This window comes from Gardnerella greenwoodii 00703Dmash, from assembly GCF_000263635.1.
Lineage (GTDB): Bacteria > Actinomycetota > Actinomycetes > Actinomycetales > Bifidobacteriaceae > Bifidobacterium > Bifidobacterium greenwoodii.
Genome location: NZ_ADEV01000009.1, coordinates 403,700 through 461,370, shown reverse-complemented (window position 1 = coordinate 461,370; position 57,671 = coordinate 403,700). Strand labels below are relative to the sequence as shown.

Genomic DNA, 57,671 nt, shown 5'->3' with positions numbered 1-57,671 from the left:
TGTTGATATTAACGAAAGTTTGTGAATTGTAGATTTAAGATTTAACGTGCGCGAGATGGGACTTGAACCCACACGTCGTAAGACACAGGAACCTAAATCCTGCGCGTCTACCATTTCGCCACTCGCGCATAACTCATACAAATAATCGAGCGTGGAAAACACAAGTCGTAACACAAATCGCAAGTATTAACACGCTCGAATGAGTCGAGAGCCGCTTGACAGAATCGAACTGTCGACCTTCTCATTACGAGGGAGACGCTCTACCGACTGAGCTAAAGCGGCATGTTGCCCGAGACGCATTCGCGACTCGCGCACAAGAAAAGTATTTTATCGTATTTTTTTAGATTTGTCTAATTTGGCGCGCCGTGCAACAGATAACCCTCCAAATGCGGGGTAGGTTGCGCGCGATTGGAGTGCAACACATAAATTTTATGCGCGCACTATCAGTGTGATTGTGTTCATTTTTGTGTTAAGCTTCGCGTGTTTCTGTCTGCTTTTGTGAGTATCTTGTGAAGTGGATGATAGTGACAATTGCTGTCGCATCAGTTAAAGAAATGAAAGGACCTAGAAATGGCCATCAATCCGCCAGTTGACGCCGTAAAAACCCCAGAGTGGGCTGCATTGCAGAAGCATTACGACGAGTTGCAATCAGAAGGCGTTTGCCTGAAGAAGTGGTTTGCAGAGGATGCAAATCGCGTGGATAAGTTGAGCTTCGAAGCTGGAGATCTCCACTTCGATCTTTCTAAGAATTTAATCAAGCCTGAAACTCTTAAGCTTTTCGCAGACCTCGCAAAGGCTGTAAAGCTTGACGAGCGCACTAAGGCAATGTACACCGGCGTGCACATTAACAATACTGAAGATCGTGCAGTTTTGCACACTGCTTTGCGTCGTCCTGCAGAAGATGCTGGCAAGTTCATTGTTGACGGTCAAGATACCGTTGCAGATGTTCGTGAAGTTTTGGGTCGCATTTACGATTTCGCTAACGAAGTTCGCTCCGGCGCTTGGAAGGGCGTTACCGGCAAGAACATCAAGACTGTTGTAAACATTGGTATCGGTGGTTCCGACTTGGGTCCGGTCATGGTTTACGAAGCCTTGAAGCCATACGCTGACGCTGGCATTAGCGCTCGCTACGTTTCTAACATTGATCCAAACGATATGGCCGAAAAGACCAAGGATTTGGATCCAGAAACCACTTTGTTCATCATTGTTTCCAAGACTTTCACCACTTTGGAGACTTTGACCAACGCTCGTACCGCTCGCACCTGGTTGCTTAACAAGCTTCAGGAATCCGGCGCTATTGACGGAAGCGACGCAAAGAAGGCTGAAGCTGTTGCTAAGCACTTCGTTGCTGTTTCCACCAACCTCGAAAAGGTTGAAGAGTTCGGCATCAACCCAACCAACGCATTTGGCTTCTGGAACTGGGTTGGCGGCCGTTACTCTGTGGATTCCGCTGTTGGTACTTCTTTGGCTGTTGTTTTGGGCCCAGAGCGCTTCGAAGAGTTCTTGAAGGGCTTCCACGCAATCGATACTTACTTTGCTGAAACCCCATTCGAGAAGAATGTTGTGGTTCTTCTTGGTATGCTCAACGTTTGGTACCGCAACTTCTACAAGGTTGCTTCCCACGCTGTGCTTCCATACGACCAGTACTTGCACCGCTTCCCAGCTTATTTGCAGCAGCTCACCATGGAATCCAACGGTAAGTCTGTGCGCTGGGATGGCACTCCTGTAACAAGCGAAACCGGCGAAATCTTCTGGGGCGAGCCAGGCACCAACGGCCAGCACGCTTTCTACCAGTTGATTCACCAGGGCACTCAGCTTATTCCAGCTGACTTCATTGCCTTTGTGAACACGCCAAATCCTACTAAGGATGGCGATCAGGATGTGCACGAGCTCTTCTTGGGCAACTATCTTGCACAGACTAAGGCTCTTGCTTTCGGCAAGACTGCTGACGAAGTTCGCGCTGAAGGCACTCCAGAAGAGATCGTGCCAGCTCGCGTATTCAAGGGCAACCGTCCAACCACTTCCATCTTCGGCGATGCTTTGACCCCATTTAGCTTGGGTGAGCTTATTGCTCTCTACGAGCACATTACCTTCGTTGAAGGCACTGTGTGGGGCTTGGATTCTTACGATCAGTGGGGCGTGGAGCTTGGCAAGCAGCTTGCAAAGCAGATTACTCCTGCAATTTCTAAGGATGATGAAGCTTTGGCAGCTCAGGATGCTTCTACCCAGAGCTTGATTCGCTTCTACCGCGCACATCGCAAGTAGTTCGCAAGAGTTCGCAACTGATTAAAAATTAGTTCGAACAAGGCTTGTCTATTTGCCTAAAAATTAAAACCTCTTGGTGAGTGTTAATCATTCACCAAGAGGTTTTTGTTTATATAAATAAATACAGATTCAACTACAGATTCAAGAAAAGCTGGTGAATTCGCGTATCGCTGTCCAGCTCCGGATGGAAAGACGTGCCAATTTGATTTCCTTGACGCGCTGCCACAACGTGACCATCTACAGTTGCAAGAGTTTCAGCGTTAGATCCAACTTCTGCAATATAAGGCGCGCGAATAAACGTCATTGGAACTGCACCAAGATCACCAAAATCAGCATCGCAGTGGAAGCTTCCAAGCTGACGTCCGTAAGCGTTGCGCTTAACAGTCACGTCCAGTGTGCCAAATCCGTTTACTTCGTTACCTTCAACGTTCTTTGCAAGCAAAATCAATCCTGCGCAAGTGCCAAGAACAGGCATTCCGCAAGCAATCCTTTCGCGCAAAGGCTCGAGCATATTTTGCTCTTTAAGAAGCTTAGCTTGTACAGTGCTTTCGCCGCCAGGAAGCACCAAACGGTCAAAAGACTGCTCCAAGTCACGAGCCTGCCGAAGCTCTATTACGCGTGCGCCCAGCTTTTCTAGCATCAACCTATGCTCAAGAAAAGCTCCCTGAACTGCTAAAACAGCTACAGTTTTAGGGGCGCTTGCGTTTGAAGTTATAGTAGGGGAGTTTGCCAAAATCATTCGCCTCAATCACTCGCCGCGCTCAGCCATCAAAAGCTTGATTTCCTGCTCGTTAATGCCAACCATAGCTTCACCCAAGTTTTCGGAAAGCTTAGCAATCATCTTGGCATCCTTGTAGTTAGTAACAGCCTTAACAATTGCTGCAGCGCGCTTTGCAGGGTCACCAGACTTAAAGATGCCGGAGCCAACGAACACGCCTTCAGCACCAAGCTGCATCATCAAAGCAGCATCTGCTGGGGTTGCAACGCCGCCTGCAGCAAAGTTAACAACAGGAAGCTTGCCGTTTTGTGCAACATACTTTACGAGTTCAAATGGCACGCGCAAATTCTTAGCTTCTTCAAAAAGCTCATCTTCACGCATGCTGGTTAGCTTGCGAATAGCGGAATTCATCATGCGCATGTGACGCACAGCCTGAATCACATCGCCAGTTCCTGGCTCGCCCTTAGTGCGAATCATGGAAGCGCCTTCGTTAATCCTGCGCAAAGCTTCACCCAAATCCTTAGCGCCGCAAACGAAAGGCACAGCAAAATCGCGCTTATTAATGTGGTAAACGTCGTCAGCTGGGCTAAGCACTTCGCTTTCATCGATGTAATCGATTTCAATAGCTTCAAGCACCTGAGCTTCAACAAAGTGACCAATGCGGCACTTTGCCATAACAGGAATAGACACAGCCTCTTGAATGCCGTGAATCATAGCTGGGTCGCTCATACGAGAAACGCCGCCTGCTGCACGAATATCGGCAGGAATACGCTCCAAGGCCATAACTGCGCATGCGCCAGAATCTTCAGCAATTCGCGCCTGCTCTGGGGTGGTGACGTCCATAATTACGCCACCCTTAAGCATTTGCGCCAATTGGCGGTTCAATGCTGTACGGTCTTCACCACTTTGGTTTTGCGGATCCGAGGATTCGTTCACAGTTACTGTAGTATTCAAGTTCTCAGTCATCATTCCTCGCTTTGTATTAGATGTGTTTGCGCACGTTTGCAAGTTTACGTTCTGTTGGAATTTAATCACATTCGTAGGATATATGCCTAATAAATAGTACAACCTTGTGCATTCTTAAAATCGTATTTATACAAATTTTTCGCGAGTTTTTTGGATGATTGCACGGTGAGCCTGCTTTTAGCTTGCGCTACGATTGATACTGCCGGCGACTTGGGGTTGATTTTATTTAATTTGCAATCAAGCGTCGAGCATAAAACAACTAAAAATAGATAACAATTAAATATAAATAGCAACTAAATAACTTAGTACCATTTAGAAAGGTTTATGGTATGAGTAACGCAAAACCCGAGGAAGGCGTGCACGAAGAAAACGGCGCGACCGAAACATTCTCTGGTGAATCTTACACAAGTAATTCTTACGATAACGCTTCTGCAGATAGCGCGTCTAAATCAAGTACAGACGACTCGCTTAATGCAGCAGCAAAAGAAAGCGCTTCTTCAAAAAATCGTAAGTTAAGCAAGCCTTGGCTATTTACAATAGTAATTGTTGCGATTGTTGTAATAAGCGCGATTTTTGCAACTGTAACAGACCCAAGCTTATTCAAATCGCAAAACGCTGTGTCTACAATGTCGCACAAAACCGTCACAATCGGCTTAAAACTGGCTCCTACTAATCTCGATATTAGAAACCAGTCCGGTTCTTCGCTAGATCAGCTTCTTATTGGTAACGTTTACGAGGGCTTGGTTGCGCGAAATGAAAAAAATCAGGTTTCGCCTTCTTTGGCAAAAAGCTGGGATGTAAGCAAAGACGGCTTACGCTACACTTTCCATTTGCGTAAGGATTCCGTATTTTCTAACGGACACAAGCTTACGGCAAAAGATGCTGCGTGGTCGTTTAATGAGCTTGTTTCTAAGCAGTATCGCGGCTCGAATATGGTTGGAAAAGTTGAGTCTGCAAAAGCAAAGGACGATTACACATTTGAAATTACGCTTAAAGAGCCAAATGCGAAGCTTTTGTGGGCTTTGTGCTCTCGCGCGGGCTTAGTGTTTGATAAAACAGCTAAATACGATGCTAAAACGCAGGCAGTTGGTTCCGGACCGTACTTAATCGAAAAGTTCGTGCAGTCTGATCGCGTTGTGTTAAAAGCAAATCCGCGTTATAAGGGAATTCATCCTGCTAAAACAGAAAAAGTTGTTATTCGCTACTTTGTGGACGACAACGCTGCTGTAGACGCGCTTTCTTCCGGCTCTGTTGAAGCTCTTGCTCCTATTTCCGGCCAGCTTGCTAAGCCTTTTAAAGATGACTCTAAGCGTTACGTTGTGCGAGCTGGAAATGGCACAGACAAGTTCGTGCTTGCTATGAATATGAACGGCGAGCGCACGAAGGATGCTCGCGTTAGAAAAGCTATTCGTTACGCGATTGATCACAAGCAGATTATCGCGTCTCGAGGCGGCACAGATTTGGCACTTGGTGGCCCAATCCCATCTCTTGACCCAGGTTATGAGGATCTAACTAAGCTTTACCCTCATAATATTGATCGCGCGAAAGCTCTTATGAAAGATGCTGGCTTCGATAAGTCGCATCCTCTTCAACTTTCACTTACTTACCCGAATATTTACGGCACTCAACTTGGCGACCAATTGCGTTCGCAGCTTGAAGCTGTTGGTATTGATTTGCGCGTGAATGTTGTTGAGTTTACTACTTGGCTTCAGGACGTGTATAAGAATAAGCAATACGATTTGTCGATGGTTGACCACAACGAAAGCCACGATTTTGGCCAGTGGGCGGATCCTACTTACTACTACGGTTACAACAATAGTAAAGTGCAAGACTTGTACGCGAAGGCTATGCTTTGTGCGAATGAGCATGATTCTGCTAAATTGCTTGCTAAAGCTGCACGAATTGTTAGCGAGGATGCGCCTGCTGATTGGCTGTTTAACTACCGCGTTGTAACTGCGAAGGTGAAGAATCTTGAAGGAATGCCTTTTGACATGAATCAGGAGATCTTGCCGCTTTACAACCTGCGTTTAGCTAAATAGCTAAAAGTCTACGCAAAAGTTAAACAAGTAATTAAAAATTGATGCAAAAGGGGAGTTATTAATGTTTCGCACGATATGCCAAAGACTTCTGCTTTTTATTGCGGCTCTGTTTTGCATTTCTGCGGCTGTTTTTCTTGCGCTTCGTGTTCTTCCAGGAGACGTTGCGCAAGTTATGGCAGGCATTAACTCCCCTCATGGAAAAGTTGAGCAGCTGCGCGCCGAACTCGGCTTAAATAAGCCGCTTTTTACTCAATATGCCGATTGGCTTCTGGGTGTTTTGCGTGGAGATTTCGGCGTTTCTGTTCTAACCGGCAGGCCCGTGGTTTCAATGATTTTAAGCCGCGCTACTATAACTTTTCCGCTGATTTTTTTGGGACTTGCTATTGCGCTCGCAATTGGTATTCCGCTTGGCTGCTTTAAGGTAACTCATGAAGGAAAGCTAGTTCAAGTGGTTTCTCGATTTACTGCTATTTCTGCAGGATCCGTGCCGGCTCTTTGGGGTGGAATGCTTCTTATTTTGCTGTTTGGCAAAGGTGTTGGCGTGCTGGGGCTTCTTCCTACTCAGGGTTTTCCAACTGACGGCTGGAGTGATTTTTCCGAAGCGTTTTTGTCGCTACTTTTGCCGGCGATTACGGTTGGAATTATTGTTGGCTCTAGTTTTATGCGCTACACTTCAGCAGTTCTTGAAAATATTGCTAATAGTGAAATTGCTGCTGAAGCAATGGCTTGCGGAATGACTCGTAAGCAGGTTGTTTGGCGAGTTGGTTTGCGTCTGGCTCTTCCACAGCTGGTTTCTGTTATTGGTTTGACTTTCGCTCACATGGTTATGGGTGTGATGGTTATTGAAAACCTGTTTTCTTTACCTGGAATGGGTATGGGTTTGGTTCGAGATGTTGGTTTGCGCGATTTAATTGCCGTGCAGGGCGAGCTTTTTATGCTGGCGGCTCTTTTTCTGCTAATTGGTTTTGCAGTTGATATTGCTCACAGGCTGCTAGACCCTAGGTTGGCAAGGTGATTTTGTGAAAAAGATGCGATTTACTATTCTAAAACGTATATGGCGTGCTTCTTTTGGTAAATTCGTATGCGTAACGCTTTTTCTTTGGATTGCTATTGCCGCAATCTCACTGTTTTGGACTCCTTATTCTCTTCTAAAAACAAACGGCTACGAAGTGTGGCAAAAGCCGTCTTTTGCACACTTACTTGGTACTGATGGAACTGGCGCAGACATGCTTAGCTGGCTTATGGCAGGCTCTCGAGTGGAGCTTGTTATAGTTATTTGCACAGTTATGATTTCTGCTTTAATTGGCACAGTTTTGCTGAGTATTATGATTTCGCAGTATAAAATTATTCGTGCAACAAGCGTCATGGCTGTTGACGCTCTTATTTCCGTTCCAACTGTTCTGATTGCTCTTATGCTTGCGGTTCCGTTTGGCACAAACGTTTTGGTGATTGTGATTGCTTGTGGATTTGGATACGGTTTTAATCTGGCTCGTATTGTGCGTCCAAGCGCAAATCTTGTTTTGCAATCAGATTACGTAAATTCAGCTATTTCTCAAGGCGCTTCAAGAAGATACGTGCTACTTCGTCACGTGCTCCCTAATATTACGCCTGTAGCGCTTGTGCAGCTTTCTCTTTCTGCAGGAACGGTGATTTTGGCGGAAAGTGGCCTAACATACTTGGGAGTAGGTGTGCAATCTGGAGTTCCTAGCTGGGGGCGTGTTTTGGCAACTTCCGTGACGCTTATTCACGTAAATCCTTTAGCTGTTCTATGGCCGGGATTGATCGTAACAATAGTTGTTGTGGCTCTTAATCTTCTAGGTGATGTGTTGCGTAAAGTATTGGATCCTTGCGCAAAAAGTATGAATAAAGTAGGCGCAAAATGAGCTTAAATATTCAAAATCTTACGTTAAATCTTGGCAAAAAAACTATTCTTAACAACGTTTCTCTGCATGTTGAAGATGGTGAGCGTGTTGGCTTAGTTGGGTCTTCTGGCTCTGGAAAATCTATGCTTCTTCGCGCCGCAACCGGCTTGCTTCCGTTTGAAACTAAAATTTCTGGATCTTGCATGCTTGGGGGAGTTCAAACTGTTGGAGCTAGTGATGAGAATCTTGCACGCCTTCGAGGAAAATACGTGGGTGTGGTATTTCAGCAGGCTAATCGCGCGCTTAATCCAATGCTAAGCGTGGAGGAACAGATTTCGCTTCCTTTGCGAATTCACTACCAACTTGATGCCGATGATGTTCATAATAGAGTTTGCGCAATGCTTGAAAAAGTTGGTTTGCCGCAGAATATTATTTCTAAACGCACTTTTGAACTTTCTGGCGGACAGCTTCAGCGCGTTGGTATTGCAACAGCTTTGATTACTTCTCCGCGGCTTATTTTGGCTGACGAGCCTACTACCGCTTTAGATAGCGTAACTCAAAAAGATGTTGTTAACATGTTGACTTCGCTTGTTGACAACATGGGTGCTTCGATGCTTTTTGTAACTCACGATTTTTCGGTGCTTTCGCGCGCTGCTAAACGTTGTTATGTTCTTGATTCTGGGCGATTGGTTGACAGTGCAGAAGTTCAAGATTTGCTTGAAAATCCGCGCGTTACTTCAACTAAGCAATTGGTTGATGCTGCTAAAAAGTTGACTTTAAGAGCGCAAAAATTAGATTCCCAAAGTGTAAGTAGCGAAAACGTAAGTCGAAAAGATTCTTCGCTTTTAACTGCAAAAAATATTCACGTTACTTTGGGTCGCGCATTAGCTCGCGCAGAAGTTTTGAAGGGCGTTGATCTGGATCTTTTCAAAGGAGAATCGCTTGCTATTATTGGCGGTTCTGGCTCTGGCAAAACAACTCTTATTCGCGCAATGTTAGGTCTTCAAAAAATTTCAGATGGAATCGTTACTTATGATTCACAAATAGTGAATTCTTCCACAAATCGCAAAAAAATTTCCGATTATAGTGCGCTTCGTAAAGAAACTTCTCTTGTTTTTCAGCACCCATTTGCTGCTTTAGATCCGCGATGGACTGTTCTAAAAAGTGTTGCCGAGCCGCTTAATATTTGGCGAAAATCTCTTCAATTAGACGAAGCAACTATTCGCAACCGAGTTGAAGAAATGTTGCAATTAGTTGGATTAAATCCTGAAGATTTTTTGGAACGTTACCCTCATGAGCTTTCTGGTGGTCAAGCGCAATGTGTTTGTATTGCTCGCGCATTAATCAATAATCCTCGAGTTTTGCTTGCTGATGAGCCAATGAGTGCAATTGACGTTGCTGAGCGCACTCGCATTCTCGACGCTTTTGCGGCAATTCGAAAAGAGCGCCCAACAATGTCGTGTGTTTTCGTAAGCCACGATTTAGGTATGATTCAGAATTTAGCAACACGCGTAATTGTTCTTAACGATGGGGAAATTGTGGAATCTGGAAGAGTAAGCGATGTTCTAAATAATCCGCAAAATGACTACACTCGTGCTCTTGTAAACGCAGCAATCATGTAAATAAATCTTTCAACTAATAAATCTTTCAACTAATTAGGCAACTACCGTCTACTATAGAAGTACTTAGTACGTAAAGAGTACGTTGTTTATTGTGTAGTTAAGCGAAGGGAATACTTATGAATAAGCAGGATGCGTCTAGGCCTAGACCAGAAAGTTTTGAACTAGATCATACAAAAGTAAAGGCACCTTACGTACGTTATATTGATACGCAACACGGCCCTCACGGAGATGTAATTTCCAACTACGATATTCGTTTAACGCAGCCTAATGAGGAAGCAATTCCTACTGCCGCATTGCACACAATTGAGCATATGATTGCAGTGTTACTTCGCGAGCGCATTGATGGCTATATTGATTGCTCGCCTTTTGGTTGCAGAACTGGTTTTCATTTGCTAACTTGGGGTGAACACAGCACAGAAGATGTGGCGCGCGCTTTAAAGGAATCTCTTGAGTTTATTGCGTTTAATGCCACCTGGGATGATGTTCCTGCAACAACTATTGAATCTTGCGGCAACTATAGAGACCACAGTTTATTTGGTGCTAGTCAATGGTGTAAAGATATTCTAGCGAAGGGAATTAGTTCGGATCCTTTTGAGCGCAAACTTGTGTAAGTAATAATTAGCTAGTTTTGCGTAATTTTGCGTAGTTTTATTTAGTTTCTTTTAGAGGTTGGCGTGGAAGATATAACATTGAGAAAAGCAACGCTTGGTGACTTGCGAAATATTGAGCATATTTATGAAAATGCTCGCAAATTTATGCGTGTTACAGGCAATCCTCATCAGTGGGGGAATAGTTTTCCACTTGTTTCAAGTGTTATTGAAGATATTCGTTTAAAACGTTTCTATTTGATTGTTGACGAGGACCCAGAATCATGTAACGAGCGTATTCTAGCGCAATTCGCATTATGCGAAGGTGTTGATGAAGTGTATGCCAGTATTGACGGTGCGTGGCTTGATGATATTTCCCCCTATGTAACAATTCACCGCTTAGCATCTTCGGGAATAAAACCAAAAATGGCAACAGCGTGCTTGCATTGGGTGCAGCAAAACTATAATAATGTACGCATTGACACGCATCCAGATAACGTAATTATGCAAAAAGTAATTACGCGTGCAGGGTTTAGTCGTTGTGGATTGGTCGTTATTCCAGATCGTGTACACAGTGCAGTACGTATTGCATATCAATGGATGCAAACACTTAATCATGTCATATGAAATGCGCGTGTGTTCTTAAAAGCTTATGGAGAGTATACAAAAGAGCATGTAGCATTAAAAGCATACTAAATCAGTTAGGTGAGTTATGAGTACAGATTTAAGTAATGCAGCAAGTAATAGTGCACGTAATTCGGCAATGTTAGAAGCAAACTATGCTCGCGCTTTAAGTACATACCCGGGTCAGGTAATCGTCGATTTGAAGGCGCTTCGAGACAATATGCGCACTTTGGTTGCGCGAGTTGCTCAAAATTTGCAGCCTGGTCAAAATGCGCCGGAAGTTATGGGGGTAGTAAAAGCAGACGGTTACGGACATGGCTTAATTCCTAGTGCTCTTGCTTCTTTATCTGGTGGATCTACTTGGCTTGGCACAGCTCAACCATACGAAGCGTTACGTTTGCGTGCAGCTGGTATTGATTCCAGCCGATGCCATATTCTTACTTGGCTTACTAGTGCTCCAACTACCAGATTTGCGGATTTAATTTCAGAAGATATTGATATTTCTGTTGGATCTATTGATTCTCTCGACGCTGTGGCTTTTGCTGCACGAAAGTTAGGTAAGCCTGCGCGCGTGCACGTAAAAGTCGATACAGGTTTTGGTAGAAATGGTTTTACTCCAGCCGGTTTTAGTGACGCTCTTAAAAGATTGCAGCAATACTCTAGCGAAGGCGCGATTGAAGTTATTGGCCAATGGAGTCATTTAGCTGTGGCAGATTCTCCAGACGTTCCAGAATTTGTAGACGCAACAGACCGCCAAATTCAACAATTCCACGAGTTTACGAAACGCATGAAAGAAGCTGGTTTAGCGCCTAAAATCCGTCATTTAGCAAATACTGCTGCAACGCTTAACCGCCCAGAAATTCGTTTTGAGCTTGTTCGCCCAGGAATCGGTTTGTACGGCTATGAGCCGGATCCTGCAATGGGAAATTCCCAAACCTACGGATTGCAGCCTGCTATGACGCTTCAAGCCCAGCTTGGCACTGTAAAAACTGTAGAAGAAGGACATGGAATTTCCTACGGACGCACGTATTTAACTCCAAATAATACGAGTACTGCTATTGTGCCTCTTGGTTACGCTGACGGCATTTTGCGATCTGCTTCCGGATTCGATATGCAAGGTGCGCGTCATGTTAATAAGCCAGGCGGTCCGGTTAGAGTAGAAACAAAGAATGGTGCTCGAATTGTGAACGTTTCTGGGCGAGTTTGCATGGATCAGTTCATAGTTGATTTAAAAGGCGATGCTTCGCAGTTAGGTGTTTTGGAAGGCAATACTGTAACGCTTTTTGGTCCTGGAAGAGGCTTGGAATTTGCCGAGCCTACTGCGGACGATTGGGCAGAAGCTGCAGGAACAATCAGCTACGAAATTATGACTGGAATTGGCGCTCGCGTGCCGCGGCTTTACCGCAACGCTTACGAAGTGCTATCTTCCAGCGATATTTCAAAACTGGACGCAAAAAGTCTTATATAACTTGTTACTGCTTGTTTTAAGACGGTTAATAAAATAGTCTTAATTGCAAATAAAAGAGGTGCTAGATGTGCGACGAAGTAATTGCATCAGATAACGAAGTCGTTGGCGAATACGATTTGCACGACACTGAGCGCTGGGCGAGCGAGCCTCATCACACTCGTGCTAGAACGCCTTTTGAAAGAGATCGCGCGCGAATTATACACTCGTCTGCGCTTCGTAGATTGGGTGCAAAAAGCCAGGTTTTAGTTGCAGGATCGGATGATTTTGCCAGAACTCGTTTAACGCATACTTTGGAAGTTGCGCAAATTGGTAGACAGATTGCAGCAATGCTTGGATGCGATCCGGATGTTGTTGATTGCGCTTGCTTGTCTCACGACTTGGGTCACCCGCCTTTTGGTCACAACGGTGAGCGTGCGCTCGCAGAATTGGCGAAAAATATTGGTGGTTTTGAAGGAAACGCGCAAACTCTTCGCCTACTTACACGCTTGGAACCGAAAGTTTTTCGTGAAAACGGCAGTAGTGCAGGAGTAAATCTTACGCGCGCAGCATTGGATGCTGCAGTGAAGTATCCGTGGGGATTAGAAGAAGCAAAAGCGCACGACAAAGGCGAGCGCGATCTTAAATTTTGCGTGTATCCGGATGATCGCGATGTATTTGAATGGCTGAAAATTGGTGCTCCTAACGAAACCAGGCCGATGGAATGCCAGATAATGGATCTTTCGGACGATATTGCTTACAGTGTGCACGATATTGAGGATGCGATTGTAACCGGCGCTTTTAACCCTGCTTTAGTTGCTGATTCAAAAGTTGTAGATAAAGTTGTTGAAGAAACCCATGCCTGGTATGGAAATCGTTGGGATGTAGATAAACTTTTGGCGGCTTTGCAGCGTTTAAGGAAGCGCGCAATGTTCCCGGATTCTTTCGACGGTTCACGCCGAGCGTTAGCGCAGTTGAAAAATATTACTAGCGCTCTTATCGGCCGTTTCGCAAGTTCTGTTGAGCATGCTACTCGTGCTTGCTATGGTGACGGCCCACTTGTTCGTTATCGCGCAAACCTTGTGATTCCGGAAGATACTTCCTACGAAATTGTAATACTTAAAAGTTTGGCAGTGCACTTTATAATCGCGCCTCGAGAGCGTGAAGTTTATAAGCGCGAGCAGAAGATTTTGACGGATTTGGTGGAAGTTTTTATGAGCAAGTCGCCGCGTTCGCACGACGCTATGGAAGCCGTGTTTGTGGGAGATTGGAACGAGTGCACGAATGATGATGAGCGTTTGCGCGTTGCAATCGACCAGGTGGCAAGCTTAACAGACGGTTCCGCAGCAACTCTTCACGCGGCCTTGTGCTAGGTTCTTTTGCTGGGTGTTTTTGCTGGGTTCTTTTGCCAAGTTCTTGCGAAAACTGTTGTTTGCAATAAACTATGTGCTTAGATCGCTTTACAACGATTCGCTAGGATTTGCACTCCAGTCGAAAGGCTCTTCCACAAGATAGTACGCGTTTGAATCGTCTGGTGCAGGTGCGAACGGAACAGCGCGTCCTTTTATACTAGGAATAAACGGACTCCACTCAGGATAAGTATGTTTAGGTAAATCAACTCGCGTCTGCTTATACAATTTAGGATTCCTGCGCAAAATAAATGGTCGCGTCAAATCCGGCTTATTCTCAACTTTTCCAGCGAAATATCCGCTATTTAAAAGCTCATCAAACTTCGCACCAACAGGAACAACCACCATAAAATCTTGCATAACGTAGTAGTATCCAGTGTGGATGCCTGGACTTTGCCTCATTTCATCACTATAATCACTGTCGTCTAAAAGCCTTTCTCCGTCAATATACTTACCGTCTACGCACAGGGAAGGGTCATCAAAATTATGAATAACATGTCCATCGCAGCGCGCCGAATCCCTTCCGGCATATAATTCAACTGCGCCTGTATCTCCAGAAACAAGATTGTTTTTCATGTATTTTGTATTTTCAATATTTTTATCATATATAGCATAACCAGAAGGGTCTTGACCCCAGGTACTCATATAAAGAACATCTATATCTCTGTTGACAATTGAACTGCTATTAACAGAACCGCTTTTGGCAACTTCTTCCGTCATAACGCCATGAATATTTTCTTCCTCGTAACCATTTGTAGCTACATATGGAAGAAGATTTATGCAGTTGCCACTCTTCGTGCACCATTTGCCAACGAAAGAACCAGCTCGTTGCACAAGATAAGCCGTTTGATCGACGTAATCCATTGGCTTAGTCACTACATCTTTTGTTTTGGATGCGTCAACACCATAGTAAAGCGTTACGGCTTTAGGATTTCCTTTAGTGCCCAAAGCTGGGTAGGCGCCAACGATTTTGCCAAAATATTTTGCAGACGAGAACTTCGGGCGAAGATCCACGCTGAAAGGCTTAGAAGATAGCATGTCCTTGGCTTTGTCTTTATCTAACCCAAACACGTCAACCGGCACGCCATCAGTGTTTTCGCCAACAGCAATATTTATTACGCCGTCTTTACCAACAGCGTTTCCAGGCATCGGGATAGACGCAACAATCTTACCGTCGGCAGCATCGGTAGAAGGCACACGATGCAGTTTTACTGGAACGCCCATTGACTTCACAATTTTCTTAGCATTTTCTAAACTTACGCCAACAACGCCTTTTGCTGGAACGCCAGGGCCTTTAGATCTTAGAATTTTTACAACTGTTTTAGTTGACACTTTAGAACCCGGCTTAACGTTTGCGTATCGGAGGAAGTTGCCCTTCTTTTTGCCGCCAAACTCGTCTATAATTTTCGTACGGAAACCCTTATTTTCCAAGGATTTTACAACTTTGTCCGCATTGTCTCCAGCTTTTGCTTTAGGGATTACTTCCGGATTTGAATTTAAGCCCATAAAAGTAGTAGAAGTGTTTCTAGTGAAATACCAGACTGTTCCGGCAAGAATAAGCACTACCGACAGGACAATGCTGGTAATCATAATTGCAAGACGCTTGCGATTGTTAAGAAGATTGGCTTTGTTTGAGCTTGTTTCTTTTGCGGGATTTGGTTGAGAGTTTTGCGGCGGCTGGTACTGCGGTTGGGGCTGCTGCTGGTATGTCAGTTGCGATTGGTAAGACAGTTGCTGCGGTTGTGACTGAGGCTGCTGACCTTGAGGATTAACTTCACTTTCAACTACAGCCCCACAAAAACCGCAGAACTTATCTCCCTCATCAATCTTATTTCCGCAATTTATACAAAACATCGAAACCTTCTATCACGCACTCAACAATCTCATTTATAAAATGAATTCTATTTTCTATACTACAGCTACTTACTTGATTTTTTAATACGGAAACAAACGCCGGGGAAATACACGGCAAATGTTTCCAATAACTCCAATACCACTCGCCGCCGGTTTGCGATAAGCTAGATACCATGGTTGGAATGATCGCAAAAGAAGATATTGAGCGCGTGCGCGCTGTGGCAGATTTGTACGATATTGTGTCTGCAACGGTTACGCTTAAGCCTTCGGGAACTGGCACTTTCGTAGGTCTTTGCCCATTCCACGATGAAAAAACGCCTAGTTTTAGCGTGCGTCCAAGCTTGGGCGTGTGGCACTGCTTCGGATGCGGCGCAGGCGGCGACGTTTTTAAGTATGTTGAGCAGAAAGAAAACATTGATTTTCGCGAAGCTGTTGAGTTTTTGGCGGATCGCTACCATATTGAAATGCACTACCAGCAGGCGGAAAAAGGCGAATCTCAATCGCACGGTTCTAAGCGAGCCAGGCTTTTAGAAGCAAATGAGGAAGCTCAAAAGTTTTTCGTTTCAAATCTTAATACTGAGGAAGCTGCTGCCGCGCGCGAATTGCTTGCCGGGCGAAACTTTACTCCTCAGCAAAGTGCGCGTTTTTCTTGCGGTTACGCCCCTAAAGGCTGGGATAATTTAGTTAGATACTTAGCAAATAAAGGTTTTACGCGTCAAGAGCTTCTCGACGCGGGTCTTGCTAGACTCGGTCAGCGCGGAATATACGACTACTTCCGTGGCCGATTAACTTGGCCTATTCGCGACTCGACTGGTAGAACTCTTGGCTTTGGCGCTCGCAAGCTTTACGACGACGATTCTATTAGCGCAAAGTATATTAACACTCCCGACACTGCGCTGTATCGAAAAACGCAAGTTTTGTACGGAATTGACTTAGCTAAAGCAAATATTGTTAAAAAGCGTCAAGTTGTAATTGTTGAAGGCTACACGGACGTTATGGCCTGCCATTTAGCTGGTGTTGATACTGCAGTTGCTACTTGCGGAACTGCTTTCGGCGTTGAACATGCGAAGATTGTGCGCCGCCTTATTGCTGATGATTCTTTGGGTGCAATTCAGCTTGTTGGTCCTCTAAAAGTGGATGGTCAGTCTGTAAGCTCGCGAATTGTTTTTACTTTTGATGGTGATGCTGCCGGTCAGAAGGCTGCGCTTCACGCTTTTGGCTTAGATTCTGCATTTTTGACGCAAACTTTTGTTGCTGTAGCAGACAATAATCTTGATCCTTGCGATTTGCGCATTCAGCGCGGTGACGACGCTGTGCGCTCGCTTGTTTCGCACGCAAGTCCGCTTTATGACTTTGTTATTAACACTGTTATCAATCGTTTTGATACTTCGTTCACGACTGGCCAAATGGGTGCGGTGAAAGCTGTGGCTCCTCTTATTGCGCAGATTCGCGACCGTTCGCTTCTTGACTTGTATGCTCGCAAAGCTGTGCGCGCAATTGGAGTTGATTTAGCTGTTATGCGTAGGGAAGTTGAGGCTTCTCGCCGTCGTTTGCAAGTTCGAGACGACGACGCTTACGCATCTAGGTATACCGCTACTCCTGCTGGCTTGCCGCAGGCTGCTGAGCGTGATGCAGATTCTAAAGTCTCTAGAATGGCTATTGTTCGAAGTGCTGCGCAAAATCAGCGTTATTATCGTGTTGATGATGCTGTATTCATGTGCGAGCAGCAGTTTATGGCTTTGCTTCTGCAAGTTCCGCTTGCGTTTAACGAACAATTATTTGCAAAATTGACGTTAAATAATTTTATTACTCCAGTATTTAGAACGCTGTTTCAAGCGTTTGTTGCTGCGGGAGGATTGCCGACTGGCAACGTTACGCAAGGATTGTGGTTGCATATGATGACTAAAGCGGCTGGACCTTTGCTGGAGTCTGTTATTACGGAACTTTCGGTAATGCCATTGCCGCTTCCTGCGGCTTCAGACTCGTTAGAAGATGCCGGCAATCGGCAGAATCAGCAATCTTCAAACGGATCTCCTTCGGATGTTTTGCGAAAAGCTACTGCTGCAGAAAGCAAGTATGCGAACGAGCTGCTTATTCGACTTTTAGACGTTGGTTTTATGCGTAGAATTGGTGCAGCTCGAGCGCGTATGGCGAAGCTTAAGGATGGTCAGGAAAAGCTTGAGCTTCTAGGGAAGATTACCTCAATGGAAGCTGCTCGCAAAAACTTGCAGTCGCAAATCATGTAGTATAGCCACGAACGCTCCAAACGTGAGATAAGTTGCGCGCGTTTGCGCGACGACCTGCTTTAGCGCAGCGATTTAGCGCGCGAAAGCAACTCGGAGCGTGAGCTTGCTCAAGTTGAAAGCACAGTGTGCTTTCAACGCAAGCTCAGTAGCGAGCGCGTTATCCGCGCGAGCGTTAAGCACGGTGTGCTTTCAACGCAAGCAGGTAGTTGCGCACGTTTGGAGCGTAGCGTCAGTTACTAAAGTCAATATCACCGAGCTTCTCAATAAGCTTCATATTCTCGCTGTAGTCAACCGGGCAAGAAATCACGTCCACTCCGCTTTCCTGCTCCAAAGCAGCGCGAAGCATATTGTACAAATCTTCCGGCTTTTTAACAGCGTGACCGCGCGCGCCAAAGCTTTCCGCCAGTTTTGGCACGTCCGGATTATGGAAATCAACGTACTCGTGCTCGCCTGCGTGAAGCTCCATCTTCCACTTAATCAAGCCGTACGCGTTATCTTCCCAAACAAGAACAACCATGCGACTTCCAACGCGCACAGCTGTTTCAATCTCTTGCACGTTCATCATAAAGCTTCCGTCGCCCATTACGGCCAAAACTGGTTTTGCGTTCATTTTGCCGCCAATATCGCGAATAAACGAAGCTCCAACAGCACCCGGAAGCGTCCAAGCCATAGTAGAAAGACTGTTGTCGATTATGCAAGTATTCGGGTGCATAGTTGGGTACAAGCGTGCCATCCACATTTTCAAAGCGCCCGTATCTACAAGCACCTTCGTGCCTTCAGGAACAGCGCGGCGAATATCGTAAACTACGCGCTGAGGTTTCATTGGCATACTTTCGTCGTTTTCGCAAGAATGTAATTCTTCCGTAAGTAGTTGTCGAATACGAGGGTGACTTACGTCGAAAGTTACGTTGCGCGTCTTTAATACTGCTGTAAGAGTTTTAAGCGTTTGGCCAATATTTGCCATAATATTCAGCGCAGTAGGGTAGTGCGCGTCGGTATCTTCCACAAAAGTATTGATGTGAATAATAGTTTTATCAATATTCGGGTTGATTTTCTTAGGATCAAATTGTTGAATTGAAAAACCTACGGCAATAATCAAATCAGCCGTGTCAAAAGCGAAGTTTTCGTAGTCGCGATGCATAAATCCAACGACTCCAAGCGCATTCGGATGATTATCTGGGAAAACGCCTTTTCCTTCAAAAGTAGTTGCGACCGGCACATTAAGCTGCTCAGCAAACGCAAGAAGCTGATTTTCTGCGTGAGATCGCGCAACACCATTTCCAGCTAAAATAATAGGCTGCTTTGCTTTACTAATAATTTGAGCGGCTTCTTCAATAGTGTCCGGAGCTGGCATAATGTGAAGTGGATGCGGCAGTGGAAGCGGCTTCGCGTCTGCAGGCGCTTGCATTTCGCTAATATCTTCCGGAATAACAAGGCAGGTTGCTCCCGGACGATTGCGGCCGGCAATAGAGAAAGCTTTTCGAACCATTTCCGGCGCGGATTCTGGAGCAAGCATCATAGAAGACCATTGCGTAATCGGCTGGAAGAGCGCAACTAAATCAATAATCTGATGAGATTCCTTATAAAGTCTAGAAACATTACCTTGTGCGCAAATTGCCACAAGCGGGGTAGTGCTTGCGTTTGCTTGAGCTACAGGAAGCGTTAAATTCAATGCTCCAGGGCCTAAAGTTGCTAAGCATACGCCCGGCTTTCCTGTAATATGAGCGTATGTTGCTGCCATAAAACCGGCGCCCTGCTCGTGGCGAGTAAGTACAAAACGAATGCGGCCGTCGCGCTCAATTGCTTCAAGAAGTGGAATATTTTCCTCACCCGGAATACCGAAAACTACTTCAACGCCTTCATTTACTAAGCATTCAACAATTAAATCTGCAGTGTTGCGCTTGTGGTTTTCGCGAAGATGCTTTTGGCGAGCAAGTTTTTGTTCAATCTTCTTATTTTCTGTTTCTTGTGTTTCAAACATATTCCGCTTCTTATGTAGTAAATAATTATTTGTTCATTTCCAACAAATTCTTTTCTACATAATATACGTATTCCTGTCTTTTGCGACATGCTTTGCTTATGCGCGTGTCACAAAAAAGGGCGGAATTTTGTGTTAGCTACTTTAGGCTAAATCACGCTATTAATAGTTGCTAATTTATTGCTATTGCAACGATTTTGTCGGGAGTTTAACCTGTTTGTGGGACTGGGTTTCTAGTACAATAGGAGCATTGTGTTTACTGCCTTACGGAGGAATGATGAAGCGCTGGCTGTTGAATCTGGTCAAGTGTGAAACCATTCTTATTGTTGCGGCTATTTTAGCGATTATTTCTTGTTTTTTCGTGCCTCCTGATTGGCAATATCTTGGCTATATTCACGTGAACACAATTTCTCAGCTTGTTTGCCTAATGATGGTTGTGTGTGGATTCCAACGCATTGGTGTATTTCGTGCGATTGGCGCGCGTCTTTTAAGGCACGTTAGAACTGAGCGCGGGCTTGTGATTGTGCTTATGTCGCTAACGTTCTTTTCGTCAATGCTTATTACGAATGACGTTGCGCTTGTGACTTTCGTGCCGTTTGCGCTTTCCGTGCTTGTTATGGCAAATGCTGAAAAACGTTCGATTCTTGTAATCACGCTTATGACTATTGGCGCAAATGTTGGAAGCATGCTTACGCCTATTGGCAATGCGCATAACTTGTACTTAAAAGCGCTAACGCATATGTCTACTAAAGACTTTTTGACGATTATGGCACCGTATACGGTTACTGCTGCGGTGCTTATGATTGTGTTTGCTTTTGTGTTCTTTAAGTCTCGCAAAGTTGATCAGTTTGCAGGTTTGCATGGTGACGATATTGAGCAGAGCGTGCTTGCGCCTTCGCATGGACATCCGCAGCCGGATGAGATTCGCGTTATGGGCTACGGTATGAGCTTTACTCGTTGGCGTGTTATTGTTTACAGCCTGCTTTTTGTGGTTTGCTTGTGCGGTGTTAGCGGTTGGATTCCGGATTGGATTATGGTTGTGATTATGGTGGTGGCTTTCCTTCTTTGCGACCGTCATGTTTTCCGCGTGCTTGATTGGGCTCTTCCGCTTACATTTATTATGTTCTTTATTTTTATTGGCAATATGCGCAGAGTTCCAGGCTTTAGTGATCTTGCACAAATGTGGGTTGGGTCGCATCCTATGGAAGTTTCTGTGGCTTCAAGCCAGTTTATTAGTAATGTGCCAACGACGATTTTGCTTTCGGGATTCTGTGATCAGTGGAAGATGCTGATTATTGGTACGAATCTTGGCGGAATGGGTACGCTTATTGCTTCTATGGCTTCGCTTATTTCTTACAAGGGAATTACGCATCAGTATCCTGAGCATAGGGGACGTTATTTGCTTACGTACACGATTGTGAACGTGTTCTTCCTTGCGGTGTTAATGTCGCTTGCGTGGATTATTGAGTAGTGTTTTTGTAAGTTTTATAGGCGACTTTTATAGGCGATTTCTGTTATTTTCTGTTTTTAAGGCGCGTTGATAGTGCCGTTTTGATATAATAGCCATTTGTTTGCCTCTGTAGCTCAAAGGATAGAGCAACGGCCTTCTAATCCGTTGGTTGCGCGTTCGAGTCGCGTCGGGGGCACGGTTAAATCTTGAAACGGCGTTTGGGTAATTACTGTTATTTTCTCAGTTCGTTAGCTGAGTTTTTAACGGTCTTTGGGTAATTACCGTTACTTTCTCAGTTAGATAACTGAGTTAGTAACGGTGCTGAGGCTATGGTTTATGCCACAGAATATCCATCAGCTTAGCTTTACGCACTTTTTGGCCGTTTACCCTGCATTTCTTATTAGTTTAATTGATTTAAATTGCTTAAAAGTATTGGTGCAAATTAGTGCAAGTTGAAAAATTTGGATTATGAGCCAAAAATTTCCTGGGGGGGGGGGGTATAGTATTTAAGGCTCGATATGCAGGGAGGAGATGTGTCGATGAGTGATTTACATCGCAATAGCCGTTTCCTTCGATTCTTGCGCTCAATTCGTAGTAAAACCACGTGTGTTCGTCGCGCGATTGTTGCGCTTTTTGTTGCAATTGCAACGGTTCTTGCCACTTTTATGATTATGCCATCCGCCTCTATGGGCGCTAGCCAGCAAAGCGAGACTAAACAGGCGCAAACTCAAGCCGAAAAGCCTGAGAATAAGACTGCGGCGGATAATAAGGCGCCTGCAAAAGACGGAGCTGGCGTAAAAGACGGGGCTGCTGCACAGGGCGAATCTGCTGCAAAGCGCAAAGCTGAAGAATCTAAGACTGTAGAGCATAAAAATCCGCAGCCTTCTGCCAATACAGACGCCTCTAATGCAGACCACACCAAAAACGTTGACTCAGAGAAAAAACAAAACCCTGCTGTAGAAGACGCGAATAAGAATCCTAATAAAGACGTTAAAAAAGAAGAATCTGCAAAGAAATCTAATCGCCAAAAGCGTTCTGCAAAAGAAGATGATCGTGCTGCTGGTGGCAACGTTGAGCTTCCAGAAGGGTGCAAAAATGCTGGCAAAGGTATTAAATTTTTCAAAGATTGTTATGTGCTTCTTTATAATAACTCTGAAGAGAAATTGACTTTAGATGCGCAGCTTGATGGTAAAGCTGAAAATATTAGTCCAGCATTCAAGATGTATAAAGATAAAAAAAAGAAAATCTTAGTGGATGCAGTTACGCCATCCAACATTGTATTTAAATTGGTTAAGCTTAAGGGTAACAAAAAAAATGAATATATTCCTATTCCAGATTGGGTAAAGTTTAAAAATCCTGATTCTAATGATCCTAATAGTAGTTCTGATGGTGTTATAGCTATATATCCAGTTGGAAAGTGGACTGAGTGTAAGCAATACGAGTTTGGCATTCAGGTTCAATATCCAGATTACAGCGAGAAGAAGAAACAAACTCATAGTAAAGTATTCAAAATAAACGTAAATGTTAAAAAAGATGTTGATAGTAATGATTTAGAACTTAATGTTTACAATCATGAGAATTCCGATCCAAAGCCTTCAGAAATAGATGATAAGACTGGAATAACTTTTAAATCAGGCGAAGGTGGCAAATATAGCTCAATCACACCTATTTTTATCGATTCTAAATCCACAAAAAAGCCTGGTCTTATTTACCACCATATGATTTGCCATAAAGAGAGTAGTAGTGATGGTAGTGGTGATTCTAATGACAATTACACGGTAGATAAAGTTAACGGCTTGAGTTTAGGTGTTAAAAATGGAGCCTCAGGCACACAGACTCAGTTCGCTCATATAGAAAATCAGACTAAGCCTTCAACTGGTGCAGATGCTTACGCTGTGTATGAGAAGGGTGACGATACTACAGAGCGCTCGCAAAGCTGGATTAGTGGCAAGCCTGAAGCGGCTGGCACTTTTACGTGCAAAGTGTTTGCTGTTAAGAATGTTGGTATCAGTAACAGTATTAATAATGCTAAAACATTCTCAACTGAATATTTTGCAGAATATGTTACAAATAGAATAAACGCTAATACTAGTGCAGTATTTGAGAATCCCGATACTAATATTTATGAAGCTCATATACCTAATACAAGTACATCTGGATTAGATGAGTCTGTGTACAAGCCTCAAAAAACCATCGACTGGAATGTTAAGACCATTAAGATTGTTTTTGAATCGAATAATAAGCATCTTGAGGTTAAAGATGGCGATCTTAAGCTGAACGTGTATCCGTTTAAGAACAATGATGCTGGGTCTGGTAAACCTGGAGCGTCTGCTTCTTCGGCGTTGGCTGATGGCGGCACTGTTTCTGCGATGCTCGGTATGGAGCTTAAGCCGTCTATTGAAGCCACGTCTGAGGCGGATTCTCAAAAAGCAATTACGCTTAAAATGTTGTGCTCGAAGGGTGAGGAGCCGCAAAAAACTAACGCAGGCGGTGCAGGTGGCACAAGTAATTCAGATGGCACAAGTAACGGAGTTGCTGCAGGCGGTTCTGGCACTACAGGCAACACAGATAACAAAGGTCTTGTGTATACAAAATGGGAAGAGCCAAGCAAACTTGGATTTACTTTCCCAGATGAAAATGCTCAAAAACCATGTACTTCAAAAAAAGACAAGCAGACTTGCTCACTTGAAGGATCGACTAAAAACTTTGCTGCTACTACTAATGTCAGCGCTACGTTTAAGTCAGCGGAAGCTGGCGATTACCAGTGCGTTGTGTATGCTCTTAAGCCAGATGCGCTTACTAAGTTCAACGAGGAAGCAGCTAAAACAGGCGTAACACCAGAGAAAATATCCACTGCCTTTGCGGGCGCGAAGCTAACAGCCAACAAAAATCTTGCAAAGTTGACTATTAACATTCACGTTCCAGAAAAATTTACTTTGCCGCACACAGGCGAGTGGAATTGGAACTTGCAGCTTGGCGCTATAGCTGCCGTAATGGTGAGCGTGCTTGCCGCAGGATTTGTGGCAAGTCAAAGTGACTCATACAGAAAACTATTTTACGAAAGGCGGCGATGCTAATGTGAAAGCTGCCTACGTAATCGAAGAACAGAACAAAACATAAAATAAACGCACAAACAAGTGCCGAATGGGTACACAAACAAGTGCTTAGCAAGCACAAACAAGGCTCAATCGGTACGCAAACACACAGTAACAAACACACAGTAACAAAACATAAAACACAAAAACAAAACAACTTATTCAAACTGCTCTTAGGAGCATCGAGTAAAGGAGAAAAGATGAATAAATTGACAAACAAGTGCGTGGCGGCGATTGCGTCGCTCGCGATGGCTGGCACGCTGTGCGTTGCTGGCGCCGTGACCATGGCCGGCGTCGCGTGGGCGGCTGTTCCTCCAATTAATCAACACCCTCATAATCCTTCTGGTCCGCAAAGTGGTGGTACTGGCGATCAGCAGGGTTTAGCCCCGTGGGATGCGAAAAATACTACAACAACTGGTAGCATCACTATTTTCAAGTGCGATGCGGCTGAAGGTGATTATACGCCAGCTGACGCTAATTCCCCTTCGTGCCCTGCGAAGCACAAGCCTCTTAAAGCAACATTTAAGGTAACAAAGGTTGAAAAAGTTAACAATGAGACTCTTAACTACGCTTCTGAGAATGATTGGGCTAAGTTAGCTGATGTTGTTAATGATTTGAATCGTAACGACGAGACCAAGATCGAGCTTGGAACTGGCGACGATAATGTGAAGACTCAAGAAACTAATGAAACTACCGGACAAACAAAGTTCGATAATCTTTCTCTTGGCTTGTATAAGGTTGAAGAAACTAAGGCTCCAGCTGGCTACGGCGCAAATGATATGAGCGTGTTCTATATTACTTTGCCTTTGATTAAGCAGGAGGATGGCAAGACTAAGTACGATTACAATCCAGTTGTGCATCCAAAGAACAAGAATCTTACAAGCACTCTTAAGAAGGTTTTGAGTACTGATAAGGGTGATAACTTTGTTGATGTTAAGGACGACATTGTTTACGAGATTAGTGCTGGTGTGAATCATCCTTCTGGTACTTTGACTAAAGACAGTATTAAGGATTTTGCAGTGTTCGATGACGCTCCAAATGATACGTTTGAGACGATTTCCAAGGATAATGTTATCAAGTCTGTAACCGTTGATGGACTTGAGAAAGCTCTTGAAAAGACGACGGATTACACCGTTAGCGTTACATCGAACGAAGCTACAGATGCTGTTACAACAGACGGTGATACCAAGGGGCTTGCGGCCAAGCATACTCGTATTTTGGTTAAGTTCACTCCTGCTGGCTTAGGCAAGATTGCGGGTGCTTTGAATGATGCTCAAAAAAACAAGAAGGACGAGCCTCAGGTTCACGTAAAGTTCAAGTTCCAGCTAAACAAAGACTATAAAGGCGGTACTGCTCCGACTGATCCGAACGAGAAAGAAGAAAACGGTCATAACAAGATTGTGAATAAGTCTGGTTTCTTCAAGGCTCATGCTGGTAACGCTGATAAGGATCCAGATCCTATCATTTCTGGTGATGATGATAAGGGTACTTCTACTAACACGTTTGGTTATCTTCAGGTAAACAAGCATGACAAGAAGACTGGCGCTGGACTTTCTGATGCTGAGTTTAAGCTGTTTAACTCTAAAGATAAGGCAGATGCTTGCAACGCTGCTTTGTTGAAGGAAACAAAAGATCAAACACAAGCCGCAGCTGAAAATACTTATCCTAAAGATTGCACAGATGGCGCATCCACGAATTTCAATGGTAAAACTGTTGAGGGCGGTAAGTTCCAGGATGCTTTTAAGGCTCTTGCTGGTAAAGACATCTACCTTGTTGAGATGAAGGCTCCGACGAATTACATGCGTTACCCTGGTGCTGTTGCAGTAAAACTTGAGGAAGGTAAGACTAAAACTGTTGATTTCCCGAACAGTAAGATTGAGGATACGGGAATCAACACTCCGTGGTTCAACCTTCCTGCAACTGGTGCTGCTGGCGTGATTATTTTCGCTGTTGCTGGCATGGGCTTGATTGCGGCTAGCGTGTTCCTCTACATGCGCAATCGCAAGGAAGAGGATCAGCAGCAGAATGCCTGATCTGCTTTCTAAAGCTGGTCTTGTAGTCTAATGGCAAGTGTGAGTCTAGGGTTTACTTAACTAAATCCTAGACTCACTTGCTCTTATGGTCTAAATCACTCAAAACATTCGGAAGCTTTGCAGTTGTGCTTTGCTAACGTTGTTAGTGTAGCTTTGCGCAAGTGCTCTGCAGACGTTGCGTATGAAGCTTTGCAGTTGTGCTTTGCTAACGTTGATTCCTGTTGATTAGCGAACACTAACATTAGCGCTGCTGCACACGCCACACCAAGCACTCTTCCTGCCACACCAAAAAACAACGGTGGGTGAATTAACGAGTGAGGGGTGGGTGTTGCTTGGTCGAGCAATATAAAAGCGGAGCGATAGTAATAATCTTTTTGATAAATAACTATTTTTGAAAGAAAGTAAGTAAAAAACTAAACTTAACTATGCAACCTTTAAGTCCAAATAAGATATAAGAGCGTAGCGCTGCGAGACAAGTAACACCCACCCCTCACAGCCACATTTCATAACTATCGCTCATAACCACATAACCAAATCAATCTAAGCTTAATAATCCACGAACCGAGGAAGCATGAAATTAAACAGCGCTGTTACGAAAGTATATGCTTTCTTCAAGCACCCCACGTCACAACAATCACCACAACAATCACCACAACAATCACCACAACCCGCACCAAAAAAGCCTAAGTCGCATCTTCGCCGCATTTTAGAGCCAATCGCTCTGGCAGTCGCCGCAATCCTATGCTTCACGTACCCAGTGGCGTCTACTCTTTGGAACAATAACGCTTCTAAGCAGCTTTCTGCCGCTTACGACAAGCTTAGCCGCGAGCAGCCTAAAGATGCGCGTGCAATTAGCTTAGATAAGGCGCGCGAGTATAACGCGCATCGTAGCGCTATTTTTACGGCGGATCCTTATAATGGCACGGAAGATTTTAAGAAAACGCCTGAGTATAAGGATTATGAAAAGCAGCTTGATGAGCCGATGGGAATTATGGGAATCGTAAAAATCCCTAAAATCGGCGTAAAGCTGCCGATTTATCACGGCAGTTCTCAGGATGTTTTAGCGTATGGCGCGGGTCACCTGTATGGCACGGATTTGCCAGTTGGCGGCAAAAATAGGCATGCTGTTATTACGGCGCATACGGGTTTGCCGCATGCAACTATGTTTGACGACTTAATCTACCTTAAAAAAGGCGATTTTTTCTATTTTGATGTGCAGGGTAAAACCTTAAGATATAGGGTGTTTCGCATTAGTGTTGTTGACCCGAATGATATTAGGCTTATTCAGCGCGAGAAGGGGCGCGATTTGGCTACGCTTCTTACCTGTACTCCGTATGGCGTAAATACTCAGAGGCTTCTGGTTACTGGCTACCGCGTGTTGCCGGATCCTGTGAAGCCGCCTGACGATCATTTGCAGTGGCCGCTTTGGATGACGCTGTTTGTTATTGCGCTTGTTGGTTGCGCTGTGATTTTAACCACTATGATTGTTGCAACGATTTCCTCGCGTAAGAATAAGAGGAATATTCGCGGCAGGCATTTGCCTAATGCGTCTAATACGGAGCGTTTGTTAGCGCGCTACTTGTCTTCATTGCGGCAGTTTTCGCACAAGCCAAAAACTTCCAGCGTGTGATCAACAACCGTGTATCCGTGGGATTTGGCTACGTTATGAATCCATCCTTCGTCGTCTGGTGGCTCAATATCGACTGTTTTTCCGCAGCGTTCGCACACTAAATGATGGTGGTGCGTGTTTTCGTCGCAAATACGGAATAATTGCTGCCCGTTAAAGCGCACAGTGTCTACTTCGCCGCTTTGAGTTAATGCGTTAAGTTGACGATACACTGTTGCTAATCCGATTATTTCTCCGTCTTTGGCGAGTATTCTGTGCAAGTCTTGTGCAGAAACAAAATTGCGAGATTCGCGCAAATAGGAGAGTACGATTTCTTTTTGTCGAGTGTGACGACGTACAGGTTCGCTAGTCATCTCGAATCCTTTCGTTGTTCATCACAGTATTCAAGTTCGTCATCCCAGCAGCCTGTTGAATCCAATGCTGCCGCGGCTTCAACTGGGTCGTCGCTGAGGACTGTAATATGACCCATTTTGCGGTTCTTTCTAACTTCCGCTTTGCCGTAGTCGTGCACGTGCCATTCTGGGTGTTCCAAAATAAGCGAGCGCACAGGAGCCACATGCTGTCCGAGCACGTTTACCATAACGGCAGGGGAAAGCAGCTTAGGCTTTTTTAAGGGCCATCCAACAATTCCGCGAATATGAGCTTCGAATTGATCCATATCGCAAGCTTCAATCGTATAATGCCCGGAATTGTGTGGGCGTGGAGCAAGCTCGTTTACTATTACTTGATTATCTTTAGTAATAAAAAGCTCAATTCCTAACGTTCCTGCAAGCTCAAATCCGCGAGCTAATCTTAAAGCTAATTCGTGCGCTGCACGCTCAACTTGTGGATCGACTACTGCCGGTGCCAAAGTCATGTGCAAAATACTATTGTGATGCACGTTTTTTACAAGCGGATACGTTACAAAGTCTTTGCCGTTTCCGGAAACAAGAATAGAAGCTTCAAAAGCAAAATCAACGAAACCTTCCAGAATTGAAGGTGGGAATTTGCCTCCGCGGTCTGCGCGATGGTGAATATTTGCAACGTCTTCTTCTGTGCGCAAAACATCCTGACCGTGACCGTCGTAGCCGCCTCGACGAGTTTTCAAAATCGCCGGCAATCCTATTTCGTCAATAGCAGTATCTAAATCGTCAAGATTATTTACTTCGCGCCACGGTGCAGTTTTTGTGCCGTGCTTGTTAATAAATTCTTTTTCAAATACGCGATCTTGGGTTATGCGAAGTAGGTCAGTTCCTTGCGGAATTGCGGTTAAATGGCGGACTTTATCTAGTGCGTCTGCGCTAACGTTTTCAAACTCGTATGTTAGTACGTCGCAACGTTCGGCAAGTTCGCGCAAGCCTTCTGGGTCGTCGTAATTAGCTTCAACCTGCAAATCTGCTACTTGGAACACTGGGCAGTCAAGAGTTGGGTCAAGAACGCCAATTCTAAAGCCCATGTGGCGTGCTGCAATAGCCATCATGCGTCCTAACTGGCCGCCGCCAATAATTCCAATCGTGGCTCCTGGCATTAAACGTTCAACAGCGCCGTTAGTTACTTCAGATAAGGTTGGCATTTGATTCCTCAACTTTCGCTTTGAGTTCTTCGCGATATGTTGCGAGTTCTTCTGCAAGACGCTCGTCGGTTGTGCTTAGAATACTTACGGCAAGCAAGCCTGCGTTTGTTGCTCCAGAATTTCCAACTGCAGTTGTTGCAACAGGAATACCTCCTGGCATTTGCACAATAGAAAGCAAAGAATCCCAGCCCGAAAGTGCGTGAGACTTTACTGGCACGCCTATAACAGGAAGCGTGGTTTGTGCTGCAATCATTCCAGGCAAGTGAGCTGCTCCACCTGCTCCGGCAATAATAATATGGAATCCTTCTTTACGAGCATTGTGCGCGAAGTCTGCCATAAGTTCTGGCGTACGATGTGCAGAAATAACTCTTTTCATGTAAGGAACTTGGAATTTATCTAGGATTTCACAAGCGTGACGCATAGTTTCCCAATCACTTGAAGATCCCATGACGACAGCAACGGTTGGCTTTATTTCTAACACGATGAACCTCCCTGACGTGCAATTGCTACTTTACGCAACACTAGGGAGAACTCGCCGAAGTTTTATGCAAAACTTAACAAATTATTTGTTAAGTTCACTTGTTTTTGGTCGTAATGATTTAGCCATTTCCAAGATTTGCTTTGCACTAGCTTCAGGTAAGTAAGCGTGTGTTACAGCTAAAGATATTTGCGCAAGTTTTGCAGAATCCAAATAGCATACGTAAACTGAGCTCGCTTCCGGCTGGAACTTCTTTTTGAAGAAGTAAAGCGATTTGAATCCGTAGGCAGGTTCCAAAATATCGGACATCATTTCCAGCGCGTGGTTAATAACATTTGAAGATTGTTGAGAATCTGCAATTGTTGCGTTTTCGCCTATTCCTGCCAAAGGTGCTGCAGATAAGCTCATAAATTCCACAGCAGATTCAGGATTTTCTAATCCCTCGTCGCGCAAGCGTTCTGCCATTCTTGCAATCAGCAATTCCATAATTCCGTTTGGACTATCTGTGCGATGTCGCATAAAATCAAGCGTCCAGCCAATAATTTTATGATCCCTATAAGTAGGCATCCAGCTTGTTACGCCAAGTACGCGCCCATTTTCGTCGATTGCGTACAGTATTTTCACGCGCTCGTCTTGAAGCTCATCCAAGCCACCCAAAGTAAATTTCATTTCTGGAAGAGCTTTAAGCTCAGCCCACTCTTCCGAAATTTCAACAATCTGCTGCTGAACGTCAAAAGAAGCCTGTTTATAGGTTGTTAAAATATCGCTTATTCCATCTCGTTTTGCTTTATTAATAGCGGTACGAATATCTTGCCATTTTTTGCCTCGAGTCTGCCACTTGCTTGGGTCTACAAGCATGTCTGTTCCAACTTTAATAGATGTAAAACCAAGCTTTTCTAACTCTTGGCGCACATTCTCATGAACTGCGTAGAATGCTGGAGACCACGAATTTTTTTCGCATAAGCTAATAAATCCACGAAGATCTTGCTTATATTCTTTAGAATCTCCAAACGGTCCGGTAAGAGTAAGCGCAATATCGTAGCTTAAGCGGTATGCGATTGCGGATTTTCCGCTTGGGGAGAACCAATAATGGTTATTTGGCCAAGTGGTCATGAAGCTCATAGTGTTTCCGCCAAGTTCCACAAGTGAGCTTGCTTTTTCTCTATCTTTTTCGTTGGTTGAAATTTTGCTTCTAAACCATGTAAAGCAAACTATAAAAAGAACAGCCCAAAATATTACGCCAACAGATTGTGCTAATATGGAAGATAGTGGTGTTTCTGTGCGAAGCATTGCGTTAGAACGATTTCCAAAGCCCATAGGCATCCATCGTCCAGGTAAATCTCGCAAAAGATGATGAATATTTGCAATAGGCTTAAAGTTGTCTGCTATCATAAGGCCAAAAGTTACGTAGCCTACAGCTGTAATCCACAGCGTTACAATAATTGCGATTAACCCTACGCGAACTTGAAAACGACCTGTAGTAATCGAAAAATGCTTAAGATTAATAGCAAGAAGAATAGTCATAAGCAGAGGCGGAAGAGCGGTAAGCATAAACGCAACAGCAACAGCATTATGCTGGTGTATTGAAATATGCTGATTTGTTGCAATAAGCGGCAAAATTGTAAAGTACATTCCAGCATAAAGCACAGTAATTGCGTTAATAACAATGGAAGTCCACGCTGCAAGCTTACGTCCGCGTAACATTCCCCACGCAACAATCAGCATAGTTACAATTGGCAGAAGAATACGAATCCACACTCCGCCAATAGTCGCGTGATGCAATCCGGAATGAAGCAAGCAACTATTTGCACTGTAATTACTAATGCAGCGAGTAACCCACGGTTTTGAACCCATTTGTGGAGACATAAACAGTCCAAGAGTTGTAAGAATGCCGGCGTGGGAGCGCGAAGATAATGCTAATAATGGTCCAAGAGCAATAATTCCTTGAGCGTACGCAAAAAGCTTTCGAATCTCGTAATCTGTGCCTTCCCACCAGTTTACGTTATGCTTTATTCCCTTTGGTTTGCACACAATATTGCCAATAATATGGCCTGTAAAAGCAGCAATAATAGTGCAATAGTCGCCAGGGTTTCCACTATAAAGCATCATTGCAGAAGTAACAGCGTAACCGATTACAAGCATTCGCCTATGCCACAAAATCGATTCGTTTGCCGAAGATGCCATAAAAGCGCCAATAAACAGCGTAAATGGAGACAATCTTATAGGGATTCTAGTAATCCAGTGCATGTTGCTAATAAGCATAGAAAGATTACCAATAATCGTCAGTCCAACAACTATTCCAATTAGCGTACTAGATACAGCAATAGAAACAATACGAAGTCTGCTTATGCGAGTTTCTGCAACGCCTATAAGAATAATAACGAGGAAACAGTTAACTAAAAGTGAAGGCATGCTGTTTACAAAAACAAGCGAGTGGCAGATTTTTATTAGCAGCTCCGACATGTTTGCATGCCCGAAGAAGAAGCTAGATCCTTTTGCAGGATGGTGTCGCATAAAAAGTTGCGCAAGAGTTGCGTTTGTGCCGTAAGTGTATAAGTGCATTAATGTTCTTGCAAACCAATGTAGGCAATTTATAACAATAAAAATGCAGGTGATTGTAAGAGCAAAAACGCGCTGGCGAAGCCAGGAAATAAAGTCGTGCAGAAAAACTCTAATATGGCTAGATGCCTGATTGCTGCTATGGTCTAAGCTTTTTTGTTTACCGTCTTCCTGGCCTCTGAGCTTATGCTTATTGAAAAAAGACAGTGCCATATTAGTCTCGATTCACTTTTTTATGAACAAGAATTTTTACATTCGGATACGTATTTAGATTTGGAACAGTTTTTGAAATGCCTGCTTGTTTGCAGAAAAGATCAAGAACTACTTTCAATCCTGCTTGTACGGTATGCCAATCGTGTCCAGAATTTTTAGCAAGCATTGTTAAAACGTTAATACCTGCGCTGTGTGCGCTTAAGGCAATAGTTGCCTGATTTGCTTGAGATTTAGGATCCCAGTAGCCTGCAATAGCATAATAGTTTTGTTTTAGGGGAGCGTTTTTTCGCATTATTTTGCTAGGAACATGACGCTCGTATGCTGAAGTATTTCCGTTAAAGTAGCGTTTAATTGTTTCTTGACGGTTTTGATACGTTGGCTCTAGCTCGCCGCCGGCAGAATACATGCTTCTAAAAATATTCGGATGCGCTGGAACTAATTGGGTTGCGCAAGTTCCGCCTTGAGAAAAGCCTCCCATAAGCCACATGCTTGGGTCTTTGCTTACTGGAAGATTTTTTCGAATCCAGTTAGGCGCGTCTATAGTTAAATACGTTTCTGCTTTTCCGTACACTTTAGTATCTGCACAAAGTGAGTTATGTGTTGCTTCACCGTTTTGATCCGGGGCTACAACAATAGGAGCTAAGCCTTTATGAGCTTTTGCGTAATCGTCTAAAGTTTTAGCAATATCGCTGGCTGCAAAAAAGTGATTTGGGCTACCAGGCTGTCCTGCTAACATAACCATAACTGGAAGCTTTGGCGGATGCTTTACAAGCGCTGCAGGAGGCAAATAAACGTTTGCTGTGCGAGCTTTGAACTTTGAGTGTGTGTTAGGAATGTGTGCTGAGCGAAGAATACCTTTTTTAGGCATTTTCGGAAGCTTATTTTGTTTTGCTAAACTGTACCATTCTTCAATGCTTGCGGTAGCAGATTTTTCCTTATTAATTTCAAGCTTTGGGAAATTACCCATTCCAAATATTGATCCAAGCGTTGTGTATTCGCCGTAAACCATATCAACTCTTAAAGCCGTGCTAACAAGCGTTAAAACAATAGCAATAACAGCAACTAGTCGTTTCCAACCTTTAGTGAACACGAATGCTGTGCCAGCAAAGCCAACAAGAGCAAATCCTATTGCAACACAAATAATAACAAGCCAACCAAGGCTTACTCCAAACACAAGGAATACGTCTGAAATTAGCCAAGCAATTAATCCGCCAACTATGAAGAATATGCTTGCAACGCCTAGCTGTATAAGCAAGTTCACTATGCTAAATAAGTGTTTTGAACGTTTTGATTTAGTGAAAATCAGCACGAATAAAGTTAAGCCGGTTAAACTAAATAAGCTTGTTGGTAACCAGCCTTGCAAAAGACTTATTTTTGCCAATTGCAGCATGCTTGAATCCTACACTTTCTTGCTTAACTAGGTGCAAACTACTTTTAAAGTGAACGATACTCGCAATATTTCACCCAACCGAAATATAGTTTATGTATCTTAATTTTTTCTTAATATTTGCTTTAGTTTTTTATAGTTTTTACTGTTCTAATCGTAGTTGCCGAAACATATATTGTAATCCACCGGAAGTATGAAAAATATCAGCATGTCGAACTACCGGTACTAATAAATATGCAAGTATGACGATAGCAATAACTACAATGGTCAATTATTGTGCATATATAAGGATTCGTTTAGCTAGGAACGATTGGAATTATTATGGATGAAATTGCGCTTGAGACTTCAAAAAGCGAGAAGGAAGAGGGTGACTATAAGGGGGAAGACACTAAAGAGCGGAGTAATTCCAAAAATTTCTTTTCATCTTTGCTAAAGACATTAAATAAGCATCAAATATCTATTCCGCGCTGGCTTTATATAGTATTTTTTGTTCTAAATAGCGTTGGAATGATGGTTATTTTCCAGATGGGCGTGCAAACAGGCTCTCGCAGCCAGGTTTTGAATGGTCTGATTGACAATATTACGCGAATGTTCAGCAACATTTGGGAAAATTTAAACTTCGTATTTGTGCTTAATTTGCTTATTTTTGCGGTTATTTATGGGTTAATTATTATTCTTACTAACCGTTTTTGGCTTACCTCAATGGTTTTGCTGTCTCTTTGCATAATTATTTCGATTATTGAGTACATGAAGATTTTTGTGCGAAATGAGGCAATTCTTCCTGCTGACCTGAATTTTTTGCAAAGCGATACCGGCAATATTTCAACATTTTTGCCGCCTAATGCTGCTCGCGTTACTTTATACGCAATAATTTGCGTGATTATTTTCGTTGTAGTTTTTATGACGATTCATTTATTAGATAAGAATCGTGGAAAAGTAGTTTGGTTTGAAGACAAGCGTTTGCGCTACGGTGTGCGAGCTGGAATTTTTGTGCTGATTTTCGCATCCTTCTCGTGGTATGTTGCTTCTGTTGGCACTGTTGGTTCTGTTGCTAATTCTTTTAACCAATTTATGGGCGACCGTCCTGCAATGTGGGATTCTGCTTACGATGCGCAACTTAACGGACCAATAGTTGCGTTTACTAGGCAGGTTAATCCAAAAATCATGTCAAAGCCTGCAAACTATAGCGAAGAAACCATGAAACAAGTGGTAGCTCGCTACGAGAAAGCAGCTAACAAACTTAACGCTTCTCGTAAGAATAAAATAAATAACAGTACTCTTATTGTTATTCTTTCTGAATCTTTTGCAAATCCTTCACGCGTTCCTGGAATTTCTTTTAATAAGGCGATTATTCCTTTTATTGACAGTGTGAAAAAGAATACGGATAGCGGTCTTATGCTTTCTTCCGGCTACGGCGGGGGAACGGCAAATCTTGAATACATGACTATGACAGGTTTAAGCATGGTTAATTTTGATCCTTCGCTTACAAGCCCGTATCAGCAGTTAGTTCCTAAAAAATCGTGGATTCCAACAATCAACCGTTATTGGAACGATGGTAAGAACTCTTTGGCTTTCCACCCATTTGAGCCTTCCATGTATTTGCGAGCTAAGAATTATAAGAAGTTCGGTTTTACTAAGTTCTATTCTTTACGAAAGCCGGATGTTATTAAGTATCAGAAGCGTATTGATTTAGCGCCGTACGTGTCGGATGATTCCGCATATTCCAGCGTTTTGGAATCTATTTCGCGCAAGTCTTCTCCTGATTTTATTCAGCTTGTTACAATGCAAAATCATATGCCTTATAACGATTGGTATAAGAATAATGATTTTAAGGTGTCTTCTACTGATTCCAGCAAGCCTTTGGGTGAGGAAGAGTCTTCTATTATTCAAACGTACGCTAAAGGCGCAAATTATACGGATAAAGCAACTTCTAAGTTCCTTAATAATTTGAATAAACTCAATAAGCCTGTAACAGTGTTGTTCTACGGTGATCATCTTCCTGGAGCATACTCTACAGCTAGTGCGGATAAGAATAATTCTCTTATTTTGCATTTAACAGATTACTTTATTTGGTCAAATAAGGCTGCTAAAGAAAATCTTAAATCTTCTAAGAAGATTCACGCAAAAACAGAAGCTTATTCTTCTCCAAACTTCTTTATTTCCCAGGTTGCGCGTCATATGAACGCTAAGGTTTCGCCGTACGTTGCTTTCCTCACAAAGCTTCATACGCATATTAGTGCAATGGAGCCGCCTGTTGTTAACACAATTCAAGGCTGGGATAGAATCCCTGAGGGTCAACCAATTTACCTTGATCACGACGGCAGGCCAATGGTTTATTCAGCAATGGATGAGCAAACTAAGCAGCTTTTGGACGACTATAAGCTTATACAGTACGATGTTACAGCCGGAAAGAACTACACTCGCAACACTAACTTCTTTAAGATGCCTTAGATAAGCGCTTTTGAAGCTATGTCGTGCCTAAAGAACATGTGTGGAAGATTAAGATTGTCCAATATTGCGTAGACGTTCTTTTGCGCATCTTCTACGTCTTCTCCGTGCACTTGTACAAGCGCAACTCTACCGGAAGAAGTTACAAGATTGCCGGTTTCTTCCTGGCTTTTAACTCCTGCATAATACACGTGCTGACCTTGGGTTTCGTCAACAGGAATGTGCGGAAGTGGAGTTCCAGTAACTAAAGTGCCAGGGTAGCCTTCGCTTGCAATTATTACGCCGAGCGTAACACCGCTATTCTTCCAAGTAAAAGTTGGTGTTTTATGCTGCAAAATATTCCATATAGCTGCACCAAAATCTGAAGTGAGGCGAGGAAGCACAACTTCTGTTTCTGGGTCTCCAAATCGAGCGTTAAACTCAATAACTTTAGGGCCCGAAGCTGTATCAATCAAACCTGCATAAAGTATGCCTGTAAAAGGTGTTCCTTCTTTTGTTAAGCCTTCAACAGTTGGTCGCACAATCTCGTCAATAGCGCGTTTAACGGTTTCGCTACTGATTTGTGGCACAGGGCTATACGCTCCCATTCCGCCAGTGTTTGGTCCTTTATCGCCATCGTAGGCGCGCTTATGATCTTGAGAAATTGGCATAACCCAAAAGTCTGTTCCGCTTACAAAGCTCATAAGCGAAAACTCTTGACCTTGCAAAAATTCTTCAATAACAACTTTTGCTCCGGCAGATCCAAAACGGTGATCAACGAAAATATCTTCCAAAGCTTCAATTGCGGTTTGCTCGTCCATTGCAACAGTTACGCCTTTTCCTGCGGCTAAACCGTCTGCTTTAATAACAATTGGAGCACCATGCTCAAGCACGTAGTTTTTAGCTGGCTCTAAAGATTCAAAAGTTTGGTAGGCTGCTGTTGGAATGTTGTGGCGATGCATAAGCTTTTTTGCAAAATCTTTAGAGCCTTCGATTTGAGCCGCCGCCTTGTTTGGGCCAAAAGCTGCAATGCCGTTAGATTCAAAATCGTCTACAATTCCGTTCATAAGCGGCACTTCTGGGCCAATAAACGCAAAGTCGTAGTTGTTATCTTTAACGAAGCTAATAAGAGCTTCGTGATCCGACTGACTAATGTTTACGGTTTTAATTCCGTCTGCTGCAATACCCGGGTTTCCAGGCGCAACTGTTACTTCTTCAATGCTTTCGCCTTTAAGAAGTGCGTGTGCAATAGCGTGCTCTCTAGCGCCAGAACCAACAACTAAAACTTTCATTTTTTGTCCTTTATAGTTTTATTGCAACTCAACTGCAGCGTTTTTGCGTTCGATCATTTCGCCAATAACATAAGCTGTTTCGTTATTTTCGCTTAGTGTGCTAAGTGCTTCTTCGGCCTTGTTTTTATCAACCGCCAAAACCATGCCGATTCCCATGTTAAAAACGTTGAACATTTCGTCATGAGCAACTTTGCCAGCTTTTTCAATAACGTCAAAAATAGGCGGAACATTCCAGCTTGACGTATCGATTTTTGCGGCCAAATCATCCGAGTACATGCGTGGAATATTCTCAATAAATCCGCCGCCTGTAATGTGAGCCACTCCCTTAATAAGATGCTTTGCAAAAAGCGGTTTCAAAGCTTTTACGTAGATTCGCGTAGGCTCGAGCAGAACTTCGCCAATAGTTTTTCCATCTAGCTCTTCAAGTTTGGTGTTTACGTCGTAGCCTGCTTCTTCAAACAAAGCTTTACGCACAAGCGAGAAACCGTTCGAGTGAACTCCAGAAGAAGGCAAACCAATGAGAACGTCGCCAGAAGTAATAGTGGAGCCGTCAACAATATTCGTTCTTTCTGCAACGCCTACTGCGAAACCTGCAAGATCGTACTCGTCCTCGGCATACATTCCAGGCATTTCAGCGGTTTCTCCGCCAATTAAGCCTGCTTCTGCTTGAACGCAACCGTCTGCAACTCCTGCAACAACCTGCTCAAGTAGTGCAGGATTATTTTTTCCGCAAGCAATATAGTCAAGGAAGAAAAGCGGTTCTGCGCCTTGAGCTGCAATGTCGTTTACGCACATAGCAACGCAATCAATGCCAATCGTATTGTGCTTATTCATCATTTTTGCAACCATAAGCTTGGTTCCAACGCCGTCTGTTCCAGAAATCAGAACAGGCTCTTTGTAACCGAGGGAGGCCAAGTCGAATAATCCGCCGAATCCGCCGATGCCACCCATAACGCCTGGACGCTTCGTGCGATTCACATGCGATTTGATACGACGAACTACTTCGTATCCTGCTTCTACGCTTACGCCAGCTTCATCATATGCGTGCGGCATGTTGATTCCTTTCCTAAAATGTTATAAGTATTTTCTTAAATTTTATTAATAAATTGCCGTAAATAAGTAAAATATTAAGTTATATAAGGTTTTCGTGTGAATATTTACTGCGTTTTCTAACTTCTTGTAAATACTCGCGCTCGTTTTGAGGAAGCGAAGTCAAAAATTCTTCGCCGTAATCATCCAGTGCGGTAGGGTAGTCGCCATTAAAGTATGCAACGCACAATCCGCCGTAAGGAGCCGGCTTATTTAACCCAATTGACTCAACAAGTCCGTCCAAAGACAGGAACGCAAGAGAATCAGCATCAATATACTCGCGAATCTCTTCAACTGAATGTTTTGCGGCAATAAGCTCTTTAGTTGTTTGAATATCAATGCCGTAGAAGCAAGGATACTTAAGAGGTGGGGAAGAAATACGCATATGCACTTCTTTAGCGCCCGCTTCTCTAAGTAGTTGCACAATGCGCTTAGAAGTTGTGCCGCGCACGATTGAATCGTCAAGAACAATAACACGTTTTCCTTCAACAACACTGCGCACAGCAGAAAGTTTCATACGCACACCCTGCTCGCGCAATTCTTGAGTTGGCTGAATAAAAGTGCGAGCTACATACTGGTTTTTAATCAATCCCATTTCGTTAGGAAGACCACTTGCTTCCGCGTATCCTGCGGCTGCAGAAAGAGAAGAGTTAGGAACTCCAATAACCATGTCTGCTTCAACAGGGGATTCTTGAGCTAAACGAGATCCCATGCGCTTTCTTGCAGCATGAACGTTAATTCCGTAAATGTTAGAATCTGGGCGAGCAAAGTAAATAAATTCCATTGAGCACACTGCCTGCTGCACGTTATTCGTGTAGCGCTCAATCTTGTAGCCTTCGTCGTTAATAACGATTATTTCTCCAGGCTCAATATCTCGAATAAACTCTGCTCGAACAATGTCGAAAGCGCAAGTTTCGGAAGAAAGCACATAGGCTCCGTTTTGCATTCGTCCAAGAGAAAGCGGGCGGAACCCGTTTGGATCCGTGGCACCAATTAAAGAATCTTCCGTAAGAAGCAGGTAAGCAAATCCGCCGTGAACAGTTAGTAACGCTTCTTTAACGCGCTCCATAAAAGTTGGTTTATTAGAGCGACGAATCAAATGCATTAGTATTTCAGTGTCGGAATTGGAGTGGAAAATAGCGCCATTGTCTTCTAAAGAATTGCGTAAGCTTGTGCAATTCGTCAAATTTCCGTTATGAGCTAAAGCAACATCTCCGTCGTGGAAGCGGAATAAGAAAGGCTGAATATTATCAACACTTCCAGATCCTGCAGTAGCGTAACGCACATGGCCAATAGCACGATTTCCTGTTAAACGTTCCATAACCTGCTCGTTGCTAAAAACTTGCGTAAGTAGGCCTAGTCCGCGATGTCCGTGAAGAGTGCCGTTATCGTTAGATACTATTCCAGCTCCCTCTTGGCCGCGATGCTGAAGCGCATGCAAACCAAAATAAGTGAGTCTTGAAGCATCTTTGTGACCCCAAACACCAAACACTCCGCACTCTTCGTGAATGTCTTCAAGCTCTGCAGACATCTTTAACCCCCTTGTAGTCGCTTACTTTAATTCGCGAAACTATACTCATTGTTGCACACGCTTCTAATAAGCTAATGTTACGTTTCATGCTTTGCTCATGCTCACGCCGTGAAGTACTGAACTCCAGCATCAAACAGTGGCTGTTCGTGGAAATCAGGAATGTTCACGTACAAGCCTTCGCCTGCTCGTTCGCAATGACCCATCTTTCCAAAAACTCGACCATCTGGGCTGGTAATTCCTTCAACGGACATAATCGATCCGTTTGGATTCACGTTCAAACTCATGCTTGGAACGCCGTTACTGTCAACGTATTGCGTAGCTACTTGGCCGTTAGCAATAAGCTTCTCCATGACTTCTGGAGTTGCAATAAAACGACCTTCGCCGTGAGAAATAGCAACAGTGTGAATATCGCCAACCTGCGTATTGCTCAACCATGGAGACATGTTTGAAGCAACGCGCGTGCGCACAATTCTGCTTTGATGCCTGCCAATCGTGTTATAAGTAAGAGTTGGGCAGTTAGAATCCATAGGAACAATATCGCCAAAAGGCACCAAACCAAGCTTAATAAGCGCTTGGAAACCGTTGCAAATGCCCAGCATAAGTCCGTCTCGATTCTTAAGCAAATCTCGCACAGCGTCAGTCACTTGCGGATTTCTAAAGAAGGATGCAATAAACTTTGCTGAACCGTCCGGCTCGTCGCCGCCGGAGAAGCCGCCAGGAATCATAACAATCTGGCTCTTATTAATCTCCTCAACAAGTTTCTTTGCAGACTCTGCAATATCTTTAGCGTTTAAGTTGTTAATAATAAGCGTATGAGCGTCGGCGCCTGCACGCTCGAAAGCAGCTTGAGTATCGTACTCGCAATTATTTCCAGGGAAGACTGGAATAATAACGCGCGGGTGAGAAAGCGGCTTCAGTTTTCCTGTGTGCGCGCGGTTTGTAGTAGAAGCATTATTTTCGTTACTAATAGTTTCTACAATCTCGCCAGGCTTTTTATAAGGGAAGATTGAGGAAAGTTCACTTTCCCAAATATTTTGCAAATCGCTTAAATCAACTTCTTCGCCATTTGCTGAAACAATTGCGTAATTCTCAGTCGTTTCGCCAATAATCTCAACGTCAACCAAGCTTGTATTCGCTAAAGATGGGACTTCAGCGTTTTCTTTAAGCTCAACGTAGAAGCTTCCGTATGCTGGCTTAAATAAATCATCGTTGCTTAAATTGTTGAATAATTTAAGACCAATATGATTTCCAAGCGTCATCTTGAATAAGATTTCCGCGCTTGCACCGTAGCCAGGCGTGGTCACAGCAAAAGCTTGCTTATTCTTCGTAATATTTTCGATTAATTCAAGAGTTTTAAGGAAACTTTCCTTTTCTGGGGTGATTCCGTCGGATTTATATTGTGGAGCAATTCGCAAAACCTTATGATTTACTCCCTTAAATTCTGGCGAAACAGTTAAACGTGCGTCTCCAGTAGAAACAGCAAAAGAAATTAAAGTTGGCGGAACATCCAAATGTTCAAAACTACCGCTCATGGAATCCTTGCCGCCAATAGCGCCAACACCAAAATCAAGCTGTGCGCTTAAAGCGCCAAGAACTGCTGCAGCCGGCTTACCCCAACGTTCCGGAACGTCGTGAGGTTTGCCAAAATACTCTTGCAAACTCAAGTACGCACGTTCGCGCGTGAAACCGCTTGCTGCAAGCTTTGCCAAAGATTCAACAACCGCAACATAAGCTCCAGTAAACTGATTCTTTTCCATCAAATACGGATTAAAGCCCCAAGCCATTGCGGAAGCAGTGTTTGTTTCACCAAATACTGGGAATTTAGCAACCATAGCTTGAGCTGGAGTAAGCTGACGGCGTCCGCCAAAAGGCATAAGCACAGTTGCGGCACCAATTGTAGAATCGAAGCGTTCTGCAAGACCCTTGTTTGAAGCAATATTAATGTTTGAAACAAGCAAGTGCATGCGTTCAGTGAGAGTCAAATTAGACTGATCCTGCCATGGGTTCGTATAAGATTTTCCAGCTTCAATATGCAGCACCTGCTGTTTTGCAGCGCCGTTAGAAGCCAAGAATGCGCGGCTTAAGTCAACAATAGTTTTTCCGCGCCAAGTCATGCGCATACGAGCTTCTTCGGTAACAGTCGCAATGATTTCTGCTTCCAAATTTTCTTCACGAGCGTACTTTAAGAATTCTTCAGCATCACTTGAAGCAACGTCAACAGCCATGCGCTCCTGGGATTCAGAAATAGCAAGCTCAGTGCCGTCAAGACCCTCGTACTTTTTAGAAACCTTGTCGAGATTGATAGTTAAGCCGTCTGCAATTTCGCCGGTAGCAACAGAAACGCCGCCCGCACCAAAATCGTTACAACGCTTAATAAGCTGGCAAGCATCTTTGCGGCGGAAAAGTCGCTGCAACTTGCGTTCAATAGGAGCGTTACCTTTTTGAACTTCTGCTCCGCATTCTTCAATACTTTCAACATCTTGTGCTTTAGAAGCGCCGGTAGCTCCGCCAATTCCGTCGCGACCAGTACGCCCGCCAAGAAGAATAATCACATCTCCAGGAGCAGGAGTTTCTCTGCGTACATGGTCGGCTGGGGTAGCGGCAACAACCGCACCAACTTCCATGCGCTTAGCAACATAGCCCGGGTGGTATAACTCGTGCACTTCGCCGGTAGCTAAACCAATCTGATTTCCATAAGAAGAGTAGCCTGCTGCAGCAGAAGTTACGATTTTTCGCTGCGGAAGCTTACCGTTTAAAGTCTCGCTAATAGGAGTGCGCGGATCTGCAGCACCAGTTACTCGCATAGCTTGGTAAACGTAGGAACGTCCAGAAAGAGGATCTCGGATGCAGCCGCCAATGCAAGTTGCAGCTCCACCAAAAGGCTCAATTTCAGTAGGATGATTATGCGTTTCGTTCTTAAACAGGAACAGCCAATCTTCGTCGTGTCCGTTTACGTCAACCTTAACTTTTACAGTGCAAGCGTTGATTTCTTCCGACTCATCCAAATTTTTAAGCTCGCCAGTATGCTTCAAATATTTAGCACCAATAGTTGCCATATCCATTAAGCAAACAGGCTTATTTTCACGATTTAACTTTTTTCTCAAATCAAGATAACGATTAAACGCTTCTTGAACTGTGCCATCGTCAATCGTAATATTCGTAAGCTCCGTGCCAAAAGTTGTGTGACGGCAGTGATCGGACCAGTACGTGTCAATAACGCGAATCTCGGTAATAGTAGGATTGCGATTTTCTTCCCTAAAGTATTGCTGGCAGAATTTTGCGTCAGCCAAATCCATTGCCAAGCCGCGATCCTCAATAAACTTCTGCAATCCAGCTTCGTCTAAACTGTTAAAACTATCAATTACTTCAACGTCTGCAGGAACTACTGTTTCTCGCTGCAAGCTTTTTACTTCGTCAAGACTTGCCTCTCGAGCCTCAACAGGATTGATAACGTAATGCTTAATAGCATCCATGGCTTCTTCGTCAAGATTGCCTTTTAGCGCAATTACTTTAGCAGTGCGCACAGTTGGGCGCTCGCCTTGACTAATAAGCTGAATACACTCGCTTGCGGATTGCGCGCGCTGGTCGAACTGACCAGGCAAAAATTCAACAGCAAACACGTGCTCGTTTGTTTCAATAGGCAAATAGTCGTAGGTGTTATCAACCGGCGGCTCGCTTAATACAGTTCGCACAGCAGTATTGAACAAATCTCCATCAATACCTTCTAAATCGTATCTGTTGATAATTCGTGCGGAAGTAATCGCGCTTATGCCAAGAATTTCCTTAAGCTCATGTAAAAGCTGCTGAGCTTGAACGTCAAAACCATTGCGTTTTTCCACATATACGCGAAATACCACGAGAAACCTACCTTGTTGAAAGTGCGGTATAGCAGTGTTTGTTATGGGCTTTTAAGTTATAAATTGTGGGTTAAGTTATGTGTTAAGTTGTGGTTTTAAATTATTGGTTAAATTATTGGTTAAATTATGTAAGAATGCGTGTGGCTCGCACCCCTAAAGGCACGAGCCACAACGAAATCTTATCGGTTCACACAATCATCTGGTTTACGCACGCAAAAGTCTAAACCTTCGCTTTTTGCTAAGTTTTCCAGCCTGATGTGAATTTCTTCATAAGCTGGGATTATGTCTCCCAAATCGCGTCGGAATAAGTCTTTATCCAAATGGCTTACGCCGTTTTCACCAGCATTGCCGCCAGCATTGCGCTTATCCCAAAGTCTGCAAGTATCAGGCGTAATTTCGTCTGCAAGAAGAATATTTCCTTGCGCGTCTACGCCCTCTTCAATCTTGAAGTCAACAAGCTGAACATCAATCTTGGAGAAAATATCAAGCAAAGCATTGTTTACAGCGTGAGCTTGGCGAGTAATTTCCGCCATCTCTTCGTCTGTAGCTAAACCTAAAGCCACAACGCCTTCTGGGTTAATAAATGGATCGCCAAGTTCGTCGGACTTCACGCAGAACTCCAACAATGGCTTCTTTAATGGTGTTCCTTCTTTAACGTTATAACGTTTTGCGAAAGAACCGGCAGCAGTATTGCGCATAATAATTTCCAGCGGAAACATGCGCATACGCTTTACGAGTTGTTCGGTATCGGAAATACGTCCGAGGAAGTGGCTTTTTACGCCGCGCGCCTCAAGTAAATGGAATAGTAAAGAAGTAATCCGGTTGTTTAAACTGCCTTTACCGGCGATCTGAGCTTTCTTCAGACCGTTACCAGCGGTTGCCTGGTTCATATATTCGACCCAGAGCACATTGGTGTCATCGGTAGCGTACAGTTTTTTGGCTTTGCCTTCATACAACTTGTCAAGTTTTTCCATGATATGCCCTCTCTTACGTGCATTCATAGTTGTAGGCGCAAACCAACAGTATTTGTAGGTTTACCTGACCTTGGCCAGCACGATTAGCGTAACAATTGTTACCTACAAAATTTCCGGCAAATATTGCATAGATGCAATATAAATTATTGTTTAATACCTTTATTTTCAAAGTATTTCAGCATTTGAGCTATCCGTCTGCAATGCTCTTACAATGCGTGTCGCATTTTTTCTTGCATCCTCTTGATTAGATCCCGTAGCAAGAGCCACTGCCATACGTCTGCGGCCGTGAACTGCAGGCTTAGCAAAAATACGCAAGCCGCTTCGATAATTTTCGTCCGCTTGTAAAGCTTTGGAAATATTAGTAAAGCCAACTTCTCCTTCGCCTTTAACAACAATTGCATGACTTGCTGCAACCTCGTTATCTTTTAACGAAAGCGAAGTGTAGTTTGCTGTAACAGGCACACCTAAAATAGCGAGCGCATGAAGCGCAAACTCGCTGTAATGCTGTGAAATCATAGTTACCATGCCAGTATCGTGTGGGCGAGGAGAAAGCTCGTTAAAAAGCAACGAGCCATCTTTTAACACAAATAACTCAACGCCGTAAACGCCCCAACCGGTTTCGTTTGCATCATGCGCAATATTAGTTAAACCTTCTACAGCGCGCTTCGCAATATTTTTTGCATTATTTCGTATTTCTTCAGGAATATTCGCAGGCTGCCAAGATTCTCTATAGTCTCCGTCTTGCTGACGCTGAGCAATCGGTTCGCAAGTAGTAATTCCTGCGCAAGAGCTTACTGTTAAAACTGTAAGCTCGTAGTCAAGCGGAGCTAAAGCTTCAACAATAACGCGAGAACACTCGTTTTCGTGACCAGCTGCCGCGCGCCTTCCATGCTGAGCTTCATCCCACGCAGCTTTAAGCGCTTCCGGGCTTTTAACTATAGACTGGCCGTGTCCGGAAGAGCTCATAACAGGCTTAACAACGCAAGGGTAGCCAACGATTTTTGCGCCGTCGTCTAATTCCTCGTAAGAGGACGCAAAACGGTATGGGGTAGTAGGCAAACCTAAATCTTCGTGAGCAATCCTACGCAAGCGCTCGCGATCCATTGCAATTGCTGCAATATCTGTGCTAGGAACAACCTGGATTTTATTATTCGCTGCATTTTTCAAAACTTTAGTTGCGATTGCTTCAACTTCCGGAATAATAATATTCGGATGCACTTCGTCAATAAGATTTTGAAGAGAAGCAGCATCAGACATATCTAACACTCTGTATTCGTGAGCTATTTGCATGGCAGGAGCGTTCTTATAGCTGTCTGCAGCGCAAACGCGCACGCCTAATCGCATAAGCTCAATAGCAATTTCCTTGCCAAGCTCACCTGAGCCAAGAAGAAGTGCTGTCAGGTTGTTACTGTTTTCAGTTACGCCAAATATGCGCTGATTTTGCTCAGAAAAACTCATATGTCTATTGTTGCATTTGCTATTGTCGAATAATTTATGTTGTTACTACGACGCGCCGAGGTGTGTTGCGCTGGCGTAAATCAAGAAAATCGTGTATAGTATTCCTCTGTTGTGTGATTCGATTCGTTTATTTGTTTATTCGTTTCATTTGTTTCACGCGCATGGTGGCTATAGCTCAGTCGGTAGAGCATCTGATTGTGGTTCAGAAGGTCGCGCGTTCAAGCCGCGTTAGCCACCCCACTTAAGCGGCGGGTATTTACCTGCCGTTTTTTGTTTTAGACGCACTTTTTTGCCGCTTACCATATTTTTTAAATAACCTCAGCCTATGGAGTAGACTGGTATGGTTACACATATGTATGTTGTTGTTGGATAACTTTCGTACTAATAGCACATGGTGCAGAAGGAGTCTTGTATGGCTGGTAAGGCAGCGCCTAAGGAACCATGGTGGCAGACAATGCTTCTGTTTGTGCCAAGACTTTTAGGCAAAGCAGTTCGCTCACTTTTTGGGGTAGGTGAATACGATGAAGCTTACCGCAGAGATGGCTTATGCTTTGTTATGCTAATTCTTGCCGTACTATTCTGCGCTTCTGAATGGTTTCATGTAAGTGGTTTTATTGGCGTTGGGCTGCATATTTTAGCTTCGGGTGCTCTCGGCGTTATGAGCGTTGTGCTTCCTGTGTGGCTAAGTATTATTGCTTTTCGCTTAATGCGAAATAGTGGCGCAAAATCTGGGAATCATCGAGTTGTTTTTGGTTTTATTATTCTTCTGTGCTCTATATGCTCGATTCTCGATATTTCTCTTGCGTCTAAAAGTCACGCTTTTGATTTTGAATCAGTTAGAAAAGCGGGTGGATTGCTAGGTTTTGCTTTAGGCTCTCCACTGTCTTGGGGTTTTTCTCGCATATTTGCTCTCATAATTTTTGTAATCATCTCTATTTTTGCAGTTTTAATGATTGCTCGTCTTCACGTAAGCGATATTGCAAATTGTGTTGCGTCAATCTTCTCAAAGAAAAACAAGAAAAACGCGCAGGATGAGGATTCTTTAGACGAGTCAGACGAGTCAGACGAATCAGACGATGCGAATGAATCAATTAAATCAGGTAAAACTAAAGATTCATATGAAGATAAGCCTTTGGAATTTGCTGAAGGTGTGCCAACTCACGACGGAAAATCTTCTAAAAAAGAAAGCGCTAATTTAGGCGCAGCTTACTTGCTTAAATTGTGGAAATCACTATTTAATCGCAAAAATAAAGAAAAAGACAATACTTTGCTCGACGAATATGCTGGAGATGACGCATTTTTGCATGCTGCAGCTGTTAATGCAGAAACAAGTGAAAATCTTGAGCGTGTTAAACCTCAGCGCGTTAGAACAGTAAGCAATCTTGAAGGCTACAGCGAGAATTATATTCCTGTAGATGCTAAAGATTCTTCAGATTCTTCGCAATCAAACAATAATGAATCGGGCCATAATCCTAGAAGCGCTTCTTCTTCGCCAATACTAACTTCTGCAGAAACCTTGCCTAAAGCTCCTATGAGCGCTTCTGTTGATTCTGCTAAGGATCCGTGGTCTAGTATTCCGGCGGAGCAAATGGATCAATATAGAAAAGATCAAGAAAACGAAGATAATTTAGCCGACGAAAGCGCTAAAAATAATCTAAACTCCTCGGAAGATTCCGCTTTACAACCGTACAGGCTTCCTGATTTGAACATTCTTGCTCATGGAAAGCCTCATGCTGCTAGAACCCAAGCAAACGACAATGTTATTCGCGCTCTAACTTCCACTTTTGAACAGTTTGACGTCGATGCTCGCGTAATCGGTTTTCTTAGAGGACCTTCTGTTACGCAGTACGAGGTTGAGCTTGGTCCTGGCGTTAAGGTTGAAAAAGTTACGAATTTGCAAAAAAATATTGCATACGCTGTAGCTAGTACGGATGTGCGTATTTTGTCTCCAATTCCAGGAAAGTCTGCTATTGGTATTGAAATTCCAAACGTAGACCGCGAAATTGTGCATTTGGGAGATGTTTTGCGCTCGCAAAAAGCCATGAATGACCCTAATCCTATGCTTACAGGCGTTGGAAAAGATGTTGAAGGTCATTTCGTAACGGCAGCTCTAGATAAAATGCCACATTTGCTTGTTGCTGGTGCTACTGGTTCTGGTAAGTCGAGTTTTATTAACTCAATGCTTACTTCGATTATTATGCGTGCAACTCCTGAGCAAGTTCGCATGATTATGGTTGATCCTAAGCGAGTGGAGCTTTCCGCGTACGCTGGCATTCCGCATTTGCTTACGCCGATTATTACGGATCCTAAGAAGGCAGCTCAAGCTCTTGAGTGGGTTGTTAAAGAGATGGATGCTCGCTACGACGACTTGCAATTCTTCGGTTTCCGCCATGTTAAAGATTTCAACAAGGCTGTTCGTGAAGGCAAAGTTCATGCACCGGCTGGATCTGAGCGAAAAGTTGCTCCATACCCGTATTTGCTTGTGGTTGTGGACGAGATGGCTGATTTAATGATGGTTGCTAAGAACGATGTTGAAAGTTCTATTCAGCGCATTACTCAGCTTGCTCGAGCTGCAGGCGTGCATTTGGTTCTTGCTACTCAGCGTCCGTCCGTTGACGTTGTAACCGGCTTAATTAAGGCGAATATTCCTTCCCGCTTAGCTTTTGCTACTTCGTCTGCCACTGATTCCAGGGTTATTCTCGATACTGTTGGTGCGGAAACTTTGATTGGTCAAGGTGACGCTTTGTTCCTTCCAATGGGTGCTGCAAAACCTCAGCGTGTGCAGGGTTCATGGGTGAGTGAGTCGGAGATTCGTAAAGCTGTGGAATACGTGCGCACTCAGCGCAAGCCAAAGTATCGTGAAGATATTGAGCAAATGGCTCAAAAAGCGGATGCTCAAGCTCAAAACAAGCTTAAAACAAGCGATATTGGAGACGATATGGACGAGTTGCTTCAGGCTGCTGAGCTTGTTGTTGGTTCTCAGTTTGGCTCTACTTCAATGCTTCAGCGTAAGCTGCGTGTTGGTTTTGCTAAGGCTGGGCGACTTATGGATTTGCTGGAATCTCGCGGCGTTGTGGGGCCTTCTGAAGGTTCTAAAGCTCGCGAAGTTTTGGTTCAGCCGGAAGATTTGCCAAAAGTTTTGGCATTTATTCGTGGCGAGTCTGACTCGTTGTAAAATAGTGTTATTGTGTTGCACAACTATGTTGGGTGGCGCGCTAGAAGTTTTTAGTTTGCGATAAGATAAAGGTATGCGTATGAAGAAGAATGCTAAGTCTTCGTTTTTTGAAGGCTGGAATTGTGCTCCAAATATCGTAACTTATGTGCGTATTGCGTTGGCAATTGTTTTTATTGTTTTATATTTGCTCGCAGGTGAGTGGGGTCATAACTCCGTGCCAATGCGTTGGGCGGCGTTTGCTGTGTTTGTTATTGCGGCGGTTACGGATAAGCTTGATGGTTGGTTAGCTCGTAAATATAATCAGGTTACCAAATTAGGTAAGTTGCTTGATCCAATTGCAGACAAAGTGTTAATTTTGGCAGCTCTTGTGATTGCTTCCGTTTTTGAAGAAGTTATTTGGTGGATCACAATCCTGTTCTTAATTCGTGAAATCAGCATAACAATTGTTCGTTTCTGCGTTATTGGCCGAAACGGTAGGGTTATTGCCGCTTCTTCTGCAGGAAAGTACAAGACTTTAACTCAGGTTATTGGCCTTGCAATGATTATTGCTCCTATGGCCGCTATTTTTAATACTCAAGTTACGCCTCCATGGTGGCTTACACTTTACTATTCTGTAGCTTTTGCTTTGCTCGGTATTTCTTTGGGCTTTGCTTTCTACTCTGCAGTGCTGTACGTGTACAGTGCTTTCTTTGAGAAGGATTCTGTTGATGATTCTCAAGCAGATAAGCAAGTTAATGAAGCTCCATTGCCACCGTTGCAATGAATAATTCTTCTCCTGTGTCTCTCAAAAACCTAGCTGAGCGTATATTATCTAATAGCGTTCAGCTAGGTTTTCATATTGCTGCTGCAGAATCTTTAACAGGCGGTTTACTTGCAGACGCTTTTGTTTCGGTTCCGGGAGCTTCTCGAGTATTTTGCGGCTCTGCTGTGACCTACGATATTCACGCTAAAGCTAAAATTTTAGGCGTTGACGCTCATCTTTTGCAAACCGAAGGTGCGGTTTTTAAGGATGTTGCTATGCAGATGGCAGTGGGGGCGTCTTTAATATATCGCGGTAGTGGCTGGAAGTATGAAGAGGATTCTTCAAAAGAATCTTCAAAAGAATCTTCAAAAGAATCTTCAAAAGAATCTTCGGAAGAATCTAACTTCCCAATAATTGGGCTTTCAACAACCGGAGTTGCAGGTCCTGGTCCGGACGGCAATAAGCCTGCTGGATTGGTTTATGTTGGCGTTTTGCTTCCAGAATCTTTTAATTTGCGAGATTTGATTTTGCAAAAAGCTAGTGAGCTTCTTGATTTGGATTGTGTTAGCAATATGTGGGATTACACTTCTAAAAAAGATGTTGTTCTTGTTTTTGAACTTAATTTAGAAGGTAGTCGTGAGCAAGTGCGTAAATCTACGGTACATAATTTGCTTAAAATCTTAGATTATTTACTTTCTGTATTCGAGTAATATTTGAACTTTTGGCTGATTTACAAGCAAGACACGCAGTATCGAACAAATGTTCGTATTTGTAGTATACTTGAGATTGTTGAGATGATTGCAGCGCGCTCAAGCGTCATGGTGAATATTTAGCTTTAGCTTTTATCCACATTGCTCAAAAGCGCTTGCAGTGGCATCGCGTGTCGAACTAATGTCGTTCGATACATAACGGCATGCGAAAGGAGTAGCAAACATGGCGCAAACAGCAAAAGGTAAAAGCACTGTTGATCGTCTTATTGATGCAGATAAGGCAGATCCTCGTCGTCAAGCCGCGCTGGAAACTGCATTAGCTAATGTTGAAAGGCAATACGGAAAAGGTTCTGCAATGCGCTTAGGTGACAGGCCTATGCAAGATGTAGAAGTGATCCCTACAGGTTCAATCGCTTTGGATACCGCTTTGGGTATTGGCGGTGTTCCTCGTGGACGTATTGTTGAAGTTTACGGTCCAGAATCCTCTGGTAAAACAACTCTTGCATTGCATATTGTTGCTAATGCTCAAAAAAACGGTGGCGTAGCGGCATTTATTGATGCAGAGCACGCTTTGGATCCTGTGTACGCTAGAAAACTCGGTGTAGACACTGATGCGCTTATTGTTTCTCAGCCAGACAACGGTGAGCAGGCGTTGGAAATTGCGGATATGCTTATTCGTTCTGGTGCTTTGGATGTGATTGTTGTTGATTCTGTGGCAGCTTTAGTTCCTAAGGCTGAAATTGATGGAGATATGGGAGATAGTCACGTTGGTTTGCAGGCTCGCTTAATGAGCCAGGCTCTTCGTAAAATGACTGGTGCTCTTTCTCAAGCTGGAACTACCGCTATTTTTATTAATCAGCTTCGTGAAAAAATTGGCGTATTCTTCGGTAATCCTGAAACAACTACTGGTGGTAAGGCTTTGAAATTCTACGCGTCTGTGCGTATGGATATTCGTAGAGTTTCCACTATTAAAGAGGGCGAAGAAGCTATTGGTAATCGCACCAAAGTTAAGATTGTTAAAAATAAGATGGCTCCGCCATTTAAAACTGCTGAGTTTGATGTTTTATACGGTGAAGGTATTTCCACAGAAGGTTCTGTTATTGACATGGGCTTGCAGGCTGATGTTATTAAGAAATCCGGTTCGTGGTTTACTTACGAAGGTGAGCAACTCGGTCAGGGTCGCGAAAACGTTCGTAAATTCCTGAAAGATAATCCAGCTATTACTGAAGAAATTAGCGAAAAGATTAAAGCAGCATTAGGTTTAATGCATCCAGACGATCAATTTGCTGAGGATTCAGAATTGGATCGTGCAGATGAAGCTTCTAATGCTAAAAGTTCTACTGCAAAATCTTCAGCAGAAAAGTAATAGAAGATTAGCGTATAAAGCGAATTGATATGGTGATTAGTGTAGCGAGTTTTCTTCGCAATCATCCAGTAACGCTTACTAAAGAAGACGACGAAAGCAATGACGTCACTCTTAATACTCGTAGGCGCACATCGCGTAAATCATCACGTTTAAGCGCAAAAACTAATACAAACAACATGCCGTATGTAAAATGCGCTAACAAGTGTGATTTAAACGATGAATCTTTCGCAAGTGACGAGCTTCGCGTGAGTAACAAGCCTTGTGAAGGTGATGAAGATGATTGTAGGGAAGCAGCTTTAAGACTTTTAGATTATGCTCCTCGCTCTGTAGCAGATATGCGTCAGCGTCTTAAAGAAAAAGGCTACTGTGAAGTTGTTGTTGATTCGGTTATTGATCGTTTAATTGAATTGCATCTTCTTGATGACAATCAATACGCTCAAATGGTAATTCGCTCTTGCGTAGCGCGGCTTCTTGGTGCTAGAGCTACACGCATGGAATTGCATCGTAAGAATGTTGATCCTGATGCTATTTCGAAATGCGTGGAGTTAGCTCAAAATTCGGGAGTATTTACTGAAGCAGCTTGGGAGCTTGGCCGAAAAACTGCTCAGCGTACGAAAAATCTTGAGCCTTTAGTTAGGAGGCGCAGATTTTTTGCAGCTGCCGCTAGAAAAGGGCATGATTTAAGCGTTATTAACGAAGTATATGCCGCTTTGTTTGTAAGTGATAACGAGTAATAAAAGAGGCTGGTTTCTAATAAGCCAGCCTCTTTTTATTTACTTTTTACTCTTTTTACTTTTTACTCTTTACTGTTTTATTTTTTCTTTGCCTAAATAACGTTCATTTAGCGAAATTATTCGCCTGAGTTTGAACATAGCTAGGCATTTGTGAAATATCAATAACATCAGTAAAACGTGGAGTCTTATTTTCAAGTTCTCTAAGCATGCTTGGAGCTTTCGTTCCTGTTGCTTCGCTAAGAGCATCCATGCATTGGAAATCATCCATATTTTGCACATTCTTAAGCCCTAAAGCTTCAGCCACTACGCGCGGGAACTTATAAGGGCTTGCAGTGCTTAAAAGCACGCGCGGAACGCTTTCGTCATGCGGAATATGCTGCATAACAAAGTATCCGCAAGCAGTATGCGGGTCAATAACATACTTGTACTTGTTCCAGCAGTCAGAAATAGCTTCGCGAATCTGATCCTCATTGGCCCAGCCGCAGCCAAAAATAGCTCGTATTTTTGCAAGCACGTTTTCTGGAATCTCAAAAGCGCCCCACTGAGCTAAATCATTCATAAGCATTTGTATTAAACGCGTGTCTTTATTGCACATGTAATAAAGCATGCGTTCCAAATTAGAGGAAACCAAAATATCCATTGAAGGAGCAACAGTGTGATGGAATGGGCGCTGACGGTTATAAGTGCCGCTTACCAAAAAATCAAACAAAACATTATTACTATTGCTTGCAACAATAAGATGTTTTACAGGAAGACCAAGCATTTTTGCGTAATATCCAGCAAGAATATCGCCAAAATTGCCGGTTGGTACGCAAAACTCAACTTCGTCGCCAAGTTTTATAACTTCGCGCTCAACAAGTTGCTTATAAGCCGCAAAATAGTATACGACTTGCGGCACGAGTCGTCCAACATTTATTGAATTAGCAGAAGACAATTCGGTATTTGCATCTTCTTCAATATTTTTATTAAGCTCACTATTGGTGAAAATCTGTTTTACGCCAGTTTGAGCATCGTCAAAATTGCCTCGAACTGCGCAAACTCGCACGTTTTTACCAGCTTGAGTTGTCATTTGCAATTCTTGAACGCGGCTAACTTTTCCTTCTGGGTAAAAAGTGACCATAGAAGTGCCTGGAACATCAGCAAAACCAGCCAAAGCCGCTTTTCCAGTATCTCCAGAAGTTGCGGTTAAAATCATAACATTCTTGTTATTGTTTGATTCAGATTTTTCGGTTTTGTTTTGGCTGCGGCTCATAAGCTGTGGAAGCATTTGTAAAGCCACGTCTTTAAAAGCGCAAGTAGGGCCGTGGAAAAGTTCCATAACAAAATCGCTAGTATTTCCAAGCTGACGAATTGGCGTAATGTCGCAATTAGACCATTGCTCTGCGTATGCAAGCTTTACGCAATCAGAAAGCTCTTCTTGAGAATAATCAGGAAGCAAAATTTGCAAAATATCTTGAGCTATTTCCTGGTAGGATTTTCCTTGCAATTTAGAAATATCGTAACGCGTGCTGCCAAGAGTGTCGGCTACAAATAATCCGCCGTCTTCGGCAATACCTTTTCGTATTGCCTGCTTAGCCGTGCAAGTTGGAGTAGTTGCGCGCGTGCTATGAAAAATAGCTGTATCTTCTGCCATAATGTCTCCGTAACCGAATAATCATATGGAATATTTGTGCAAATTATGCATCATCTTATAAAAATATGCTACCTGAAGCGCTGGGCGAACGGGCGTGTGCTAATCTCATATTTATGACAACTCTTGATTCTAAACAGGAAAATAAAGCCAATAATCTACAAGGGGGAACGTTGAGCGTTGACGATTTAGTTAATGGGCGCGCGGATTTAGCAAGGCTTGCTTGGCGAGATTTTTCCAAAACGGATACTAGAACAAAAAATGAGCTTCTTGAAAAAATGGCGGACGCTTTGGATTTAGCAGCTTTAAATATTGCCGCCGCTAATGAAAAAGATCTTAAAGAAGCTGAAGCTAAAGGAATGGATGCTGGAAAGCTAGACAGGCTTAAATTTGACGAAGAGCGTGTGAAAAATTCTGCTCAAAGCGTAAGAAAAATTGCGCAATTGCAAGATCCTGTAGGAGAAGTTGTTCGCGGATACACTCTTCCTAATGGCATTAAACTTTCGCAAGTTCGCGTGCCAATTGGTGTTATGGGAATGATTTATGAGGCTCGCCCAAATGTCACTATTGACGTTGCAGCTTTGTGCTTAAAGTCTGGTAATGCTGCAATTTTGCGAGGCGGAAGTGCGGCTCAAAATACGAATCAAAAAAGCATTGAGATTATTGGAAATGTGCTTAAAAAAGCCGGTTTTAGTGCAGATTTAATTCAGTCGGTTGACGATTTAGGTAGGTCTGGGGCCACAGCAATGATGCATGCGCACGGACATATTGATGTTCTAGTTCCGCGCGGTAGTGCGAATCTTATTGCTACGGTTGTTAAAGAGTCTACAGTTCCGGTTATTGAAACTGGTGCTGGCAACGTGCATATTTACGTAGATAAAAGCGCTGATATTAAAAAAGCTATACCGATTGTTATTAACGCAAAAACTCAGCGCGTAGGCGTATGTAATGCGGCAGAAAAATTATTGGTAAATCGCAATATTGCGCAGGAATTTTTACCGCAAGTTGGCGCTGCTTTAGCTGAGCATAATGTTATTTTGCATGCTGACGATAAATCTTACGAAATTCTGCAGAATGCTAATATTGCTGGTTTACAGATTGAGCACGCAACTTGCGAAGATTGGAAGCGCGAGTATTTGTCTCTAAATATGGGCGTAAAAATTGTGGACGATGCTTTTGACGCTGCAAATCATATAGCGAAGTATTCTACGGGGCATACGGAAACAATTATTGCTGAAGATTACGAAACTATTCAAAGTTTTATTGCGAATGTTGATTCTGCAGTGGTGATGGTGAATGCTTCAACGCGCTTTACGGATGGCGGAGAGTTTGGTTTTGGAGCTGAACTTGGAATATCGACGCAAAAATTGCACGCAAGAGGCCCTATGGGATTGCGCGAGATGACAACAACCAAGTGGATTGGCTACGGCAGCGGTCAGATACGCGAGTAGTACTGGCTTTAATAGTTACGTGGCGGTAAGGTAAGAGTATGCCTAATGATATGCCTAAGAATGATGTGAATATGACTCCGGCTGAAGCGCTTAATATTGCGGCTGAGCGTTTGTCAATTGTGCGCTATGTGTTTTTGGTGCAAATTGAGGATGGTATTGCCTCCGCGCAACAGCGTTCCTCGCTTGAATATGCGGATGCGGTGCTTATGGGATGGCCGGATGCTGACGCAAATGACGTAACACTTCCTGAAGATGATGCGTTTTCTAGCGTTCTTGAGCATATGGGTCGAATGGAAAAGAACATTCGTGAATTTAGTGCTTTAGAGCGCAATAATGATGTTGATGCAATGACATCAATGCTTGTTAAAATCACTGAATCTGTGGCAAAAATTCGCGGCGCGTATCAGCCTGATTTCCCTCTTCCAACTTTTGCTGAAATTCAGCGCGTTGTTAAGGACGAGTGGGATGAGGAGATGGGAAATATTAACCCAGATAGTGCTAATGATGCTTCTGGAGTAGTTAGTGAAACTGAGGCTGAAGATAAGGAATCTGAAGCGAATGAGTCCTGAAAATAACGCAGATGCGCAGCGGCGAATGTCTGACCTGTTTCAAGGTTCTTTTACCGGCAAAGAAGCTGCTCCTCCTGCAGTAGCAACTTCTATGCGAAAGCGCACTTCTGCACGCGGTAACGTTCATGAGCGTCAGCGTATTGGCATTATGGGTGGAACTTTTGATCCTATTCATAACGGCCACTTGGTTGCGGCTTCTGAAGTTGCGTGGGTTTATGATTTGGACGAGGTTATTTTCGTTCCAACTGGTAGGCCTGTTTTTAAGCTTGATAAAAAAGTTACGAATGCTGAGGACCGTTATTTAATGACGGTTATTGCAACGGCTTCTAATCCTAAGTTTACTGTTTCCAGAGTCGATATTGACCGTCCGGGAGTTACTTACACTATTGATACTTTGAAAGATATTCACGCGCAGCATCCGGATGCGGAGCTTTTCTTCATTACTGGAGCGGACGCTGTGGCGGAAATTATGCAGTGGAAGAATGCGCGCGAAATGTGGAATTTGGCGCGATTCGTGGCTGTTACTCGCCCGGGGTATTCTAGGCCGGAAAAGTTGGAGTCTAATCTGCCGTTTATTACTAGGCAGCTAAATGTGAACAGTGCTGGAAATGTTGCAAATTATGACGATATTGTTCACTGTGATTCTGAACATTTGCCG

At 43.6% G+C, this 57,671-nt stretch carries 39 protein-coding genes and 4 tRNA genes (1 of these 43 cut by a window edge); 25 read left to right on the top strand and 18 right to left on the bottom strand.

Features of this window, described 5'->3' with window-relative positions:
• Positions 1–47 precede the first annotated feature (47 nt).
• Both NG78_RS00485 and NG78_RS00490 read right to left on the bottom strand, forming a co-directional pair.
• A tRNA-Leu gene (locus NG78_RS00485) sits at positions 48–128 on the bottom strand.
• A gap of 81 nt (positions 129–209) precedes the next feature.
• Positions 210–282, bottom strand: a tRNA-Thr gene (locus NG78_RS00490).
• A 288-nt stretch (positions 283–570) separates the two neighbouring features.
• Between NG78_RS00490 and pgi the strand changes: the two genes are divergently transcribed.
• Positions 571–2,265, top strand: coding sequence for a glucose-6-phosphate isomerase (gene pgi, locus NG78_RS00495; protein ID WP_004135391.1), 1,695 nt, complete (start codon positions 571–573; stop codon positions 2,263–2,265).
• 133 nt (positions 2,266–2,398) lie between these two features.
• On the opposite strand, the gene pdxT is transcribed toward pgi, so the two are convergent.
• Together pdxT and pdxS are read right to left on the bottom strand one after the other, a co-directional pair.
• Positions 2,399–3,004, bottom strand: a complete 606-nt coding sequence (pdxT, locus tag NG78_RS00500; protein WP_004135390.1) for a pyridoxal 5'-phosphate synthase glutaminase subunit PdxT — start codon at positions 3,002–3,004, stop codon at positions 2,399–2,401.
• 9 nt (positions 3,005–3,013) lie between these two features.
• A complete protein-coding gene (gene pdxS / locus NG78_RS00505; RefSeq protein ID WP_004135388.1) occupies positions 3,014–3,949 on the bottom strand; it encodes a pyridoxal 5'-phosphate synthase lyase subunit PdxS in 936 nt (311 codons plus the stop codon).
• Between the two features lie 329 nt (positions 3,950–4,278).
• Here pdxS and NG78_RS00510 point away from each other — a divergent pair, with 329 nt between their 5' ends.
• The 8 genes from NG78_RS00510 (at position 4,279) to NG78_RS00545 (ending at position 13,500) form a co-directional block, all read left to right on the top strand.
• Positions 4,279–5,988, top strand: coding sequence for an ABC transporter substrate-binding protein (locus tag NG78_RS00510; RefSeq protein ID WP_004135387.1), 1,710 nt, complete (start codon positions 4,279–4,281; stop codon positions 5,986–5,988).
• A 61-nt stretch (positions 5,989–6,049) separates the two neighbouring features.
• Positions 6,050–7,003, top strand: a complete 954-nt coding sequence (locus NG78_RS00515; protein ID WP_004135385.1) for an ABC transporter permease — start codon at positions 6,050–6,052, stop codon at positions 7,001–7,003.
• A 13-nt stretch (positions 7,004–7,016) separates the two neighbouring features.
• A complete protein-coding gene (locus NG78_RS00520) occupies positions 7,017–7,871 on the top strand; it encodes an ABC transporter permease (RefSeq protein ID WP_032834950.1) in 855 nt (284 codons plus the stop codon).
• Positions 7,868–9,472, top strand: coding sequence for an ABC transporter ATP-binding protein (locus NG78_RS00525; RefSeq protein ID WP_004135382.1), 1,605 nt, complete (start codon positions 7,868–7,870; stop codon positions 9,470–9,472). The genes NG78_RS00520 and NG78_RS00525 overlap by 4 nt, the downstream gene beginning before the upstream one ends.
• Positions 9,473–9,588: 116 nt before the next feature.
• Positions 9,589–10,083 (top strand): S-ribosylhomocysteine lyase, encoded by a 495-nt coding sequence (locus tag NG78_RS00530; protein WP_004135380.1) that lies wholly within the window; start codon positions 9,589–9,591, stop codon positions 10,081–10,083.
• Between the two features lie 63 nt (positions 10,084–10,146).
• On the top strand, positions 10,147–10,686 hold the full coding sequence (locus NG78_RS00535; protein WP_004135377.1) for a GNAT family N-acetyltransferase: 540 nt from the start codon (positions 10,147–10,149) through the stop codon (positions 10,684–10,686).
• Positions 10,687–10,771: 85 nt separating this feature from the next.
• Positions 10,772–12,151 carry an alanine racemase gene (gene alr / locus NG78_RS00540; RefSeq protein ID WP_004135376.1) on the top strand — a complete coding sequence of 460 codons (1,380 nt, stop codon included), beginning with the start codon at positions 10,772–10,774 and terminating at the stop codon, positions 12,149–12,151.
• 65 nt (positions 12,152–12,216) lie between these two features.
• Positions 12,217–13,500, top strand: a complete 1,284-nt coding sequence (locus NG78_RS00545; RefSeq protein ID WP_004135375.1) for a deoxyguanosinetriphosphate triphosphohydrolase — start codon at positions 12,217–12,219, stop codon at positions 13,498–13,500.
• Between the two features lie 87 nt (positions 13,501–13,587).
• On the opposite strand, the gene NG78_RS00550 is transcribed toward NG78_RS00545, so the two are convergent.
• Positions 13,588–15,390, bottom strand: a complete 1,803-nt coding sequence (locus tag NG78_RS00550; RefSeq protein ID WP_004135374.1) for a zinc-ribbon domain-containing protein — start codon at positions 15,388–15,390, stop codon at positions 13,588–13,590.
• Positions 15,391–15,563: 173 nt separating this feature from the next.
• On the opposite strand from NG78_RS00550, the gene dnaG reads away from it, so the two are divergent.
• Positions 15,564–17,636: a DNA primase gene (gene dnaG / locus NG78_RS00555; RefSeq protein WP_004135373.1), complete on the top strand. Its 2,073-nt coding sequence runs from the start codon at positions 15,564–15,566 to the stop codon at positions 17,634–17,636.
• A 229-nt stretch (positions 17,637–17,865) separates the two neighbouring features.
• On the opposite strand, the gene NG78_RS00560 is transcribed toward dnaG, so the two are convergent.
• A complete protein-coding gene (locus NG78_RS00560; RefSeq protein ID WP_004135371.1) occupies positions 17,866–19,617 on the bottom strand; it encodes an acetolactate synthase large subunit in 1,752 nt (583 codons plus the stop codon).
• 274 nt (positions 19,618–19,891) lie between these two features.
• On the opposite strand from NG78_RS00560, the gene NG78_RS00565 reads away from it, so the two are divergent.
• The 5 genes from NG78_RS00565 (at position 19,892) to NG78_RS00590 (ending at position 27,822) form a co-directional block, all read left to right on the top strand.
• A complete protein-coding gene (locus NG78_RS00565; RefSeq protein ID WP_004135370.1) occupies positions 19,892–21,085 on the top strand; it encodes an SLC13 family permease in 1,194 nt (397 codons plus the stop codon).
• A gap of 102 nt (positions 21,086–21,187) precedes the next feature.
• Positions 21,188–21,260 (top strand) — tRNA-Arg (locus NG78_RS00570).
• A 343-nt stretch (positions 21,261–21,603) separates the two neighbouring features.
• Positions 21,604–24,141, top strand: coding sequence for a hypothetical protein (locus NG78_RS00575; RefSeq protein WP_004135368.1), 2,538 nt, complete (start codon positions 21,604–21,606; stop codon positions 24,139–24,141).
• 218 nt (positions 24,142–24,359) lie between these two features.
• Positions 24,360–26,192, top strand: coding sequence for a SpaH/EbpB family LPXTG-anchored major pilin (locus tag NG78_RS00580; protein ID WP_004135366.1), 1,833 nt, complete (start codon positions 24,360–24,362; stop codon positions 26,190–26,192).
• 571 nt (positions 26,193–26,763) lie between these two features.
• Entirely contained in the window at positions 26,764–27,822 is a 1,059-nt protein-coding gene (locus tag NG78_RS00590) for a class C sortase (RefSeq protein WP_032837855.1), read from the top strand.
• Here NG78_RS00590 and NG78_RS0105900 read toward each other — a convergent pair.
• The 5 genes from NG78_RS0105900 to NG78_RS00610 form a co-directional block, all read right to left on the bottom strand.
• Positions 27,768–28,172 carry a Fur family transcriptional regulator gene (locus tag NG78_RS0105900; protein WP_032837852.1) on the bottom strand — a complete coding sequence of 135 codons (405 nt, stop codon included), beginning with the start codon at positions 28,170–28,172 and terminating at the stop codon, positions 27,768–27,770. The two genes, NG78_RS00590 and NG78_RS0105900, sit on opposite strands and share 55 nt — an antisense overlap.
• Entirely contained in the window at positions 28,169–29,371 is a 1,203-nt protein-coding gene (gene purK / locus NG78_RS00595) for a 5-(carboxyamino)imidazole ribonucleotide synthase (RefSeq protein WP_004135357.1), read from the bottom strand. Before purK ends, NG78_RS0105900 begins: the two co-directional genes overlap by 4 nt.
• Positions 29,355–29,819 carry a 5-(carboxyamino)imidazole ribonucleotide mutase gene (purE, locus tag NG78_RS00600; protein ID WP_410296284.1) on the bottom strand — a complete coding sequence of 155 codons (465 nt, stop codon included), beginning with the start codon at positions 29,817–29,819 and terminating at the stop codon, positions 29,355–29,357. The genes purK and purE overlap by 17 nt, the downstream gene beginning before the upstream one ends.
• Positions 29,820–29,933: 114 nt before the next feature.
• The gene (locus NG78_RS00605) at positions 29,934–32,621 is read right to left on the bottom strand and encodes a bifunctional lysylphosphatidylglycerol flippase/synthetase MprF (RefSeq protein ID WP_004135352.1); all 2,688 of its coding nucleotides are present in this window, start codon (positions 32,619–32,621) and stop codon (positions 29,934–29,936) included.
• A gap of 1 nt (position 32,622) precedes the next feature.
• Positions 32,623–34,011, bottom strand: a complete 1,389-nt coding sequence (locus NG78_RS00610; protein ID WP_004135349.1) for an alpha/beta hydrolase-fold protein — start codon at positions 34,009–34,011, stop codon at positions 32,623–32,625.
• 318 nt (positions 34,012–34,329) lie between these two features.
• Between NG78_RS00610 and NG78_RS00615 the strand changes: the two genes are divergently transcribed.
• Positions 34,330–36,459, top strand: coding sequence for an LTA synthase family protein (locus NG78_RS00615; RefSeq protein WP_004135347.1), 2,130 nt, complete (start codon positions 34,330–34,332; stop codon positions 36,457–36,459).
• Here NG78_RS00615 and purD read toward each other — a convergent pair.
• The 6 genes from purD to purT form a co-directional block, all read right to left on the bottom strand.
• Positions 36,456–37,727: a phosphoribosylamine--glycine ligase gene (gene purD / locus NG78_RS00620; RefSeq protein ID WP_004135345.1), complete on the bottom strand. Its 1,272-nt coding sequence runs from the start codon at positions 37,725–37,727 to the stop codon at positions 36,456–36,458. The genes NG78_RS00615 and purD overlap by 4 nt on opposite strands.
• A gap of 18 nt (positions 37,728–37,745) precedes the next feature.
• Positions 37,746–38,780 (bottom strand): phosphoribosylformylglycinamidine cyclo-ligase, encoded by a 1,035-nt coding sequence (gene purM, locus NG78_RS00625; RefSeq protein ID WP_004135343.1) that lies wholly within the window; start codon positions 38,778–38,780, stop codon positions 37,746–37,748.
• A 79-nt stretch (positions 38,781–38,859) separates the two neighbouring features.
• On the bottom strand, positions 38,860–40,347 hold the full coding sequence (gene purF, locus NG78_RS00630) for an amidophosphoribosyltransferase (RefSeq protein ID WP_004135340.1): 1,488 nt from the start codon (positions 40,345–40,347) through the stop codon (positions 38,860–38,862).
• A 101-nt stretch (positions 40,348–40,448) separates the two neighbouring features.
• A complete protein-coding gene (locus NG78_RS00635) occupies positions 40,449–44,204 on the bottom strand; it encodes a phosphoribosylformylglycinamidine synthase (RefSeq protein ID WP_004135338.1) in 3,756 nt (1,251 codons plus the stop codon).
• A 179-nt stretch (positions 44,205–44,383) separates the two neighbouring features.
• Positions 44,384–45,178, bottom strand: coding sequence for a phosphoribosylaminoimidazolesuccinocarboxamide synthase (gene purC, locus NG78_RS00640; protein WP_004135336.1), 795 nt, complete (start codon positions 45,176–45,178; stop codon positions 44,384–44,386).
• Positions 45,179–45,343: 165 nt separating this feature from the next.
• On the bottom strand, positions 45,344–46,636 hold the full coding sequence (gene purT, locus NG78_RS00645) for a formate-dependent phosphoribosylglycinamide formyltransferase (protein WP_004135333.1): 1,293 nt from the start codon (positions 46,634–46,636) through the stop codon (positions 45,344–45,346).
• A 164-nt stretch (positions 46,637–46,800) separates the two neighbouring features.
• Here purT and NG78_RS00650 point away from each other — a divergent pair.
• From NG78_RS00650 to NG78_RS00675, 6 genes are all read left to right on the top strand, one after another.
• Positions 46,801–46,876: transfer RNA gene (locus NG78_RS00650), tRNA-His, on the top strand.
• A gap of 151 nt (positions 46,877–47,027) precedes the next feature.
• A complete protein-coding gene (locus NG78_RS00655) occupies positions 47,028–49,811 on the top strand; it encodes an FtsK/SpoIIIE family DNA translocase (protein ID WP_410314412.1) in 2,784 nt (927 codons plus the stop codon).
• 79 nt (positions 49,812–49,890) lie between these two features.
• Positions 49,891–50,574: a CDP-diacylglycerol--glycerol-3-phosphate 3-phosphatidyltransferase gene (gene pgsA / locus NG78_RS00660; protein WP_004135331.1), complete on the top strand. Its 684-nt coding sequence runs from the start codon at positions 49,891–49,893 to the stop codon at positions 50,572–50,574.
• Positions 50,571–51,263, top strand: coding sequence for a CinA family protein (locus NG78_RS00665; protein WP_004135330.1), 693 nt, complete (start codon positions 50,571–50,573; stop codon positions 51,261–51,263). Before pgsA ends, NG78_RS00665 begins: the two co-directional genes overlap by 4 nt.
• A gap of 223 nt (positions 51,264–51,486) precedes the next feature.
• Entirely contained in the window at positions 51,487–52,629 is a 1,143-nt protein-coding gene (gene recA, locus NG78_RS00670; protein ID WP_004135329.1) for a recombinase RecA, read from the top strand.
• A gap of 29 nt (positions 52,630–52,658) precedes the next feature.
• Complete coding sequence (locus NG78_RS00675) at positions 52,659–53,363, top strand: regulatory protein RecX (RefSeq protein ID WP_004135328.1); 705 nt, start codon at positions 52,659–52,661, stop codon at positions 53,361–53,363.
• Positions 53,364–53,466: 103 nt separating this feature from the next.
• Here the strand turns inward: NG78_RS00675 and thrC are convergent, their stop codons facing one another.
• Positions 53,467–54,996: a threonine synthase gene (gene thrC, locus NG78_RS00680; RefSeq protein WP_004135326.1), complete on the bottom strand. Its 1,530-nt coding sequence runs from the start codon at positions 54,994–54,996 to the stop codon at positions 53,467–53,469.
• 113 nt (positions 54,997–55,109) lie between these two features.
• Here thrC and NG78_RS00685 point away from each other — a divergent pair, with 113 nt between their 5' ends.
• The 3 genes in view from NG78_RS00685 to nadD are tightly spaced (at most 38 nt apart) and all read left to right on the top strand, a layout consistent with a single transcriptional unit that may run on beyond the window.
• Positions 55,110–56,444, top strand: a complete 1,335-nt coding sequence (locus NG78_RS00685) for a glutamate-5-semialdehyde dehydrogenase (protein ID WP_004135324.1) — start codon at positions 55,110–55,112, stop codon at positions 56,442–56,444.
• Positions 56,445–56,482: 38 nt separating this feature from the next.
• Entirely contained in the window at positions 56,483–57,013 is a 531-nt protein-coding gene (locus NG78_RS00690) for a hypothetical protein (protein WP_004135322.1), read from the top strand.
• Between the two features lie 25 nt (positions 57,014–57,038).
• Positions 57,039–57,671 carry the 5' portion of a nicotinate-nucleotide adenylyltransferase gene (gene nadD / locus NG78_RS00695; RefSeq protein WP_413422831.1) on the top strand. The gene runs 141 nt beyond the window's last position, so the window shows 633 of its 774 coding nt (coding positions 1–633); the start codon lies at positions 57,039–57,041; its stop codon lies beyond the right edge, outside the window.

What these genes read in the sequence shown, in the direction of transcription:
- pgi (WP_004135391.1), top strand. Translation starts at nt 571, where the DNA reads ATGGCCATCAATCCGCCAGTTGACGCCGTAAAAACCCCAGAGTGGGCT.
- pdxT (WP_004135390.1), bottom strand. Translation starts at nt 3,004, where the DNA reads ATGATTTTGGCAAACTCCCCTACTATAACTTCAAACGCAAGCGCCCCT.
- pdxS (WP_004135388.1), bottom strand. Translation starts at nt 3,949, where the DNA reads ATGACTGAGAACTTGAATACTACAGTAACTGTGAACGAATCCTCGGAT.
- NG78_RS00510 (WP_004135387.1), top strand. Translation starts at nt 4,279, where the DNA reads ATGAGTAACGCAAAACCCGAGGAAGGCGTGCACGAAGAAAACGGCGCG.
- NG78_RS00515 (WP_004135385.1), top strand. Translation starts at nt 6,050, where the DNA reads ATGTTTCGCACGATATGCCAAAGACTTCTGCTTTTTATTGCGGCTCTG.
- NG78_RS00520 (WP_032834950.1), top strand. Translation starts at nt 7,017, where the DNA reads ATGCGATTTACTATTCTAAAACGTATATGGCGTGCTTCTTTTGGTAAA.
- NG78_RS00525 (WP_004135382.1), top strand. Translation starts at nt 7,868, where the DNA reads ATGAGCTTAAATATTCAAAATCTTACGTTAAATCTTGGCAAAAAAACT.
- NG78_RS00530 (WP_004135380.1), top strand. Translation starts at nt 9,589, where the DNA reads ATGAATAAGCAGGATGCGTCTAGGCCTAGACCAGAAAGTTTTGAACTA.
- alr (WP_004135376.1), top strand. Translation starts at nt 10,772, where the DNA reads ATGAGTACAGATTTAAGTAATGCAGCAAGTAATAGTGCACGTAATTCG.
- NG78_RS00545 (WP_004135375.1), top strand. Translation starts at nt 12,217, where the DNA reads ATGTGCGACGAAGTAATTGCATCAGATAACGAAGTCGTTGGCGAATAC.
- NG78_RS00550 (WP_004135374.1), bottom strand. Translation starts at nt 15,390, where the DNA reads ATGTTTTGTATAAATTGCGGAAATAAGATTGATGAGGGAGATAAGTTC.
- dnaG (WP_004135373.1), top strand. Translation starts at nt 15,564, where the DNA reads ATGGTTGGAATGATCGCAAAAGAAGATATTGAGCGCGTGCGCGCTGTG.
- NG78_RS00560 (WP_004135371.1), bottom strand. Translation starts at nt 19,617, where the DNA reads ATGTTTGAAACACAAGAAACAGAAAATAAGAAGATTGAACAAAAACTT.
- NG78_RS00565 (WP_004135370.1), top strand. Translation starts at nt 19,892, where the DNA reads ATGAAGCGCTGGCTGTTGAATCTGGTCAAGTGTGAAACCATTCTTATT.
- NG78_RS00575 (WP_004135368.1), top strand. Translation starts at nt 21,604, where the DNA reads ATGAGTGATTTACATCGCAATAGCCGTTTCCTTCGATTCTTGCGCTCA.
- NG78_RS00580 (WP_004135366.1), top strand. Translation starts at nt 24,360, where the DNA reads ATGAATAAATTGACAAACAAGTGCGTGGCGGCGATTGCGTCGCTCGCG.
- NG78_RS00590 (WP_032837855.1), top strand. Translation starts at nt 26,764, where the DNA reads ATGAAATTAAACAGCGCTGTTACGAAAGTATATGCTTTCTTCAAGCAC.
- NG78_RS0105900 (WP_032837852.1), bottom strand. Translation starts at nt 28,172, where the DNA reads ATGACTAGCGAACCTGTACGTCGTCACACTCGACAAAAAGAAATCGTA.
- purK (WP_004135357.1), bottom strand. Translation starts at nt 29,371, where the DNA reads ATGCCAACCTTATCTGAAGTAACTAACGGCGCTGTTGAACGTTTAATG.
- purE (WP_410296284.1), bottom strand. Translation starts at nt 29,819, where the DNA reads ATGGGATCTTCAAGTGATTGGGAAACTATGCGTCACGCTTGTGAAATC.
- NG78_RS00605 (WP_004135352.1), bottom strand. Translation starts at nt 32,621, where the DNA reads ATGGCACTGTCTTTTTTCAATAAGCATAAGCTCAGAGGCCAGGAAGAC.
- NG78_RS00610 (WP_004135349.1), bottom strand. Translation starts at nt 34,011, where the DNA reads ATGCTGCAATTGGCAAAAATAAGTCTTTTGCAAGGCTGGTTACCAACA.
- NG78_RS00615 (WP_004135347.1), top strand. Translation starts at nt 34,330, where the DNA reads ATGGATGAAATTGCGCTTGAGACTTCAAAAAGCGAGAAGGAAGAGGGT.
- purD (WP_004135345.1), bottom strand. Translation starts at nt 37,727, where the DNA reads ATGAAAGTTTTAGTTGTTGGTTCTGGCGCTAGAGAGCACGCTATTGCA.
- purM (WP_004135343.1), bottom strand. Translation starts at nt 38,780, where the DNA reads ATGCCGCACGCATATGATGAAGCTGGCGTAAGCGTAGAAGCAGGATAC.
- purF (WP_004135340.1), bottom strand. Translation starts at nt 40,347, where the DNA reads ATGTCTGCAGAGCTTGAAGACATTCACGAAGAGTGCGGAGTGTTTGGT.
- purC (WP_004135336.1), bottom strand. Translation starts at nt 45,178, where the DNA reads ATGGAAAAACTTGACAAGTTGTATGAAGGCAAAGCCAAAAAACTGTAC.
- purT (WP_004135333.1), bottom strand. Translation starts at nt 46,636, where the DNA reads ATGAGTTTTTCTGAGCAAAATCAGCGCATATTTGGCGTAACTGAAAAC.
- NG78_RS00655 (WP_410314412.1), top strand. Translation starts at nt 47,028, where the DNA reads ATGGTGCAGAAGGAGTCTTGTATGGCTGGTAAGGCAGCGCCTAAGGAA.
- pgsA (WP_004135331.1), top strand. Translation starts at nt 49,891, where the DNA reads ATGAAGAAGAATGCTAAGTCTTCGTTTTTTGAAGGCTGGAATTGTGCT.
- NG78_RS00665 (WP_004135330.1), top strand. Translation starts at nt 50,571, where the DNA reads ATGAATAATTCTTCTCCTGTGTCTCTCAAAAACCTAGCTGAGCGTATA.
- recA (WP_004135329.1), top strand. Translation starts at nt 51,487, where the DNA reads ATGGCGCAAACAGCAAAAGGTAAAAGCACTGTTGATCGTCTTATTGAT.
- NG78_RS00675 (WP_004135328.1), top strand. Translation starts at nt 52,659, where the DNA reads ATGGTGATTAGTGTAGCGAGTTTTCTTCGCAATCATCCAGTAACGCTT.
- thrC (WP_004135326.1), bottom strand. Translation starts at nt 54,996, where the DNA reads ATGGCAGAAGATACAGCTATTTTTCATAGCACGCGCGCAACTACTCCA.
- NG78_RS00685 (WP_004135324.1), top strand. Translation starts at nt 55,110, where the DNA reads ATGACAACTCTTGATTCTAAACAGGAAAATAAAGCCAATAATCTACAA.
- NG78_RS00690 (WP_004135322.1), top strand. Translation starts at nt 56,483, where the DNA reads ATGCCTAATGATATGCCTAAGAATGATGTGAATATGACTCCGGCTGAA.